The organism is Sporichthyaceae bacterium, assembly GCA_036269075.1.
Taxonomy (GTDB): domain Bacteria; phylum Actinomycetota; class Actinomycetes; order Sporichthyales; family Sporichthyaceae; genus DASQPJ01.
The window spans coordinates 1-57,364 of the sequence record DATASX010000045.1 but is presented as its reverse complement, the minus strand read 5'-3'; the positions used below and the strand labels follow the sequence as shown (position 1 = coordinate 57,364).

Annotated in this window: 56 protein-coding genes and 2 tRNA genes (1 of these 58 cut by a window edge); 41 read left to right on the top strand and 17 right to left on the bottom strand. The window is 69.9% G+C overall.

The annotated features are described in order from the left end of the window. The 3 genes from recA to miaB all read left to right on the top strand — a co-directional run. Positions 1–600, top strand: the 3' portion of a protein-coding gene (gene recA / locus VHU88_08965) for a recombinase RecA (protein ID HEX3611800.1). 453 nt of this gene lie to the left of the window's left edge; 600 of the gene's 1,053 nt are visible here — the last part of the coding sequence; its start codon lies off the left edge, out of view; the stop codon is at positions 598–600. 3 nt (positions 601–603) lie between these two features. After that, entirely contained in the window at positions 604–1,149 is a 546-nt protein-coding gene (locus VHU88_08960; GenBank protein HEX3611799.1) for a regulatory protein RecX, read from the top strand. Positions 1,150–1,235: 86 nt separating this feature from the next. Beyond that, positions 1,236–2,714 (top strand): tRNA (N6-isopentenyl adenosine(37)-C2)-methylthiotransferase MiaB, encoded by a 1,479-nt coding sequence (gene miaB / locus VHU88_08955; protein HEX3611798.1) that lies wholly within the window; start codon positions 1,236–1,238, stop codon positions 2,712–2,714. 12 nt (positions 2,715–2,726) lie between these two features. On the opposite strand, the gene VHU88_08950 is transcribed toward miaB, so the two are convergent. Continuing rightward, entirely contained in the window at positions 2,727–3,227 is a 501-nt protein-coding gene (locus VHU88_08950; GenBank protein HEX3611797.1) for a DinB family protein, read from the bottom strand. A gap of 86 nt (positions 3,228–3,313) precedes the next feature. Here VHU88_08950 and dnaG point away from each other — a divergent pair, with 86 nt between their 5' ends. The 6 genes from dnaG to VHU88_08920 all read left to right on the top strand — a co-directional run bounded on the left by dnaG (position 3,314) and on the right by VHU88_08920 (position 9,185). After that, positions 3,314–5,179, top strand: a complete 1,866-nt coding sequence (gene dnaG / locus VHU88_08945) for a DNA primase (GenBank protein HEX3611796.1) — start codon at positions 3,314–3,316, stop codon at positions 5,177–5,179. A 224-nt stretch (positions 5,180–5,403) separates the two neighbouring features. Continuing rightward, positions 5,404–6,618, top strand: a complete 1,215-nt coding sequence (rpoD, locus tag VHU88_08940; protein ID HEX3611795.1) for an RNA polymerase sigma factor RpoD — start codon at positions 5,404–5,406, stop codon at positions 6,616–6,618. 92 nt (positions 6,619–6,710) lie between these two features. Then, positions 6,711–6,784 (top strand) — tRNA-Asn (locus tag VHU88_08935). A gap of 459 nt (positions 6,785–7,243) precedes the next feature. Next, positions 7,244–8,023, top strand: coding sequence for a GAF and ANTAR domain-containing protein (locus VHU88_08930; protein HEX3611794.1), 780 nt, complete (start codon positions 7,244–7,246; stop codon positions 8,021–8,023). Positions 8,024–8,120: 97 nt separating this feature from the next. Next, positions 8,121–8,840, top strand: a complete 720-nt coding sequence (locus VHU88_08925; GenBank protein ID HEX3611793.1) for a GAF and ANTAR domain-containing protein — start codon at positions 8,121–8,123, stop codon at positions 8,838–8,840. Positions 8,841–9,108: 268 nt separating this feature from the next. Further along, positions 9,109–9,185, top strand: a tRNA-Ile gene (locus VHU88_08920). Positions 9,186–9,287: 102 nt separating this feature from the next. Here the strand turns inward: VHU88_08920 and VHU88_08915 are convergent. Beyond that, on the bottom strand, positions 9,288–9,725 hold the full coding sequence (locus VHU88_08915) for a nuclear transport factor 2 family protein (GenBank protein ID HEX3611792.1): 438 nt from the start codon (positions 9,723–9,725) through the stop codon (positions 9,288–9,290). 546 nt (positions 9,726–10,271) lie between these two features. Here VHU88_08915 and VHU88_08910 point away from each other — a divergent pair. The 5 genes from VHU88_08910 to VHU88_08890 all read left to right on the top strand — a co-directional run bounded on the left by VHU88_08910 (position 10,272) and on the right by VHU88_08890 (position 13,498). Beyond that, positions 10,272–10,784 carry a cupin domain-containing protein gene (locus VHU88_08910; protein ID HEX3611791.1) on the top strand — a complete coding sequence of 171 codons (513 nt, stop codon included), beginning with the start codon at positions 10,272–10,274 and terminating at the stop codon, positions 10,782–10,784. 22 nt (positions 10,785–10,806) lie between these two features. After that, the gene (locus VHU88_08905) at positions 10,807–11,049 is read left to right on the top strand and encodes a hypothetical protein (GenBank protein ID HEX3611790.1); all 243 of its coding nucleotides are present in this window, start codon (positions 10,807–10,809) and stop codon (positions 11,047–11,049) included. A 525-nt stretch (positions 11,050–11,574) separates the two neighbouring features. Beyond that, positions 11,575–11,982 carry a hypothetical protein gene (locus tag VHU88_08900; GenBank protein HEX3611789.1) on the top strand — a complete coding sequence of 136 codons (408 nt, stop codon included), beginning with the start codon at positions 11,575–11,577 and terminating at the stop codon, positions 11,980–11,982. Between the two features lie 599 nt (positions 11,983–12,581). Beyond that, complete coding sequence (locus tag VHU88_08895) at positions 12,582–12,806, top strand: hypothetical protein (protein ID HEX3611788.1); 225 nt, start codon at positions 12,582–12,584, stop codon at positions 12,804–12,806. A 278-nt stretch (positions 12,807–13,084) separates the two neighbouring features. Continuing rightward, positions 13,085–13,498 carry a lipocalin-like domain-containing protein gene (locus tag VHU88_08890; protein HEX3611787.1) on the top strand — a complete coding sequence of 138 codons (414 nt, stop codon included), beginning with the start codon at positions 13,085–13,087 and terminating at the stop codon, positions 13,496–13,498. 49 nt (positions 13,499–13,547) lie between these two features. Here VHU88_08890 and VHU88_08885 read toward each other — a convergent pair whose 3' ends face one another. After that, positions 13,548–13,979: a PPOX class F420-dependent oxidoreductase gene (locus tag VHU88_08885; GenBank protein HEX3611786.1), complete on the bottom strand. Its 432-nt coding sequence runs from the start codon at positions 13,977–13,979 to the stop codon at positions 13,548–13,550. 417 nt (positions 13,980–14,396) lie between these two features. Here VHU88_08885 and allB point away from each other — a divergent pair, with 417 nt between their 5' ends. From allB to VHU88_08840, 9 genes are read left to right on the top strand one after another with little or no spacing between them, the layout of a single operon-like run. After that, positions 14,397–15,755, top strand: a complete 1,359-nt coding sequence (allB, locus tag VHU88_08880; GenBank protein ID HEX3611785.1) for an allantoinase AllB — start codon at positions 14,397–14,399, stop codon at positions 15,753–15,755. After that, on the top strand, positions 15,752–17,233 hold the full coding sequence (alc, locus tag VHU88_08875) for an allantoicase (protein ID HEX3611784.1): 1,482 nt from the start codon (positions 15,752–15,754) through the stop codon (positions 17,231–17,233). Before allB ends, alc begins: the two co-directional genes overlap by 4 nt. Continuing rightward, positions 17,230–17,568, top strand: coding sequence for a hydroxyisourate hydrolase (uraH, locus tag VHU88_08870; GenBank protein ID HEX3611783.1), 339 nt, complete (start codon positions 17,230–17,232; stop codon positions 17,566–17,568). Before alc ends, uraH begins: the two co-directional genes overlap by 4 nt. Beyond that, positions 17,568–18,953, top strand: a complete 1,386-nt coding sequence (locus tag VHU88_08865; GenBank protein ID HEX3611782.1) for an 8-oxoguanine deaminase — start codon at positions 17,568–17,570, stop codon at positions 18,951–18,953. The genes uraH and VHU88_08865 overlap by 1 nt, the downstream gene beginning before the upstream one ends. Positions 18,954–19,005: 52 nt before the next feature. Beyond that, a complete protein-coding gene (gene pucL / locus VHU88_08860; protein ID HEX3611781.1) occupies positions 19,006–19,869 on the top strand; it encodes a urate oxidase in 864 nt (287 codons plus the stop codon). A gap of 4 nt (positions 19,870–19,873) precedes the next feature. Next, positions 19,874–20,743, top strand: a complete 870-nt coding sequence (locus VHU88_08855) for an FAD binding domain-containing protein (GenBank protein ID HEX3611780.1) — start codon at positions 19,874–19,876, stop codon at positions 20,741–20,743. Continuing rightward, entirely contained in the window at positions 20,743–21,213 is a 471-nt protein-coding gene (locus VHU88_08850) for a (2Fe-2S)-binding protein (GenBank protein ID HEX3611779.1), read from the top strand. The genes VHU88_08855 and VHU88_08850 overlap by 1 nt, the downstream gene beginning before the upstream one ends. Further along, a complete protein-coding gene (pucD, locus tag VHU88_08845; protein ID HEX3611778.1) occupies positions 21,210–23,528 on the top strand; it encodes a xanthine dehydrogenase subunit D in 2,319 nt (772 codons plus the stop codon). The genes VHU88_08850 and pucD overlap by 4 nt, the downstream gene beginning before the upstream one ends. 1 nt (position 23,529) lies before the next feature. Further along, entirely contained in the window at positions 23,530–24,738 is a 1,209-nt protein-coding gene (locus tag VHU88_08840; protein HEX3611777.1) for an aldolase/citrate lyase family protein, read from the top strand. A gap of 48 nt (positions 24,739–24,786) precedes the next feature. On the opposite strand, the gene VHU88_08835 is transcribed toward VHU88_08840, so the two are convergent. Then, entirely contained in the window at positions 24,787–26,451 is a 1,665-nt protein-coding gene (locus VHU88_08835) for a hypothetical protein (protein ID HEX3611776.1), read from the bottom strand. 141 nt (positions 26,452–26,592) lie between these two features. Here VHU88_08835 and VHU88_08830 point away from each other — a divergent pair, with 141 nt between their 5' ends. From VHU88_08830 to VHU88_08785, 10 genes are all read left to right on the top strand, one after another. Then, on the top strand, positions 26,593–27,978 hold the full coding sequence (locus VHU88_08830; protein ID HEX3611775.1) for a BTAD domain-containing putative transcriptional regulator: 1,386 nt from the start codon (positions 26,593–26,595) through the stop codon (positions 27,976–27,978). Beyond that, on the top strand, positions 27,975–30,827 hold the full coding sequence (locus VHU88_08825; GenBank protein ID HEX3611774.1) for an ATP-binding protein: 2,853 nt from the start codon (positions 27,975–27,977) through the stop codon (positions 30,825–30,827). Before VHU88_08830 ends, VHU88_08825 begins: the two co-directional genes overlap by 4 nt. A 169-nt stretch (positions 30,828–30,996) precedes the next feature. Next, positions 30,997–31,299, top strand: a complete 303-nt coding sequence (locus VHU88_08820; protein HEX3611773.1) for an urease subunit gamma — start codon at positions 30,997–30,999, stop codon at positions 31,297–31,299. Further along, positions 31,296–31,619 (top strand): urease subunit beta, encoded by a 324-nt coding sequence (locus VHU88_08815; GenBank protein ID HEX3611772.1) that lies wholly within the window; start codon positions 31,296–31,298, stop codon positions 31,617–31,619. Before VHU88_08820 ends, VHU88_08815 begins: the two co-directional genes overlap by 4 nt. After that, a complete protein-coding gene (locus VHU88_08810) occupies positions 31,616–33,334 on the top strand; it encodes an urease subunit alpha (GenBank protein HEX3611771.1) in 1,719 nt (572 codons plus the stop codon). The genes VHU88_08815 and VHU88_08810 overlap by 4 nt, the downstream gene beginning before the upstream one ends. 14 nt (positions 33,335–33,348) lie before the next feature. After that, the gene (locus tag VHU88_08805; protein ID HEX3611770.1) at positions 33,349–34,029 is read left to right on the top strand and encodes an urease accessory UreF family protein; all 681 of its coding nucleotides are present in this window, start codon (positions 33,349–33,351) and stop codon (positions 34,027–34,029) included. Then, positions 34,019–34,681 (top strand): urease accessory protein UreG, encoded by a 663-nt coding sequence (ureG, locus tag VHU88_08800; protein ID HEX3611769.1) that lies wholly within the window; start codon positions 34,019–34,021, stop codon positions 34,679–34,681. The genes VHU88_08805 and ureG overlap by 11 nt, the downstream gene beginning before the upstream one ends. Position 34,682: 1 nt before the next feature. Beyond that, positions 34,683–35,474 (top strand): urease accessory protein UreD, encoded by a 792-nt coding sequence (locus VHU88_08795; protein HEX3611768.1) that lies wholly within the window; start codon positions 34,683–34,685, stop codon positions 35,472–35,474. A 338-nt stretch (positions 35,475–35,812) separates the two neighbouring features. Further along, the gene (locus VHU88_08790) at positions 35,813–36,397 is read left to right on the top strand and encodes a hypothetical protein (GenBank protein ID HEX3611767.1); all 585 of its coding nucleotides are present in this window, start codon (positions 35,813–35,815) and stop codon (positions 36,395–36,397) included. 329 nt (positions 36,398–36,726) lie between these two features. Next, entirely contained in the window at positions 36,727–38,460 is a 1,734-nt protein-coding gene (locus VHU88_08785; GenBank protein ID HEX3611766.1) for a class II glutamine amidotransferase, read from the top strand. Positions 38,461–38,510: 50 nt separating this feature from the next. On the opposite strand, the gene VHU88_08780 is transcribed toward VHU88_08785, so the two are convergent. Beyond that, positions 38,511–39,431, bottom strand: a complete 921-nt coding sequence (locus VHU88_08780; GenBank protein ID HEX3611765.1) for a LysR family transcriptional regulator — start codon at positions 39,429–39,431, stop codon at positions 38,511–38,513. A 70-nt stretch (positions 39,432–39,501) separates the two neighbouring features. Here VHU88_08780 and VHU88_08775 point away from each other — a divergent pair, with 70 nt between their 5' ends. Continuing rightward, complete coding sequence (locus tag VHU88_08775; GenBank protein ID HEX3611764.1) at positions 39,502–40,104, top strand: hypothetical protein; 603 nt, start codon at positions 39,502–39,504, stop codon at positions 40,102–40,104. Then, entirely contained in the window at positions 40,097–40,756 is a 660-nt protein-coding gene (locus VHU88_08770; GenBank protein HEX3611763.1) for an alpha/beta family hydrolase, read from the top strand. Before VHU88_08775 ends, VHU88_08770 begins: the two co-directional genes overlap by 8 nt. Positions 40,757–40,867: 111 nt before the next feature. On the opposite strand, the gene VHU88_08765 is transcribed toward VHU88_08770, so the two are convergent. Continuing rightward, on the bottom strand, positions 40,868–42,136 hold the full coding sequence (locus VHU88_08765; protein ID HEX3611762.1) for a low temperature requirement protein A: 1,269 nt from the start codon (positions 42,134–42,136) through the stop codon (positions 40,868–40,870). Positions 42,137–42,639: 503 nt separating this feature from the next. On the opposite strand from VHU88_08765, the gene VHU88_08760 reads away from it, so the two are divergent. Both VHU88_08760 and VHU88_08755 read left to right on the top strand, forming a co-directional pair. Next, a complete protein-coding gene (locus VHU88_08760) occupies positions 42,640–42,813 on the top strand; it encodes a hypothetical protein (GenBank protein ID HEX3611761.1) in 174 nt (57 codons plus the stop codon). Positions 42,814–43,162: 349 nt separating this feature from the next. Continuing rightward, positions 43,163–43,351: a hypothetical protein gene (locus VHU88_08755; protein ID HEX3611760.1), complete on the top strand. Its 189-nt coding sequence runs from the start codon at positions 43,163–43,165 to the stop codon at positions 43,349–43,351. A 209-nt stretch (positions 43,352–43,560) separates the two neighbouring features. On the opposite strand, the gene VHU88_08750 is transcribed toward VHU88_08755, so the two are convergent. After that, positions 43,561–44,040, bottom strand: coding sequence for a transposase (locus VHU88_08750; GenBank protein ID HEX3611759.1), 480 nt, complete (start codon positions 44,038–44,040; stop codon positions 43,561–43,563). A 362-nt stretch (positions 44,041–44,402) separates the two neighbouring features. Between VHU88_08750 and VHU88_08745 the strand changes: the two genes are divergently transcribed. Then, entirely contained in the window at positions 44,403–44,963 is a 561-nt protein-coding gene (locus VHU88_08745; protein HEX3611758.1) for a hypothetical protein, read from the top strand. A 526-nt stretch (positions 44,964–45,489) separates the two neighbouring features. Here VHU88_08745 and VHU88_08740 read toward each other — a convergent pair. Next, on the bottom strand, positions 45,490–46,575 hold the full coding sequence (locus VHU88_08740) for a nitric oxide synthase oxygenase (protein ID HEX3611757.1): 1,086 nt from the start codon (positions 46,573–46,575) through the stop codon (positions 45,490–45,492). Positions 46,576–47,466: 891 nt separating this feature from the next. Between VHU88_08740 and VHU88_08735 the strand changes: the two genes are divergently transcribed. After that, positions 47,467–48,051, top strand: a complete 585-nt coding sequence (locus VHU88_08735; GenBank protein ID HEX3611756.1) for a hypothetical protein — start codon at positions 47,467–47,469, stop codon at positions 48,049–48,051. Positions 48,052–48,357: 306 nt separating this feature from the next. On the opposite strand, the gene VHU88_08730 is transcribed toward VHU88_08735, so the two are convergent. Together VHU88_08730 and VHU88_08725 are read right to left on the bottom strand one after the other, a co-directional pair. Continuing rightward, positions 48,358–48,549: a hypothetical protein gene (locus tag VHU88_08730; GenBank protein ID HEX3611755.1), complete on the bottom strand. Its 192-nt coding sequence runs from the start codon at positions 48,547–48,549 to the stop codon at positions 48,358–48,360. A gap of 40 nt (positions 48,550–48,589) precedes the next feature. Beyond that, positions 48,590–49,336: a DUF427 domain-containing protein gene (locus VHU88_08725; GenBank protein HEX3611754.1), complete on the bottom strand. Its 747-nt coding sequence runs from the start codon at positions 49,334–49,336 to the stop codon at positions 48,590–48,592. A gap of 221 nt (positions 49,337–49,557) precedes the next feature. Between VHU88_08725 and VHU88_08720 the strand changes: the two genes are divergently transcribed. Continuing rightward, a complete protein-coding gene (locus VHU88_08720) occupies positions 49,558–49,794 on the top strand; it encodes a hypothetical protein (GenBank protein ID HEX3611753.1) in 237 nt (78 codons plus the stop codon). A 1,094-nt stretch (positions 49,795–50,888) separates the two neighbouring features. Continuing rightward, positions 50,889–51,455 (top strand): hypothetical protein, encoded by a 567-nt coding sequence (locus VHU88_08715; GenBank protein HEX3611752.1) that lies wholly within the window; start codon positions 50,889–50,891, stop codon positions 51,453–51,455. Between the two features lie 957 nt (positions 51,456–52,412). Here the strand turns inward: VHU88_08715 and VHU88_08710 are convergent. From VHU88_08710 to VHU88_08680, 7 genes are all read right to left on the bottom strand, one after another. Then, positions 52,413–53,156, bottom strand: coding sequence for a hypothetical protein (locus VHU88_08710; GenBank protein ID HEX3611751.1), 744 nt, complete (start codon positions 53,154–53,156; stop codon positions 52,413–52,415). Positions 53,157–54,274: 1,118 nt separating this feature from the next. Beyond that, positions 54,275–54,586, bottom strand: a complete 312-nt coding sequence (locus tag VHU88_08705) for a hypothetical protein (GenBank protein HEX3611750.1) — start codon at positions 54,584–54,586, stop codon at positions 54,275–54,277. A gap of 591 nt (positions 54,587–55,177) precedes the next feature. Further along, positions 55,178–55,558, bottom strand: coding sequence for a nitroreductase family deazaflavin-dependent oxidoreductase (locus tag VHU88_08700; GenBank protein HEX3611749.1), 381 nt, complete (start codon positions 55,556–55,558; stop codon positions 55,178–55,180). Positions 55,559–55,821: 263 nt separating this feature from the next. Beyond that, a complete protein-coding gene (locus tag VHU88_08695) occupies positions 55,822–56,016 on the bottom strand; it encodes a hypothetical protein (GenBank protein HEX3611748.1) in 195 nt (64 codons plus the stop codon). Then, a complete protein-coding gene (locus VHU88_08690) occupies positions 56,013–56,510 on the bottom strand; it encodes a hypothetical protein (protein HEX3611747.1) in 498 nt (165 codons plus the stop codon). Before VHU88_08690 ends, VHU88_08695 begins: the two co-directional genes overlap by 4 nt. Then, positions 56,507–56,740, bottom strand: a complete 234-nt coding sequence (locus VHU88_08685; protein ID HEX3611746.1) for a metallophosphoesterase family protein — start codon at positions 56,738–56,740, stop codon at positions 56,507–56,509. Before VHU88_08685 ends, VHU88_08690 begins: the two co-directional genes overlap by 4 nt. Before the next feature lie 166 nt (positions 56,741–56,906). Beyond that, positions 56,907–57,113: a hypothetical protein gene (locus VHU88_08680; protein HEX3611745.1), complete on the bottom strand. Its 207-nt coding sequence runs from the start codon at positions 57,111–57,113 to the stop codon at positions 56,907–56,909. Positions 57,114–57,364: the final 251 nt, after the last annotated feature.

Below are 57,364 nucleotides of genomic sequence, written 5' to 3'. Positions count from 1 at the left end.
CTCGTGCCGCGTGCGGAGATCGAGGGCGAGATGGGCGACAGCCACGTCGGCCTGCAGGCCCGGCTGATGAGCCAGGCGTTGCGCAAGATCACCGGTGCATTGAGCTCGTCGAACACGACGGCGATCTTCATCAACCAGTTGCGCGAGAAGATCGGCGTGATGTTCGGCAGCCCGGAGACCACTACCGGTGGGCGGGCGCTGAAGTTCTACGCCTCGATCCGTCTGGACGTGCGGCGCATCGAGACCTTGAAGGACGGCACCGACGCGGTCGGCAACCGGACCCGGGTCAAGGTCGTGAAGAACAAGATGGCCGCGCCGTTCAAGCAGGCCGAGTTCGACATCATCTACGGCCAGGGCATCAGCCGCGAGGGTGGCTTGATCGACATGGGTGTGGAGCACGGCTTCGTCCGCAAGTCCGGTGCTTGGTACACCTACGAGGGCGACCAACTCGGCCAGGGCAAGGAGAACGCCCGCAACTTCCTGCGCGACAACCCCGACCTCGCCGACGAGATCGAGAAGAAGATCAAGGAGAAGTTGGGTGTCGGCCCGCAGGTCGACCGCGACACCGGCCCGGAGGTCTCCACCCCGACGGACTTCTGACGGATGCGGGCTGCTGCCGGTCGCCCAGTCGGCCCGGAGCGCCAGGACACCTCGTCCGGGGATGCCCCGGACGAGGAGACGAAGGCCCGCGACCTGTGCCTGCGTCAGCTGACCGCCGGGCCGCGCACGGCGGCGCAACTGGCTGCGGCGATGGCCCGGCGGGGGATCGACGAGCAGGTGGCGCAGCGGGTCCTCGAGCGGCTGACCGAGGTCGGGTTGGTCGACGACGTGGCGTTCGCCGAGGCCTGGGTGGGCAGTCGACACGCCGGGCGCGGGTTGGCCCGGCGCGCCCTGGCCCACGAACTGCGCAGCCGTGGCGTCGCCGACCCCTTGGTGGAGGAGGCGGTCGCCGGGCTCGACCCGGACCGCGAGGCGGACACCGCCCGCGAGCTCGCCGCCAAGCGCCTGGCCGCCACCCGCGGCCTGGACACCACCGTGCGCTTCCGCCGCACCGCCTCGCTGCTGGCACGAAAGGGGTACTCCTCGCAGCTGGCCTACCGGGTGATCCGGGAGGCGCTGGAGGCCGAGGGCGCAGTGTTTGAGCCCTGACGTCAGCGAAAGTGAGGCCTATAGGCCTCACTTTCGCTGACGTTGCGGGTGGCGGGGCACCCGCGTGCGCCCCGTAGCCTTGAGGTGTGTCCCGCACCTACCAGATCCGCACCTACGGGTGCCAGATGAACGTCCACGACTCCGAGCGCCTCGCCGGGTCGCTGGAGGCTGCGGGCTACCTGCGGGTGGGCGACGACGAGGTCCCCGACGTTGTCGTCTACAACACCTGTGCGGTGCGGGAGAACGCCGACAACCGGCTCTACGGCAACCTCGGCCACGTCGCCTCGGTCAAGGCCGGGAGGCCGGGGATGCAGATCGCGGTCGGTGGTTGCCTGGCGCAGAAGGACCGCTCGGAGATCGTGCGTCGGGCGCCCTGGGTCGACGTGGTCTTCGGGACCCACAACGTGGGTTCGCTGCCGGTGCTGCTCGAACGCGCTCGAGTCATGGAGGAGGCGCAGGTCGAGATCCTCGAGTCACTCGAGGTGTTCCCCTCGACGTTGCCGGCCCGGCGCGAAAGCACCTACGCGGCGTGGGTCGCGATCTCGGTCGGCTGCAACAACACCTGCACGTTCTGCATCGTCCCGTCGCTGCGGGGCACCGAGAAGGACCGGCGGCCCGGCGACATCCTGGCCGAGATCGAGGCCCTGGTCGCCGACGGCGTCGTCGAGGTGACGCTGCTCGGGCAGAACGTGAACTCCTACGGCGTCGAATTCGGCGACCGCGAGGCGTTCGGCCAGTTGCTTCGGGCCTGTGGCGGGATCGACGGTCTGGAGCGCGTCCGGTTCACCTCACCCCACCCGGCCTACTTCACCGACGACGTCATCGCGGCGATGGCGCAGACCCCGAACGTGATGCCCGCGCTGCACATGCCGCTGCAGTCCGGGTCCGACGCGATCCTGCGGGCGATGCGCCGCTCCTACCGGGCCGAGCGCTATCTCGGGATCATCGAGCGGGTCCGCGCCGCCATCCCGGACGCGGCGATCACCACCGACATCATCGTGGGCTTCCCCGGCGAGACCGAGGCCGACTTCACGGCCACGCTCGAGGTCGTGGCCGCTGCCAAGTTCGCCTCGGCATTCACGTTCCAGTACTCGAAACGTCCGGGGACCCCGGCGGCCGATCTGCCCGACCAGGTGCCGGCCGAGGTCGTCCAGGAGCGTTACCTCCGGTTGGTCGCGCTCCAGGAGCAGATCTCCTGGGACCAGGCAAAAATGCAGGTGGGTCGCGAGGTCGAGGTGCTGGTGGCCACCGGCGAGGGCCGCAAGGACGCCGACACCGCGCGCATGACCGGCCGGGCCCGCGACAATCGCCTGGTGCACTTCCGCCCTGCCGACGACGCGGCCTTGCCCCGGCCCGGCGACTTCCTCACCGCCGAGATCACCTACGCCGCCCCGCACCACCTCGTCGCCGACCGTGGCGTCAGCGCGCCCCGCCGAACCCGAGCCGGCGAGGCCTGGGACGCCGCCCAAGCCGCTGCCGCCGACGCGCCTACGGGGCCCGGGGACGGCTCACCGGTCCTGCTCGGGATGCCCCAGGTCGGCGCCCAGGTAGGCGCCCGGGGCTGAGCCCGGAGCCTCTCAGCCCATCGTCTTCTGGCCGTCGATGGCCTCGCGGAGGATGTCGGCGTGCCCGCAGTGCTGGGCGGTTTCCAGGGCCACGTGCAGCGCCACCCGACGGGCGCTCCACCGCGAACCCTCCGGCCACCACGGCGTGACCGGCAGCGCTTGCTCGACGGACAGGTCGGGCACCGAGCGGATGCGTGCGTCGGTGTCAGCACCGGCCTCCGCGTAGCCGGCCAGCACCGCGTCCAGGTGCTCGTCGGGGCCCATCACGAAGCTGGCCTGATGGGCGGCGAACGACTCCGCACTGAAATTGCCGAATGCCTCCGCCCCGACGGTGATGAAGTTCGTCCACCGCCGTTCGACGTTGGTCAGATGCTTCACCAGGCCTCCGACGCAGAGCGCGCTGACCGTGCTCGCGACCCGGGCCTGCTCGTCGCTCAGCCCGGCGGCGGTGTGCCGCAGCAGGTCGCGCTGATGGTTCAGGGCTTCGATCAGCAGGTCGTGCTCGGCGGACACGGCGGGCTCCCCTCGACGGCGTCGGCCCGACTCTAGGCCGGGCCACCGACACTTAGGTTCGGATCGGCCGCCATAGACTCCCGGACGTGGCCGGTGGACGGATCAAGGACGAGGACGTCGCCCTGGTCCGGGAGCGATCGGCGATCGCCGACGTCGTCGGCGCCTCGGTCGGCCTGCGCAATGCCGGCGGCGGCTCCCTCAAGGGCCTGTGCCCGTTCCACGAGGAGAAGACCCCCTCGTTCAACGTCAGCCCGTCGCGTGGCTACTTCCACTGCTTCGGTTGCGGGGTCGGCGGCGACGTCATCGACTTCGTGATGAAGTCCGACAGCCTCAGCTTCACCGAGGCCATCGAGCGCCTCGCGGGCCGGGCCGGCATCACGTTGCGCTACGAGGAGGGCGGCGCGGTCCCGAACCGCCCGCAAGGTGGTCGCAGCCGCCTGGTCGCCGCCCACCACGCCGCGGCCGACTACTACGCGAGCCTGCTGGCCGAGTCGCCCGAGGCGGCCAAGGGTCGTGAGTTCCTGGACCAGCGGGGCTTCGACGCGGCCGCCGCCCAGCAGTTCGGCGTCGGATTCGCGCCACGGTCCTGGGACGCCCTCGTGAAACATCTGAGGGGGCGTCAGTTCAAGGACGAGGAGTTGGTCACCGCGGGCCTGGCCCGGGAAGGCCAACGCGGCCTGCTGGACCGATTCATGGGCCGCTTGATGTGGCCGATCCACGACGTCACCGGCGACATCGTGGGATTCGGGGCTCGGCGACTGTTCGACGACGACCGCATCGAGGCCAAGTACGTCAACACGCCCGAGACCCCGATCTACAAGAAGAGCCAACTGCTCTACGGGATCGAGTCGGCCAAGAAGGACATCAAACGCCGCGGCCAGGCGGTGATCGTCGAGGGCTACACCGACGTGATGGCCTGCCACCTCGCGGGCGTCCCGACCGCCGTCGCCACCTGCGGGACTGCGTTCGGCGTCGAGCACGTGAAACTGCTGCGCCGCCTGCTGATGGACGCCAGTGAGTTCCGCGGCGAGGTCATCTTCACCTTCGACGGCGACGCGGCCGGGCAGGCCGCCGCTCGCAAGGCCTACGAGGAGCAGGACCAGCGGTTCACCACCCAGACCTTCGTCGCGGTCGAGCCCGACGGCCTGGACCCCTGCGACCTGCGGATTTCCAAGGGCGACGCGGCCGTCCGCGACCTGGTCGCCAATCGCGTCCCGCTTTTCGAGTTCGCGATCCGCGGCATTCTGGGCCGCCACGACCTGGAGACCGCCGAAGGTCGGGTGGCTGCCATGCAGGCCGCCGCGCCGGCAGTGCTCGGCATCCGCGACCGTGCCCTACGGCAGGAGTACGGGCGGCGACTGGCCGGTTGGCTGGGCATGGACGTCGAGGCGGTGCTCGGCGAACTGGCCCAACGCTCCCGCGGGGCGCAGGTGACGGGGCGTCAGGCGGCGGGTCGCGGCGTGGAACGCCCTGACCCCAAGGAGCCCGCGCTGGTGGTGGAGCGTGAACTGCTCAAACTGGCCCTGCAGTTCCCGCAGTTGCTCGGCCCGCGCTTCGACGCGTTGGAACCGGACGCGTTCTGCGCCGGCGCCCATCTGCTGATCCACCAGGCCGTCGTGGCCGCCGGGGGCACTGCCGCGGCCGGTGCCGGCGAGAGATGGATCGGACAGGTCCGCGAGCAGGCCGGCGACGACGTCGTCCGGGCCCTGGTCGCGGAGCTGGCGGTCGACCCGCCGCACACCCCGGGCGAACCGGACCGGCGCTACGCCGCCGAGCAACTGGCCGCGGTGCAGGTCGCGGCGGTCAGCCGCCAGATCGACGCGCTCAGCGGCAAGTTGCAACGCGTCAACCCGGTGGAGCGCCCGGACGAGCACACCAAGATGTTCAGCGAACTCGTGGCCCTCGAGCAGTTCCGCCGAGGCCTGCGCGAACAGCTCATCGGCGGCCTCTGACACCGGTATCGCCCGCCGCACGGAGTTACGCCGATGTGATCCGCGTTGCGCGCCTCACAGCGAATCACCGCCCGGAAGGGCCATCCGAGTGGTGGACGCAACCCCCTTGATGCGCGCAAAACCGGACGCTTCGGCCCCCGGGTTTGGTCAAGTCCCGGCGGGCGGACTACCGCGGCGGACACACTGATCCTCGTCCGCAGGGCTTCGTATCCAGGGGGGTGGCCGTGGCCCGCGCCACGTCGTCTCGTGCCGCAGATGCCGGTTCAGTCGCCGGTTCCGCGTCGAGCGGAGCCGCACGGGACGGCGAACGCATCGTCACGCAGCCCGCGCCTGATACCTCCGGTGTCGCCCTGCTCGACGGTCGGGAGCTGCTCCGTAACGTCCCGGCTCCGGCCGGTCGGGCCAAGGCCACCGAGCCCACCGATGAGGCGGCGCCCGAGGAGGCAGGCGAAGAACCCGTCGAGCCGACCACCGGTGAGCTGGTCGAGGAGGACGAGGAGGACGAGGCCCCGGTCGCCCAGGTCTCCGTCGTGGCCACCGACCTGGTCCGGCACTACCTGCGCGAGATCGGTCGTGTCCGACTGCTGACCGCGGCGGAAGAGGTCCAGCTCGCCCGGCGGATCGAGGCCGGGGTGTTCGCGGCCGAGAAGCTGACCTCCGAGCCGGTCATGGACGCCACGCTGCACAACGAGCTGCTGATCATCGAGCGCGACGGCGCCCGCGCCAAGCGCCAGCTGATCGAGGCCAACCTGCGTCTGGTTGTGTCGATCGCCAAGCGTTACGCAGGCCGCGGCCTGCCGTTCCTGGACCTGGTCCAGGAGGGCAACCTGGGCCTGATCCGCGCGGTGGAGAAGTTCGACTACACCAAGGGCTACAAGTTCTCGACCTACGCGACCTGGTGGATCCGGCAGGCCGTCACCCGCGCGTTGGCCGACCAGGCCCGCACGATCCGGGTCCCGGTGCACGTCGTCGAGATGATCAACAAGATCATTCGGCTGCAGCGGGTCCTGCACCAGGAGACCGGTCGCGAGCCGAATCCGGAGGAGATCGCCTTCCGGCTCGACCTGACCACCGAGCGGGTCATCGAGGCCTTGCGCTTCGCGCAGGACCCGGTGTCGCTGCACACCCCGATCGGTGAGGCGGAGGACTCGGAGCTGGGCGACCTGATCGAGGACGCCGAAGCGCTGTCCCCGGCTGACGCAGCGGCAGTTTCGATGCTCCGCTCGGATCTCGAGTCGATCCTGGAGACCCTGGGCGAGCGGGAGAAGCGCGTCGTGAAGATGCGCTACGGCCTGCACGACGGCAACCCGCACACGTTGGAGGAGGTCGGCCAGATCTTCGGGGTGACCCGCGAGCGGGTCCGCCAGATCGAGGCCAACACCCTGGCGAAGTTGCGGCACCGTCCGGCCGCTGCGGAGCTGCGGGAGTACCTCGCCTGACCGGCGACGCGCCTGAGGCAACCGCGGCGGGTCACCGCGCGAAGTGCGCTAGGCTGACCTTCGGTCTGCGGGGCCTCGGCCCGGCAAGACGATCCCGCGTAGCTCAATTCGGCAGAGCGTCCGGCTGTTAACCGGCAGGTTACAGGTTCAAGTCCTGTCGCGGGAGCTTCACTTCGTGGCCCTCAGCGACAACGCCGGGGCCGTCGCTCAGCCGGTCAGTGCAGGGGACTCATAATCTGAATGAACCCCATCTGACGGTCCGTCATAACTTGTGCCGCCTGGACAAAGCGGCCTGGACAAATCCCCCGGCCGGACGCCGTTTTCGGCTCGAGCGCCGCACTGCCCGCGCCTGCGCGGGCGGCGCTGCTCGCCGAAACGTCGGCTGCACCTCAGGGCTCCGGTAAGACGCCGCTACACGGCGGGGCGAGGCCGGAACGACCACCGGTGGCCGACGGGGCGGCCGCTCGAGTGCCCGGCGACCAAGCCAGCCTGCCGGGTGGGCGTAGCCTTCGGCGAGCACCTCCTTACCTCGCACCCGTCGCCCCGGAGCCCGGCGACCTCCGCTTGTGGAGACCGCCATGCTGCCGCTAACAGTGCTCAGGCGTGCGAACGGTGCGCGGGTTGGATGACTGACTTCGATTCCCCCGCCGATACACCCGCTGCGCACCGGTGGGCGAGGCTGTGGGCGCAGGTCGCGGACGGCGCGGCGGGCCGCGGGGATCCGGTCGACCTGGACGCGCTGTGCCGTGCCGCGGCGGGGCAGTTGCAGGTCAGCGCGGTGGCGCTGTCGGTGCCCAGCTCCGGGTTGGGCGCGGAGATGATCGCCGGATACGGTCGCCTCGGGCGGGTAGCCGAGGAGTTACAGGTCACCATCGGTGAGGGTCCCTCGCTGGAGACCCTCGCATCCGGTCGCCCACTGCTGATCGGCGACCTCGCGGCCGCCGAGTCGCAGGTCCGCTGGCCGTTGTTCGGGCCCGCGGGGGTGGCGGTCGGGGTCTGTTCGCTTTGCGTGGTTCCGATCCGGATCGGCGCAGCTCGGTTCGGTGTGTTGGCGGCCTATCTCGATCGTCCGGGCGGCTTGGACCCGGACATGTTGGCCGACGCGATCGGGTATGGGGCGATCGCGTTGGAACTTCTTCTGGACCGCCTGGACGAACGCGTTGCCGCTGGGCAGGGTTTGCTGGACGGGGAAGGCTCGGACTATGAACCGGACCGGCGCGGGCGGCGACCGTTGGAGGATCACCCCGAGATCCACCAGGCCACGGGGATGATCGCGGTGCAGCTGGGCGTGGACATGCCCACCGCCCTGCTGAGGCTACGCGCCCGCGCGTTCACCGAGGCCCGCCTGCTCTCCGAGCTGGCCGCCGATGTGGTGTCCCGCGCCGTGCGATTCGACGACAGCTGAGCCTCGATGTGACTTTCGCGGAAAATGGACGTGTGGAACCGGACGGGGCGCGAGAGGTCCTGGGTACCGGTGGTGAGATGTTTTTGGGAGGAACGTGGTGAACGCCGAACGGCTGGCCGAGACATTCGTGGACCTGGCCGACACATTGGTCGATGAGTTCGACCTGGTCGAGTTCCTCTACACGCTGGTCGAACGCTGCACGGAGCTGCTCGACGTGACCGCGGTCGGGTTGATGCTGATGGACAACCAGGGCCGATTGAGGGTGATGGCCTCGACCACCGAGGAGACCCGGTTGCTGGAGCTGTTCCAGCTGCAGAACGCCCAGGGCCCCTGTCTGGAGTGCTCCCGCAGCGGGCAACCCGTCGCCGAGAACGACCTGGCCGCCGCCCAGCAGCGGTGGCCGAAGTTCGCCCCGGCCGCGGTGGCTGCTGGGTTCCAGTCGGTGCAGGCGGTGCCGATGCGCCTGCGGGCCGAGACGATCGGGGCGCTGAACCTGTTCCACTCCCGAGTCGGGGGCCTGCAGGAGTCCGACGTGCGCATCGGTCAGGCGTTGGTGGACGTCGCCACCATCGGATTGATCCAGGTGGACCTGAGCCGGCGCCGGGAGATCCTGCTCGCCCAACTGCAGACCGCCCTGGACACCCGCGTGCTGATCGAACAGGCCAAGGGAGTGCTGGCCGAACGGTTACGGATCACCCCCGGCGAGGCGTTCAGCTCGTTGCGTTCACACGCCCGAGCCCACAACCTGCGGCTCACAGATCTCGCCCACGAGGTCGTCGAGGGCCGCGCGATGCCGGCCGTCATAGACCAGGGCTGAGGTCGCTGAGGCCCTGGCGCCGCGACGTCGCATGGTCGACGGTCCTAGGCTGCAGGCTCGTGGTCGCGCAGAGCCTGCGAGCGTCCTGCGCGTCCGGGGTCGCCGACAGTGCCGTTGCCGACAACCTCGACCGTGCCAGACGGCTGGCATGCGCCGCGGGCCGGTGACGCGATCTGGCACGGAACCGGCACGAGGCCCGCCCAGGGGTCGAACAACAAGGAGGTGAGTAACCAGCACACCATGTCGGACCTGCAGGAATGCACCACAAGGGGCGGTAGCTCAGCCGGTTAGAGCAGAGGACTCATAATCCTTAGGCCGCGGGTTCGAGTCCCGCTCGCCCCACCAGCCCTACCAACCCCACCAGCCACAACCCCGTCCACGTCCAGGCCGAACGCACACTGCAAGCGGGTTCTGAGGGCCGGTCGGGTCCTGCAGCGGCGTGCTCGGTCAGCCCGCGGGTGGCACTCGGGTCCACAGGTCGTTCAAGGTGATGGTGTCGAAGAAGGCGGTCGCGTCGACGACCTTGCCGTCGGCCAGGGTCATGAACCAGGCGTAGCTGTTGTCGTAGGGCAGCCCGTCGTTGGCGACGCCGTGCCCGTCCCACAGGACGACCACCGTGTCGGCGTCGGCGTGGATCGCCCGTATCCGGACTGGGCGGAACCGTTCGCCCGCAGCGAATCTGGCGGCGAAGGGGGACAGGACCTGGTCGAGGAACTGCGCCGAGTCCTGGTACTGCTCGGAGATGATGCTGGTCCCCTCGATGCGCCAGACCATTTCCGGCGCGAACAGGTCGCTGATCGGGGCGGTCCCGGCCGCCCACGCGTCGAACGCGTCCTGCACGATCTTCCGGTTGATCTCGGCCGCGTCGTCGAACCCCTCGCCCATCACTGTTCCCTCGCCGTCCGATCGCCCCGCACACCGCCGGAGACGTCGCCCTGGATCCGCCACCGACAGGTACAGGCAACCACGATTCACACCGGCCCGGGACCCCACTCGCAATCGAGGATGTCCCTACGCTCCCCGGCGGGGTCGAACACGTCCTCGGGCCTTCCCGCAAGAGCCCGACGTAGGCGTCTTCCCCCCGGGCCCGGGGCAAGGTGGGTGAAGGCGGCCCGCAGATCTGACGACCGGTCAGGTCCGTTGGGGACGCGGTCGGTCGTCGTTCGCCACCGCGCTGATCGCTGGTCTGCGCCGCGTCGGCGAACCGTTGCGGACGGCTTCTCGGCCTCCGGTCTGGGCTGCGCGGGCCCTGTCGAGTGCTCCACCGAATTGGCGAGGATGCCCGCGAGGTCGTCACAGTGCGGGCCGGGCACCGGCCGGAGGTCTACCGACCACGCGGGTCGGTCGGGCCCGTGTCTGCCGCGCCCGACCGTTCGGGGCGGGGCCGGTCCGTAGAGTGGCTCAAATTCTCTCCCTCCGAGGTGGCCAGGAATGTCTACCAACTCCACAGGTGCGCTCGCGCCGCGTTCTCGACCCCGAAGTCACCGATCGGTCATTGCCTGCGTCGCCATCTGCGTCTCGGTCCTCGCCGGCTGTGGTGACGGTGCATCAGATGTCCGGACGGCGGCCGCGACGGCGTCGCCCACGCCGAGCGCCGCCGGCTCGGTCCTGCTCGGCAAGGGCCTCATCCAGGATGGCGTGAAGCTCGACACCGGCGGTCCGGCGGCGTTCTCGGTTTTCGTCAAGACGATTCCACCGGGCGGTTCCACGGGGTGGCATACCCACGACGGGAGCGAGACATCGATCGTGACGAAGGGAGAGCTGACCTTTCTGCGTGCCGGCGCTTGCACCCCGGTGGTCTACCGGGCGGGCCAGGGTGTGTTCGTTCCAGCCCACACCGCGCACCTGGCTCGCAACGACGGTGCGGTTCCGGCCGAGATCGTCGTGACCTATCTGTTGAAGCCCGGGGCTCCCGACCGCATGGATGCACCGGCCCCCTGCTAGCCGTTCGTAGGTCGCAAGAGCCGTGCCCGTCGGGCGCGGCCGGTTCAGGCCCGCCAGTTCGACGCCTCGGCCGAGAACTCGGGATCGACTGCCGGACCGGTTGACCGCGGCCGGGCGCGACATCGCCACCTACGCGAACAAGGCCGCTTCGCTCTACGTGCACGAGAAGCTCGTCCTCGAGGAGGCCGGCACGCCCGACGCCACCATCCTCCTTGGCAGCCAGAACGCCACCGCCGCCTCGCTGACCCGCAACCGCGGTGGATGACAGTTGCCGCTCGGGCAAGAAGTCGAGGCTCGGTGGCGGCCGGTTCGGTCACGCGTCAACACCGCGCGGTGGTGCTTTGGCGTACCGGCGGCTTCACGGGTCGTGCGGCGGGACCTCGAGGACGTCAACTGATATGGCGACGGGTGATCTCGTCGCCGATGCACGCTTCGACTGCTAGTGGGACGTTTCGGTTCCTTCGGACAGATGATTCTTTTCTCAGCCGAACGGACGACGGCGGCGGAACCGGGAGGTTCTTCGCAGCGTCCAAGATCCGCGTCGCCGGTAGCGGCCCGGTGACCAGCGGGCCCTGCTCGGCCATCCAGCTGCGGCGTCGACGCACAACGGCAACGGCTGTCACGCCAACTGGCGCCGGCCCCGCAGGCGCCTGACCCACCGTCAGACCAGGTGCGGCCCGGCGGCGACGCCGCGCCCCAGCACCACCACCGCCCGGCCCGGCCGGTCGCCCGAGCGGAACATCACCCCATCGCAAGGAGAAGCAACATGTCCACACCCAATCCCCGCCCCGTGCCACTCTCAACGCCGAAGCGCACCGCCGTGTTGGCCGCAGCGGTCACCGGAGTCCTGTCCCTGTCGCCGGCCGCGCCCGCCGGAGCGCAGACCGCCGGACTCAGCATTCTCGGCGCCATGGCACCCGGCGCGGCCGGACCCAGAGTCGTGGTGACCCTCGCCTACGAGTGCGACACCGACACCCAAACCCTCGTCGTAGCCGTCAACCTGCCCTCCGGCCGCAACCTCGGCACCGTCCGCACCACCCCCGAATGCACCGGCGCCCCAGGCACCCACGACATCACCGTCCGATCCCGCAACGGGCGCTTCCGATCCGGCCAACTTGTCGAGATCAAGGCGGACCTGCAGGACCCGACCAACCACTCCGTCCACGTCGAGGCCGACCGCACACTGCAACTGCCCTGACCGCCCCGCGGGCCAGGCAGAGCACGCAACGTCGGATGCGTAAGGAGTCTGAGCCGGCTTGGTGCTGGGGCCGCGGGTTCAAGCAGGCTGCGCCTAGTTGCCCGCGTCGCCGGCGCCTCGGTCTTGGCTTCGGGTGAGATCGTTCCCTTGGTCGGGGGGTCTGATCCAGGTTGCCGTTGCGTCCGGGTGGTGACTGACGATCCAGCGTTCGGCTTCGGCCTGGTTGGAGAACGGTCCCCAGGCCTGGTCGTCGCTGGTGGCGATCCACTGGTGGCGCACGGCCCACCCCTTTCGTTCGAACGGATGTTCGCACGAAGGGTGCGTTCAGTCCAGTCCCGGCAATGGGACGGGGGGCGGCCGAGTCGATCTACGTCCTGCCGGGACAGGTATCTGACTGCCAGTCAGCACGCCTGGCCCCGGCCCGTAGCCGCCCGGGTCGATCAAGACTGCCTGCTTTGATCCATCCGGCCACAAAATGGTGAGTGGTGTTCATGTTGACGCAACATACGCGGCGCACACTTGAGTTTGCCCACGTCAGGTTCTCCGCCTGGACCGGGCTGCGCGCGGGGTCGGGTTCGAGGGAACGGGGGAGCTGGTCGATGGGGTATGACCGGTCCTCGGACCTCGACCACCTCGCCGTCGCCTCCGTGTGCCCCGCAACCCGCAGGGCCCTGGCCGCCCGCCTGCAGGCCGAACAGGAGTACCGCGCGGCCCTCGCCGGCCTGCCGGTACCGGCCCGGTTCCCTGTCGAACGGACCGTCGACCCAACGGAGGCCGCCGGAGAGTCCTCGCCGGTTGCCGGTGTCGAGGTACGGGCGATCTGAAGCGGTGGCGGAGGGCGACCACCAGTAGTGACGGTCTGTCACATCTTGGCATCGTCCCGCTTCCGATTCGCTGTTGTTCGCCGGCGGTCACGATGGTTCGAGCCCGACCGGAAGCCCGTCCACCTGTGCACGGGCATTCTCGCGATCTTCGCCGAACGTCGTGGGCCGCCAGTGTCGCCGCCGGTGCGCGGTCCGGGAATGCGGATCCGCGGCGGGCGACGGTAGGTGTGCAGGGGAACTGGCCGGGTCCGGCTCTACGACCTGACAGGATTGCGTTCGTGGATCTGATCGGGACGTGGACGCTGGCCGCCTTCGAGGTGATCGCCTCCGACGGGACGGTGGAGAAGCCGCTCGGTGAGGCTCCGCTCGGCCGGATCATGTACACCGCCGACGGCACGATGTCGGCGATGCTCGGCGCCGGGAACCGCCCGTCCTTCGGCGTACGGGCCGATCAGGCCTCCGATGCACAGTGGGGCGCTGCGGCCCGGATGTTCATCGCCTACGCCGGCACCTGGACGCGGCACGGCGACGTGGTCCGCCACCAGGTGGCGGTTTCGCTGATCCCGGACTGGATCGGCACCACGCTGGTCCGCACGATCGGCGAGTGGGACGGTGGGCTCACCCTGACCGTGCAACCCAACAGAGCAGGTGGACGCGCCCAACGGCTGGCTTGGGCGCCGGTAACGACCTGACCCGGTCGACGATCTCTGTCAGTTTCAGATCGACCGTCGCAAGACGACGTCAGTCCGGCGTCTGGCCGTAGGTGTGGGTGACGGTGAACGAGAGCACCTGACGGCGCTCGCTGACCATCGCCGCGCGGTAGTCGGCCCAGTCGGGGTGCTCCCCGGACAGTGCGCGGTAGAGCGCGACCAGTTCCTCGACGGTGGGGTCGTGAGGGTCGGCGGCGACGGGTGTCAGCTCGGCCTCACCTTCGGCCACCACCCAGGTCCAGAAATCCGGTGTCGAGATGTGCAGGCTCACCCGTGAGTCGCGTGCGGCGTTTCGGGTCTTCGCGCGGTCGGCAGTCACCGATACCCGCACCCGGCCGCCGGTTGCGGCGAAGGCGTAGATCACGTTGGACAGCTGAGGCCGCCCGTCCCGCTTCAACGTCACGAGCACACCTTTGCGGTGCTCGGCGAGCAAGTTCAGGTGACGCTGGTTCGGTCCGCTCATGTACCCATCCTGCCGTGTGTACCGCCTCAGCGTTCGTCGACAGTTGCGACTTGGACCGTACCGTTGAGGTCCGGGAGGACGCGAGGCCCTGGATGGCTGCGGTAAGAGCCCCCTTCCGACAAGTTTGAGTGCGGAGAGGCTCGATGCGTCACGCGAGTGGCGAGTCCACCCTTGGCCTGTGTGAACGGGTCGGGCTGAATCTTTTCGATCCAGGTGTCGCGATCCGGGGGCGGACCGTCCGCGGCATATGTGCGGCAAAGTTTCGGTCGTCATGTCCGGCCTCCGGCAGGTAGTTACGTCGTCGAAGTGAGTCCGGGGCGCTGTGGCGGGCCTGAAAGTGCTCGCTCCCGTGTGCAGCCGGGCGCGCGGCACCGGCAAATGGCCGTCCGGTGGGTATTCGGCCGCTAGCGTGTCGGGATGCCAAGCGGAGCGGCTGACCTGGTGATCCGGGCCCGGCGCGCGATGCTGCCCGCGGGCGAGCGACCCGCGGCCGTGGTCGTGTCCGCCGGCCGCATCGAGGCGGTGGTGGAGGTGGATGCCGCTGTGCCCGCGGCGCGGACCGAGGAGTTGGGCACCGACGCCGTTCTGCTGCCGGGGCTGGTGGACACCCACGTGCACGTGAACGAGCCGGGGCGCACGCACTGGGAGGGCTTCGCCACGGCCACGCGCGCGGCCGCGGCCGGTGGAGTCACGACGCTGTTGGACATGCCGCTGAACAGCCTGCCGCCGACGCTGGACGCGGAAGCGCTCGCGATCAAGCGTGCCGCGGCGGCCGGGCGCGTCCACGTCGATGTCGGGTTCTGGGGCGGGGTGGTGCCGGGCAATCTCGGCGATGGTGCAGCGCTGTCCGGGCTGCACGCCGCGGGTGTGTTTGGTTTCAAATGCTTCCTCGCCGACTCCGGCGTGCCGGAGTTTCCGCCGCTGGACGGCGCCGGCCTCCTGCGTGCCGCGGAACTGGTGGCCGCGCTGGACGCCCTGTTGATCGTGCACGCCGAGGACGCGGCGGTGCTGGCGGTCGCACCGCCTGCCGGCCCCGGCTACCCGGCGTTCCTCGCCTCCCGCCCGCCCGCCGCGGAGGTCTCCGCCGTCGAGGCAGTCCTGGACGCGGCGCGGCGGACCGGCGCCCGGGTGCACGTACTGCACCTTTCCGCCGCCGCGGCCCTCCCGGCGCTCGCCGCGGCGCGCGCCGAGGGAGTACCGGTCACGGTGGAGACCTGCCCGCACTACCTGACGCTCAACTCGGCGGCGGTGCTGCCCGGGGCGACGGAGTTCAAGTGTTGCCCTCCCGTGCGCGACGCCGCGAACTGCGACGCGCTCTGGGCCGGGCTGCGGTCCGGGGTCATCGACGCCGTGGTCTCGGACCACTCACCCAGCCCGCCCGAACTCAAGCGCCCGCGGGGCGCTGAGGTCGGGGATTTCGCGACGGCCTGGGGCGGGGTGTCCTCGTTGCAGTTGGGTCTGCCCGTGGTGTGGACGGCCGCCCGGTCGCGCGGCATCGGGCTGGGTGAGGTGTCGGTTTGGATGTCGCCCGGCCCGGCTCGGCTGGCCGGGCTGGGGGACAAGGGCGCCATCGTTGCGGGCGCCGCCGCCGACCTGGTCGAGTTCGCGCCGGACGAGGAGTTCACGGTGGTCGCCGGCGATCTGGCGCACCGTCACCCGATCACGCCGTACGCCGGGCGCCGGCTCTCCGGCGTGGTGCGCCGCACCTGGTTGGGCGGGACCGTGACGGGTGGGGCGCCGGCGGGCCGGCTGCTGTCGCGGGGAGAGCCGCGATGAGCGCGGACCCGAGTTGGGTCGATCTCGCGTCGCGGGCTCTCGGCGGGAGCGTCCTGCTCGCGAACGACGAGACGTTCGCCGAGAAGGAGAATCTGGTCAAGCCCGCACCGCCGACCTTCACCCCGCACACGATGGGGCCGCGCGGGCAGATCTACGACGGCTGGGAGACCCGCCGCCGTCGCTCACCCGGAGAGGACTGGGTGATCGTGCGCCTCGGGGTGCCCGGCATCATCCGTCGGATCGTCGTGGACACCGCGTTCTTCCGCGGCAACTACCCCACCTCGTGCGAACTGGAGGCCTGTTGGCACGACGGGTGGCCGGCCGCCGCCGACGTGGCGGCGTACCCGGACTGGACACACCTGACGCTGCGTCATGATCTCGCCGGTGACACGGCCAATGTCATCGAGGTGGCGACTCCGGTGCTGGCCAGCCACGTCCGACTGACCATCCACCCGGACGGCGGGGTCGCCCGCCTGCGCGTCCTCGGCGAGGTGGTGTCGGATCCACGGCGTTGGGCCGGGGTGAGCGTCGACCTGGCGGCGGCCGAGAACGGCGGGGTCGTGCTCGGCTGCAGCGACCGCTTCTACTCCCCGCCCGAGCATGCGATCGCCCCGGGCAATGCGGTGTCCATGGGCGACGGTTGGGAGACGCGACGGCGGCGCGACGGCGGGACGGACTGGATCCTGCTCGGACTCGCGGCGCCGGGCCGGATCCGGCAGGCCGTCGTCGACACCACGCACTTCGTCGGCAATGCGCCGGCCGCCGTGGCCTTGACGGCGCTGGGTCTCGACGGCCAGTGGCACCCGCTGCTGCCGCGCACCGCGATCCAGCCGGACACCCGGCACTGGTTCGGCCACGACGCCGGGCTGGACGGCGATCTGATTGTCCGTCAGGTCCGGCTCGAGCTCATCCCGGACGGCGGCCTGGCCCGGATCCGGCTCTGGGGCGACCCGACCGCCGACGCCCTGGCCGACACCGGCCTGCGTTGGTGGAACGAACTGCCGGGCGCGGCGGCCGAGGCCCAGATCGCGGGTTGCTGCGCCGCGCGGGCGTGGGCGCAGGCGCTGGCGCAAGGCCGCCCCTACCAGAGCCTCGACACCCTGGTCGCCGCCTCGGCGGCTGTCGTGGCCGGCTTGGCATGGCCCGATGTTCTGCCGGCGCTGGCCGCGCACCCCAGGATCGGGGAGCGGCCCGCTGGGAAAAGCGCCGAGGCGATCGCCTCGCGTCGGGAGCAGGCCGGCGTCGACGCGACACTGTCCGCCGCCCTCGCGGAGGGCAATCGGGCTTACGAGGAGCGGTTCGGTCATGTCTACCTGGTCCGGGCCGCCGGCCGCTCCGGAGACGAGCTGTTGGCGCTGCTGCGCGCCCGGCTGGAAAACAACGAAGTCGCCGAGCAGGCGGCGATCCGCGGGCAGCTGGCCGAGATCACCGGCCTGCGGCTGCTTCGGTTGTGGGCCGGTGCCGGTGGTGCCGGATGAGCCTGTCGACCCACGTGTTGGACACGTCCACCGGTCGGCCCGCCGCCGGAATCTCGGTGCGGCTGGACTCGCGACAGGCCGACGGCTCCTGGGCCACGGCAGGTCGCGGACACACCGATGCCGACGGGCGGTTGCGGGACTGGTTGGCCCCCGGCACCCCGCCGGCCGGCCGCCATCGGCTCGTCTTCGAAACGGGCACCTACTTCGCCGCCGCGGGGACGGCGTCGTTCTTCCCGGAAATCACCGTCGAGTTCGAGATCACCGCGGCCGACGAGCACCACCACGTCCCGCTGTTGCTCGGCCCGTTCGCCTACTCGACCTACCGGGGAAGTTGATGGTCGACCTCGTGGTCCACAACGCCGCCCTGCTGGCGACCTGCGACGCGCAGCGCCGCGAGCTGCCCGGCGGTTGGGTCGCGATCACCGCCGGAGTCGTCACCGCGATCGGCGCGGCTCCCGACCCGGCGCCCGCGGCGAAGCACACGATCGACGCGACGGGTTGCCTGGTCACGCCCGGGCTGGTGAACACCCATCACCACCTCTACCAGAACCTGACCCGCGCGTTCGCTCCCGTCGTCGACCGGACCCTGTTCGAGTGGCTGGTGCGCCTCTACCCGGTGTGGGCCGGGTTGGACGCCGAGGCCTCGTATCTCTCGGCGTGGGTCGGCCTGGTGGAGCTCGCACTCGGTGGCACGACCACCAGCACGGACCACCTGTACATCGCCCCGCACGGCGGTGGCGACGTGTGGTCGGCACAGATCGAGGCCGCCGCCGAGGTCGGCCTGCGGTTCCATCCCACCCGCGGCTCGATGAGTCTCTCGGTCAAGGACGGCGGCCTGCCGCCGGACTCGGTCGTCCAGGACGACGACGAGGTCCTCGCCGACTGCGAACGCCTGGTCGCCCGCCATCACGACCCCGGACCACAGTCGATGGTGCGGGTCGCGTTGGCGCCCTGCTCCCCGTTCAGCGTCCGACCCGAGCTCATGCGGGCGACCGCGGAGCTCGCGGAACGGCTCGACGTCCGGTTGCACACGCACCTGGCGGAGGACCCGGACGAGGACGCGTTCTGCCTGGAGCGGTTCGGCCGCCGCCCGGTCGAGCACTTCGCGGAGGTCGGGTGGCTCACCGACCGGGCCTGGGTCGCGCACTGCGTGCATCCGAACCCCGCCGAGGTCGCGCGGCTCGGCGCGGCCGGGGTCGGCATCGCCCACTGCCCGAGCTCGAACATGATCCTCGGCGCCGGTGGTAGCCGTGGCACGATCTGCCCGATTCAGGACCTTCGAGCCGCCGGATCCCCGGTGGGGTTGGGATGTGACGGGTCGTCATCGAACGATGCGGCGTCACTGTGGCTGGAGGCCCGCACGGCGTTGCTGCTGGGTCGCCAGCGCGGGGGCGCCGCGAGCCTGAGCGCCCGCGACGTGCTCGAGATCGGGACCCGCGGTGGGGCGGCGTGTCTGGGCCGGACCGGCGAGATCGGCGAACTCTCGACCGGTGCTGCCGGCGACCTCGTCGTCTGGGCCCAGGACGGCGTCGCCTTCGCCGGCGCGCTGTCCGACCCGATCGAGGCGTGGTTGCGCTGCGGGCCGATCGCGGCACGGGAGACGGTGGTCGCCGGGCGGGTGCTTGTGGCCGATGGTCGACCCGCGCACCCCGATGTCGGCGAGATGCTCGCGCGGCATCGAGTGGTGGCGGCGCGGCTGCAGGAGAGGACGCCCGGATGAGCGAGCGCAGCGAGCTCATAATGGGCGCCATCGCCGCGACGGAGGAGCGGGGATGAGCGACGCGATTCTGGGGCCCAACCGTTACGGCAAGGCCCAGACGCGGGTCGTACACGTCGACCGGCACGGCGAGCAGCACGTCCTGCGTGACCTGAACGTGAGCATTGCGCTCGCCGGTGATCTGACGGCCACTCACCTCACCGGGGACAACACGACCGTGCTGCCCACGGACACGCAGAAGAACACCGTGTATGCCTTCGCCCGCGACGGCATCGGTTCGCCGGAGACCTTCGCACTGCGCCTGGCACGGCACTTCGTGGCGACCCAGGCCGCCATCACCGGCTCGTTCGTCGACCTCGAGAGCTACGGCTGGAATCGGCTCGGCCCGCACTCGTTCCGCCGTGACGGCTCCGAGATCCGCACCGTGCACGTCGAGCACCGTGCCGGCGCGGACCTCTTGGTCGGTGGGGTTCGGGATCTGGTCGTGCTCAACACGACGGACTCGGAGTTCGCGGGCTTCGCCGTCGACGAGTACACGACCCTGGCGCCGGCGAGCGACCGGATCCTCGCCACCGCAGTCACCGCCCGATGGCGATATGACGGGGACGTGACCGAACCGGGCCAATGGGACGAACGCTACGGGCGTGTGCGCGATTGCCTGCTCACCGCCTTTGCCGGGACCTACAGTCGATCTCTGCAGCAGACACTGTTCGCCATGGGGGCACGGGTGATCGACGAGGTGCCGACGGTTGGCGAGGTGCGCCTGGCGCTGCCCAACCGGCACCACTTCCTCGCCGATCTGGCCCCGTTCGGTCGTGACAATCCCGGCACGGTCTTCTCCGCCGCCGACCGCCCGTACGGCCTCATCGAGGGCACCGTGCTGCGTGCCGGAACCGCCGCCGACCTTCGGGCCTGGTGAGGGCATGGAGTTCCTGCGCCCGCGCTCGTTCGGCGAGGCCCTGCGGCTGAGGGCGGAACGACCCGATGCGTTGGTGATAGCTGGTGGCACCGACGTGATGGTCGAGCTCAATCTCGGTGACCACCGCCCGGCGGCCCTGCTCGACCTCGACGGGCTCGCCGAGTTGGGCGGCTACGAGGAGACGCCGGAAAAGATCACGTTGCGCGCCGGCATCACCTTTGCCCAGATCGTCGACCGCTTCGGCGAAGGGCTCCCGGCGCTGGCCGCCGCCGCCCGCACCGTGGGCTCGCCGCAGATCCGCAACCGGGCCACCCTCGGCGGGAACCTCGGAACGGCCTCGCCCGCCGGCGACGCGCACCCTGTCCTGCTCGCCACTGGCGCGACGGTCCGGGTCGTCTCGGTTCGCGGGTCGCGGGAGATCTCCGCTGCGGAATTCTTCGTCGGACCGGGCCGCAGTGCGCTGGCGCCGGACGAGTTGATCGTGGCGGTCGAGGTCCCGGTGACCGGTCCGATGCAGACTTTCGCGAAAGTCGGGCCCCGCAATGCGATGGTCATCGCCGTGTGTTCATTCGCGCTGTGCGTCGATCCCCTCGCCCGTCGGGTTGGTACCGGTATCGGTTCAGCCGCACCCACGCCGGTGTGCGCGGCGGCGGCGGAGGAGCAGCTGGCCACCGCACTCGACGCGATCGGGTGGGAGCCCGCCGCACTGCCACGGGCGGCGGTGGCCCGCTTCGCCGAACTGGTCGCCGCCGCGGCGCGTCCGATCGACGACCAACGCGGCTCGGCCGCATACCGACGCCATGCCCTCGAGGTTCTGGCCCGGCGCGCGGTGGATTGGCTCCGCGCGCCGGCGCTCGCCACGGGAGCGCACTGATGTTGCGGCTCACGGTCAACGGCGTCCCGACCACCGTCGAGATCGGCTGGGGCGGCGAGAGCCTACTGCACGTCCTGCGCGAACGGATGGGTCTGCCCGGGTCCAAGAATGCCTGCGAGCAGGGGGAATGCGGCTCCTGCACGGTTCTGCTCGACAGCCTGCCGGTCTGCTCGTGCCTGGTGGCCGCCGGCCAGGCGCACGGACGCGAGGTCGTCACCGTCGAGGGGCTGAGCGCGGGGGACGACCGGGGATTCGTGGGCCGGGCGTTCCTGGCAGCGGGGGCGGTCCAGTGCGGCTTCTGCACCCCCGGCTTCGTCGTTGCGGTGCACGAACTGCTCTCCAGATCTGATGAACCGTCAGAACTGGAGGTGCGGGAAGCCCTTGCCGGCAACCTGTGCCGCTGCACGGGGTACGAGAAGATAATCGACGCCGTCCATCGGGCAGCAGGACAGCTGCGCGAGCGCCGGTGACTGCGCGCAGCCGCGTGCAGGCGGATCCCGGGCTCGCCGACGGTATCGGCACGTCGGCGTCGCGTCCGGACGGTCCGGCCAAGGTAGCCGGGACATTCGTCTTCTCCTCGGATCTGTGGCACGAGCACATGCTCTGGGGCGCCACCGTTCGCAGTCCCCACCCCCGGGCGGGCATCCGCGGTATCGACATCGCCGCGGCGCTGCGGATGCCCGGGGTGAGCGCGGTTCTCACCGCCGAGGACGTACCCGGGTGCCCCACCTACGGCCTCGAGCATGCCGACCAGCCGGTGCTGGCGTTCGGCGAGGTCCGGCACCAGGGCGAGCCGGTCGCGATCGTCGCCGCCGATCACCCCGAGACCGCCCGCGCCGCCGCGGCCGCCGTCGTCGTCGACTACGAGGTGCGTCGGCCGATCTGCGATCCGATCGCAGCGCTGCAACCTGACACAGAACATGTGCACCCGGGGGGCAATCTCGTCCGGCACGTCCCGATCCGGCGCGGCGACATGGCCGCCGCACGCGCCGCCGCGACGGTAGTGGTGATCGGCGAGTACGAGGTCGGCATGCAGGACCAGGCCTTCCTCGGTCCGGAGTCCGGCCTCGCGGTGCCCGCCCAGGACGGCGGCATAGACCTTTACGTGGCAACTCAGTGGCTGCATGTGGACCGCGACCAGGTCGCCCGCAGCCTCGGTCTGACGCCGGATCAGGTTCGGATCACGCTGGCCGGCGTGGGCGGTGCGTTCGGGGCGCGCGAGGACCTCTCGATGCAGTTGCACGCGAGCATGCTCGCCCTGCGCACGGGGCGCCCGGTGAAGATGGTCTACAAACGCAACGAGTCCTTCTTCGGCCACGTCCACCGGCACCCGGCGCGGATGCGCTACGAGCACGGCGTCGACGCGGACGGTCGGATCCGTTACGTGTGCGCGAAAATCGTGCTCGACGGTGGGGCGTACACCTCCAGCTCGCCCGCGGTCGCCGGGAACGCGGCCACCCTCGGCGTCGGCCCGTACGAGGTGCCCAACGTCGAGATCGACGCCTATGCCGTGTTCACGAACAACCCACCGTGCGGAGCGATGCGCGGATTCGGCGCAGTGCAGGCGGCATTCGCATATGAGAGCCAACTCGACGCCATCGCCGAGCGGCTCGGGGTCGACCCCGTGGAGCTGCGCATCCGCAACGCGGTGTCCGAGGGCTCGGTGATGCCGACTGGGCAGGTGATCGACAGCCCCGCCCCGGTCGCGGAGCTGTTGCGGCGGGTCGCGGCCCGGCCGTTGCCGCCGCCGTTGGGCGTCGACCCGGACCAGCGTCGGCTGCCAGGCGGGGTCGCGGGCAGCTCACGCGGTGAGGGAATCCGCCGCGGCGTCGGCTACGGGGTGGGCATAAAGAACGTCGGGTTCTCCGAGGGATTCGACGACCACTCGACGGCCCGAGTCCGGTTGCAGGCCGTCAGTGGGATGCCTTCGGTCGCGGTGCACACCGCCGCCGCCGAGGTCGGCCAGGGACTGATCACGGTGCAGGCACAGATCGTGCGCACGGAACTCGGCGTCGCCGACGTGGTGGTGCATCCGGCGGACACCTCCATCGGCAGCGCGGGCTCCACCTCGGCGTCGCGGCAGACCTACGTGACCGGAGGAGCGGTGCGGGCGGCGTGCCAGGCCGTGCGCGCCGAGGTGCTCGCGCGCGCCGCGCGTCTGCTCGGTCTCGACCTCACCGACCCCTCGGTCGCGGCAGGTCTCGAACTGGTCCCCGGTGGTTTCGTTCGCCATCCCGCAGGCCGGATCGAGCTGGCCGAGCTGCTCGGCACCGATGCCGTCGAGCACACTGTGCAGTGGCGGCACCGCCCCACGATGGCGCTGGAGCCCCTTACCGGGCAGGGATTCGCGCACGTGCAGTACGCGTTCGCGGCGCACCGCGCGGTCGTCGACGTGGATGTCGAGCTCGGCCTCGTGCGGGTCGTGGAGCTCGCCTGCGCGCAGGACGTCGGTCGGGCGATGAACCCGGATGCGGTACTGGGCCAGATCCACGGTGGCACGGCCCAAGGTCTCGGGTTGGCCGTGATGGAGGAGATGCAGATCGTCGACGGGATCGTGCGCAACCCGTCGTTCACCGACTACCTGATCCCCACGATTCTCGACATGCCCCCGATGAGCGTCGATATCCTGGAACTGGCCGACCCGCACGCGCCGTACGGGCTTCGCGGGGTCGGCGAGGCGCCGACGATCTCGGTCACCCCGGCTGTGGTCGCCGCGATCCGGGCGGCCACCGGGTTGGCGCTTCGTCGTGTCCCCGTGCGTCCCGAGCATCTCACCGGAACCTGACATGACCTCAGATCCAACCCCCGATGGGCTTCTTGCCGAACTCGACGACCTGCTCGGTGCCGCCGACGCCGCAGTCACCGCTCGCAGGCCGCTGCCGACGAGGCGGCAACCGATCTCCACCTGCTACGTCTCGGCCGACACCTACCGGGCCGGCACCGTGGCGGACTGGGGCGCCGCGGCGCGGGCGGCGCTTGCCGCGTTTGCAGCCCACCCCGATCTGCCGGAGGCGCTGGGTCTGGCTCCGGATCTGTTCGCCGCGGTGTTGCCCCGGGTTGTGGCCAAGCTGGCCGCCGACCCGGTCGAGGATCTGCGGATCGACTTCGAGGACGGTTACGGCACGCGATCCGATGTTGAGGAGGACGCGGCCGCGGCTGCCGCTGGTGCGGCGTTGGCGGCGACGCGCCGGCAGACCACGACGTCAGGGATTCGCGTCAAGAGCATGGAGGCGCCGACCAGAGGGCGAGCCGTGCGCACCCTGGCCGGCTTCCTCGCGGCGCTGGTGGCCACCGGCGGCGACCCGCGCGACTTGGTGGTCACCCTGCCGAAGGTGTCGCATCCGGACCAGGTTCGGGCCCTCGGCAGGCTTTTCGCTCGGCTGGAGGAGACCTACGGGCTCCGGGCCGGCGCGTTGCGCTGCGAGCTGCAGGTCGAGTTGCCCGAGGCCGTCCTCGGCGCGGACGGCACTGCCACGGTCGTCGCGCTGATCGCCGCCGCGGACGGGCGCTGCGACGGCCTGCACTACGGCACCTATGACTATTCCGCGGCCCTCGGGATCGACCCCGACGAACAGCGCGCGGACCATCCGGCCGCGGAGCACGCCAAGGCGGTGTTGCAGGTTGCGGCGGCTGGGCGAGGTGTTCGGGTCGTCGACGGCTCGTCGAACGTACTACCGGTCGGGGACGTCGAGTCCGTACTGGCCGCCTGGCGCATCCAGGCGCGCGTCGTGCGGCGCGCGCTGTGCTGGGGGATCGCGCAGGGCTGGGACCTGCACCCGGCTCAGCTGCCCTGCCGTTACCTGGTCACGCTCGGGCACCTGCGCGCAGGGGCACCCGCGGCGCGGGCCCGACTCGCTGCCTATCGGGGCCGCGCCGGCTCGGGGTTCCTCGACGAGCCCGCGACCGAGCGCGCGCTGCTCACCTTCCTGGAACGTGCGCTCGCCTGTGGTGCCCTCGACCGCGACGAGGTGCCGGAGCTGACCTCGCTCGACTGACCGGGACTTCGCCCCATGGAGCGGACTTCGGCGGCATCACCGTGGAGCTCAGGTCATAGCGGGCAGGATGTGGTCACCGACTTTGTCGGTGCTCAGGCACAGCGAGCAGATGTGCTTGTCGTGAGTGCTGCAGGCCAGCATGTCGGGCCGCTCGTACGCGGTCTGACAGACGTGGCAGGTCAGTTCAACGCCGGACGGGTTGCCGTAGGAGTCGAACATCGGCAGATCGATGCCGTCGTCGGTGCGGCGGAGGTAGTACTTGCCCTTGGTGGCTACCGCGAGGGCCGGCGGGAGAACCAGGGCGATGAGCACCGCGACGATCGGGGAGTAGGGCTTGATCCAGGAGCCCAGCAGGCCGAAGAAGGCCATGATCGAGAGGCCGGCGGAGAGCGTCATCGAGACGAAACCGACGGGGTTGACGGCGTAGAGCATGCCGCGGCGGAACTCCGGGACCTTCGGCGACAGCTTGAGCAGGTACTTGTTGAAGACGATGTCCGAGGCCACGCTGACGATCCAGGCCATGCCGCAGTTGGCGTAGGAGCCGAGAATCGTGTTCAGCACGCTGAACATGTTCCACTCCATCAGGACCAACGCGGTGGCCACGTTGAAGACCACGAACACCAGTCGCCCCGGGTAGGTCTTGGTGACTCGGGTGAACGAGTTCGTCCAGGCCAGTGAGCCCGAGTAGGCGTTGGTCACGTTGATCTTGATCTGGCTGATGACCACCAGGGCGACGGCCAAGGTCAGCGCGGCCCAGTGCGGCATCATGTTCTGGTAGATCGAAAGGAACTGCTGCACCGGCTCGTTGGCCACCCCCGCGCCTTGGGCGATGTTGCCGATCAGGTAGACGGCGAGGAACAGGCCGATCACCTGCTTGATCGCACCGAAGAACACCCAACCGGGCCCGGCGGTGATCACCGCGGCCCACCAGCGGCGGCTGTTCTCGGGCGTCTTGGGCGGCATGAAGCGCAGGTAGTCGATCTGCTCGGCGATCTGCGCGATGAGCGAGAGGCACACCCCGGCGGCGAGCATCACCGATCCGGCGTTGACACCCCGGTGATCCTTGCCGCCGTAGGCGAAGAACGTGGAGACCGAGTCGGGGTGGCTCATCAAGAGGTAGACCATCGGGACGACCATCAGGAACAGCCACAGCGGTGTGGTCCACAGCTGGAGCTTCGCCAGTGCCTTCATCCCGTAGATGACCAGTGGGATGACCATGAGCGTCGAGACCAGGTATCCCAACCCCAGTGGGATGTGCAGGCCCAGTTTCAACCCCTGGGCCATGATCGAGCCCTCCAACGCGAAGAAGATGAAGGTGAAGCTCGCGAAGATCACGTTGGTGACGACCGATCCGTAGTACCCGAATCCGGAGCCGCGGGTAATCAGATCCAGGTCGATGTTGTAACGGGCCGCGTAGTACGCGAGCGGGAATCCCGTCAGGAAGATCACCACCGCGAAAATACCGATGCCGATCAAAGCATTTCCGGTGCCGTAGGAAATTCCGATGTTCGCGCCGATTGCGAAGTCGGCCAGATAGGCGATGCCGCCGAGTGCGGAGATCGCGACGACGCCGGTGCCCCAGCGGCGGTAACTGCGCGGCGCGAAGCGAAGGGTGTAGTCCTCCAAGGTCTCCGATGTCGATTTGGCCTTTGCGACCGGTGGATTCGGCTCTAGGCGCGGCGGCGGGACGCTGGCGATCAACTGCTCGGTCACGGGTTCTCCGTTCAACGGTTGCTCCTCCCGGACGAGTAGAACGGGCGGCGCTAAGTGACTGCCAAACGTCCACTAAACGACGCAGTACGAACCATTTCGGTGACCTGACGGAAACAAGACGGAAACCGTGGCGTCGCACAATTGAGTGGAATCCAGCTGGTCTCGCGGCGTGAGCGGGAGGGCCTAGCGCTGATCGAATTCAAATTGCTCGGCCGCCTCGAGGCGGTGCGGGACGGTGTTGCGCTCGACATCGGCGGGCCCAAGCAGCGAGCCCTGCTCGCGGCACTTCTCGTTCGCGCCGGTCGCGTCGTGCCACTCGATCAGCTGATCGACGACCTGTGGCCCGGGGACCCACCGGCTCGGGCTGCCGCGACGGTTCAGGTGTTCGTGTCCAACCTGCGTCGAGTACTCGAACCCGACCGCCCCCGCGGCGGCGTGGCCGCGGTCCTGGTGACAGCAGCACCGGGCTACGTCCTGCGGGCAGAGCCCGGCTCGATCGACGCGGACGAGTTCGTCCGGCTGGCCGAACTGGGTCGGACGGCCCTGGTCGAGGACGACGCCGAACGGGCCGCCGAACTGTTGTCCGCCGCCACCGTGCTGTGGCGGGGTGCCGCGTTGAGCGAAGTCGCCGATCTGCCTTTCGCCCAGGCCGAGACCGCCCGGCTGGAAGGGCTGCGGCTGAGCGTCCTGGAGAACCGGGTCGAGGCCGCGCTGGCGCTGGGTCGCCACGGGGCGGTGGTCGCGGAGTTGGAGCATCGGGTCCAGGTGCATCCCTTGCGGGAGCGGCAGCGAGCCCAGTTGATGATCGCGCTCTACCGATCCGGCCGTCAGGCGGACGCGCTGGCCGCGTACCGCGCCGGCAGGCGGGTCCTCAACGAAGAACTGGGGTTGGAACCCAGCGCTGCGTTGAAAGCACTTGAGCAGGCAATCCTGCGCCAGGACCCGGACCTGGCCTGGGAGCCGCCGCAGCCGATGATCCAGCCCGCGGCGCCGAGCGCGACCGAGCCGGCGGACGAGCCGGGCCGGGTGCTCGTGGTGGATGACAGCGGCATCAACCGACGGTTGCTCAGCGAGGCGCTCGGTGAACTCGGCCACCAGGTCCGCGTAGCCGAACACGGTAAGCGGGCCTTGGAACTGCTCGGCGAGGAGCAGTTCGATCTGGTGCTCCTCGACCTGCTCATGCCGGTGCTGGACGGCTACGCGACGTTGGACGCGATCAAGTCCGACCCGGCGCTGAACCATCTTCCAGTGATCATGATCTCCGCCGTGCACGAGTTGGAGAGTGTTGTGCGTTGCATCGACCTGGGTGCCACGGACTACCTCCCGAAACCGTTCAGCGCGGCGGTCCTGCGCGCTCGGCTGCGGTCCTCCCTGGCGACCAAACGACTGCGCGACACCGAACGTGGCGACCTGCGCCGCTTCCAGCGGCTGACCGAGGAGGTCCGGGCCCGGGAGACCGCGTTGCGCGAGGAGATCACGGCGCTGCGGGCCGAGATCGTCCGGACCCGTTCGGCGGCCGGCCGATGAGACGCTCCCTGCGCCCCAGATCGCTGCGTGGCCTGGTCGGCGCCGCGGTCGGCGCCGGCGCCGTGCTTCTCGCCGTGCTGCTGACGTTCAGCCTGCTGGCCGAGCGCAGCGCGCACGGGGCGGCCGCGGCCGAGACGCGGCGTACCGCGGCCCTTCGACTGGCGGGCGAACTTCGGCAGACGTCCGACGACCTGACCCGCATGGCTCGCAGCTACGTGGCAACCGGCGACAGCAAGTACCGGACCTGGTTCTCCGAGATCCTCGCGATCCGCGCCGGCACGGCGCCGCGTCCGGAGAACTACGACCGCGTCTACTGGGACGTCGTCACCGACACCGGTGTGCGCCCGACGCCGTTCGGCCCACCGATCAGCTTCGCCGAACTGGCCGCCCGCACCGGTTTCACCAAGCCGGAACTGGGATTGCTCGCCGTGGCCCAGGCTCGCTCCGATGCCCTGGCGCGGATCGAGGAGCAGGCGTTCGCGCTCGTCGCCGCCGGAGGTAGGACCCCGGGCCCGAACCGGGACCGGGCCACCGGGTTGGTCTACGACGTCGACTACCTGCACGCCAAGGACGAGATCATGGCCCCGATCGGAGAGGTGTTCGCTCTGGTCGACGACCGCACCAAGCAGGACGCCGACCGGGCCGTGAGCCGCGCCCGTGAGTGGTCGGCCGCCGCAGTCGCGGTGGGGTTGTTGTTGCTGGTCGCCGTGGCGCTGGCTGCCGCGGCCGTGCGTCGGGCGGTGATCCGCCCCATCCTCGCGTTGGATGCCGCCACTGCACGGGTGGCTGCGGGCGATCACGACGTCGGCGCGCCGGTCGCGGGAGTCAGCGAGATCAGTACCCTGGCCCGCCGGTTCAACAGGATGGCCGAGCGGATCCGGCAGCGCACGGACGAACTGGAACTGCTGCACCGAGTGGCCGCCACCGCCAACTCCGCCGCCGACCTGCCGGCCGCGGCGCGTGAGGTGCTCGATCTGGTCTGCCGGTGCACCGGCTGGCAGGTGGGGCACGTGTACTGGTGCGACGGCGACGTGCTGGTCCCGTCGGGAATCTGGCACGGCGGCTCGCCGAGCTTCCGCGCCGCCACTGCGCGGACCCCGCTCACCGCGGGCGTCGGGCTGGGCGGGCGGGTGCTGGCCACCCGGGCTCCGGTCTGGATGACCGACATCACGCGGGATCCGGGCTTCCTGCGCGCCGAGCAAGCCGTCGGGCTGGGCGCCGGGATGGCGTTCCCGGTGCTTGCCGGGGAGGACGTGGTCGCCGTGCTGGAGTACTTCAACACGCGGCGTGCCGAGCCCGATCAGCGACTGCTGGCTCTGCTGGCGGAGGTGGGTGCGCAGCTGGGCCGGGTGGTCGACCGGGTCCGGGTCGCCGACGCGTTGCGCGAGGCGGCCGCGGCCGCGGAGAGCGCCAACACGGCGAAGAGCGCGTTCCTCGCCACGATGAGCCACGAGATCCGCACACCCATGAATGCGGTGATCGGCATGTCGGAGCTGCTGCTGGAGACCGAACTGGACACCGAGCAGCGCCAGTTCGCCGGGATCGTCCGCGACAGCGCCGACTCACTCCTGCTGCTGATCGACGACATCCTCGACTTCTCGAAGATCGAGTCCGGGCGCCTGGAGCTCGAGCGGGCCCCTTTCCGCGTCGTCGACTGCGTCCAGAGTGCGCTGGGTCTGGTCGCGGCACAGGCGGCCGCCAAACACCTCACGCTGCGCCACGCGATAGCGCCGGAGGTGCCCGAAGCGCTGCTCGGGGACCTGACCCGGGTGCGACAGGTGCTGGTGAATCTGCTGGCCAACGCGGTCAAGTTCACCGAACGCGGTGAGGTGGTGGTCAGTGTCGCCGCCGACGTCCTGCCCGAGGGCGACTACACCTGGACCTTCGCCGTTCGGGACACCGGGATCGGCATCCCGGCCGACCGCCTCGAGCGCATCTTCGACCCGTTCACCCAGGCCGACGCGTCCACCACGCGGCGCTACGGCGGCACGGGCCTCGGCCTGGCCATCAGCCGGCGCCTGGCCGAGCTCATGGGCGGAACGATCGGTGCCGTCAGCACGCCCGGGCACGGTTCGACCTTCACCGTCAGCCTGCGGGCGGGCGCAGCCGTTGCCCCGGCGCCGGACCCGATGCGCGCGGCCCCGAACGGTTTCGTGCCGGCCTCCTCCGCGTTGCGGATCCTCCTGGCCGAGGACAACTCGGTGAACCAGCGACTGGTCCTGCTCCTGCTGGACAAGCTCGGGTGTCAGGCCGACGTCGTCGGCGACGGTGCACAGGCGGTGACCGCCGCGCTGGAGGGCGACTACGACCTGATTCTGATGGACATTCAGATGCCGGACCTGGACGGGCTCTCGGCCGCCCGACAGATCCGCGAGCGGTTGGGCGAGAGGTGTCCGCGGATCATCGCCCTGACCGCCAACGCCATGCCCGGGGACCGGGCGGCCTGCCTGAGCGCCGGGATGGACGACTACCTGGCCAAGCCCTTGCAGCGGACGGAACTGGCCCGGGCGCTGTCCGGCCCCCGTGCCGGCGTCCTGGATTCCGCAGCCGTGATGAGTCTGCGTGAGCTCGTCGGCGACAGCCCGGGGACACTGTCCGGCCTCGTGGACGACTTCCTGGCCGAGACGCCCCCGCTGCTTGCCGCCCTGCGTGGGGTGGACGCGACCGAGGCTCACCGGGCGGCGCACACCCTTGGCACCCTCGGCGCGACCTTCGGCGCGGTCACGATGGCGGATCTGTGCAGGCAGGCCGAGTCCCATAGAGGTGCCCTTGCCGAGATGCCGAGCCTGGTGTCGGCGATCGCGGCCGAGCATCAGCGGGTGGCCCACGCCCTGGAGGCACTTCGTTGACGGAGACGGGCATGGTTCTCAGCCGCTTCTTCGGCACGGGGCGCAGCTTCGATCCAGTCGGGGTTCGACGCCGGCGAAGTCGCGCATCCAGCAGGCTCGGCACCCGGCGGGCCCGCTCGAGACCGTGCCGAAGATGCGGACCGGGCGGGAGTTGCCCTATGGTGCGCCCGTGCAGTTGAGCCCGCACGAGGTCGAGCGTCTGCTGATCCATGTCGCCGCGGACGTTGCCACCCGACGTCGTGCCCGGGGGTTGCGGCTGAATCATCCGGAGGCGGTCGCGATCATCACCGCCTTCCTTCTGGAGGGCGCCCGCGACGGGCGTACGGTCGCGGATCTGATGAGCGCCGGCCGCCACGTGCTGGGCCGGGAGGACGTCCTGGAGGGGGTGCCCGAGATGCTGCGGGAGGTTCAGGTGGAGGCGACCTTCCCGGACGGGACCAAGTTGGTCACTGTGCACGACCCGATCGAATGATCCCCGGCGAGGTGGTTCACGGCCCGGGCCCGGTGGAGCTCAACCCAGGCCGAGATCGGATCACGGTGACGGTGGAGAACACCGGGGATCGACCGGTCCAGGTGGGCTCGCACTTCCATTTCGCCGAGGCCAACGCCGCGCTGCGGTTCGACCGCGACGTCGCCTGGGGGTGGCGGCTCGACGTCCCCGCCGGCACGGCGGTCCGGTTCGAGCCGGGGGTCTCCCGGGAGGTCTCGTTGACCCCCATCAGCGGTCGTCGGGTGGTGCCGGGACTGCGCGGGCTCGCTGCCGGTGCCCTGGACCCGGGCCCGGGCGCATGAGCTCTCTGGACCGCCCGCGCTACGCCGCCCTGTACGGGCCCACTGTCGGCGACCGGATCCGCCTGGCGGACTCGAACCTGCTGATCGAGATCACCGAGGACCGCTCCGGTGGCGCCCGGGCCGGCGACGAGGCCGTGTTCGGCGGCGGCAAGGTGATCCGCGAGTCGATGGGCCAGGCCTGCGCGACCCGGGCCGAGGGGACCCCGGACACCGTGATCACCGGCGCCGTCGTGCTCGACCACTGGGGTGTCATCAAGGCCGACGTCGGCATCCGCGACGGACGCATCGTCGCCCTGGGCAAGGCCGGCAACCCGGACGTGATGAACGGAGTTCATCCGGACCTGGTGATCGGCCCGTCCACCGAGATCATCGCCGGCAACGGCCGGATCCTGACCGCCGGGGCGATCGACTGCCACGTCCACCTGATCTGCCCGCAGTTGATCGACGAGGCGCTGGCCGGCGGGACGACCACCTTGATCGGTGGCGGCACCGGTCCGGCGGAGGGCACCAAGGCGACGACGGTCACTCCGGGCGCCTGGCACCTGGCACGCATGTTCGAGGCGATGGACACCTTCCCGGTCAACTTTCTCCTGCTGGGAAAGGGGAACACGGTCCGTCCCGAGGCACTGTGGGAGCAACTGCGAGCCGGTGCCGGAGGGTTCAAGCTGCACGAGGACTGGGGCACCACCCCGGCGGCCATAGACGCCTGTCTGCGGGTGGCCGATGCGAGCGGTGTCCAGGTCGCCATCCACACCGACACTCTCAACGAGGCCGGTTTCGTCGAGGACACCCTGGCTGCGATCGCCGGCCGGGGCATCCACGCGTACCACACGGAGGGCGCCGGCGGCGGCCACGCCCCGGACATCATCCGCGTCGCGGGCAGCCCCAACGTGCTGCCCTCCTCGACCAACCCGACCCGCCCGCACACCGTGAACACCCTCGACGAGCACCTCGACATGTTGATGGTCTGCCACCACCTCAACCCGACTGTGCCCGAGGACCTCGCCTTCGCCTCCAGCCGCATCCGGCCCACCACAATGGCTGCGGAGGACGTGCTGCACGACCTCGGCGCGATCTCGATGATCGGGTCTGACAGTCAAGCGATGGGCCGCATCGGCGAGGTGGTCACCCGCACCTGGCAGACCGCGCACGTGATGAAGGCCCGCCGTGGCCGACTGCCCGGCGACGACGGCGCCGACAATGTGCGCGCACGGCGCTACGTCGCCAAATACACCATCTGCCCGGCGATCACCCACGGGCTGGAGGCCGAGATCGGTTCGGTCGAGGCCGGGAAGCTGGCCGACCTGGTGCTGTGGGATCCGGCGTTCTTCGCCGTGCGCCCCCTGCTCGTCCTCAAGGGCGGGGCGGTCGCCTGGGCGCAGATGGGCGACGCGAACGCCTCGATCCCCACCCCGCAGCCCGTCCTGGGCCGGCCGATGTTCGGCTACCTCGGGGCGGTGCCGGCCCGGACCAGCTTGGCGTTCACCTCTCCGGCGGCGATCGAGGCCGGGCTGGCGGAACGGCTCGGGATCGCTCGGCAGCTGGTACCCGTGGCCGACACCCGGTCGCGGACGAAGGCCGACCTCCCCGGGAACGACGCACTGCCACACATCGAAGTGGACCCGGACACCTTCACGGTTCGGGTGGACGGCGAGATCATCGAACCCGCTCCGGCAGCCGAACTGCCGATGGCCCAACGCTACTTCCTCTTTTGAGCACGGATCTGACGATGCCTCAGATAGCGCTGCTGATGCTGGCCGATGCACGCTTCCCGGCCGGCGGGCACGCGCACTCCGGGGGAGTCGAGGTCGCCGTGGCCGACGACGCCGTGACCGATCCGGCCACCCTGCGGGAGTTCCTGGCCGGCCGGTTGCGCACCCAAGGGTTGACACAGGCCGCCCTGGCCGCCGCGGCGTGCGCCGCGGTGCACGCCTCCGCCGCCCCCGATGCGCTGCGCGACCTCGACGCCCACGCCGACGCCCGACATCCGGCGGAGGTCCAACGTCGGGTCTCCCGCGCTCAGGGCCGGGCGGTACTGCGGGCCGGTCGCGCGGTTTGGCCGGCACCGGTCCTGGAGGCCCTCGCAGCAGCCATCCCGGGCGGGGCGCACCAGGCCGTGGCCACGGGTGCAGTCGCCGCCTCCGCAGGGCTGGACCAGCTCCAGGTGGCTGCGGCGGTCGCGTACGCGGCCGTGGCCGGACCGGCCTCGGCCGCGCTGCGACTGCTCGGCCTCGATCCGTATGCAGTGGCCGGCGTGGTCTCCTCGTTGGCGGGGGCCTGCGAGGACGTCGCCGCACTGGCCGCGGAGGTTCCCGGGGACTGGACCGAACTGCCCGCAGCCGGCGGCCCGCTGCTGGACGCGGCGGCAATTCGCCACGAACTTTGGGAGGTGCGTCTGTTTGCATCGTGAACACATCGATGCCCTGTCCGGTGCCGAGTTCGCCGGTCACCGGCACCGGCACGGACCGTTGCGGGTCGGCGTCGGCGGCCCGGTGGGTTCGGGCAAGACGGCTCTGGTGGCAGCCCTGTGCCGGGTGCTGTCCGCCGAGATCGCCCTGGCGGTGGTGACCAACGACATCTACACCACCGAGGACGCCGATTTCCTGCTGCGCAACGGCGTTCTGCCGGCCGAGCGGGTCCGCGCGGTCGAGACCGGTTGTTGCCCGCACACCGCAATCCGCGACGACATCGCCGCGAACCTGGATGCGATCGCCGAGCTGGTGGAGACGCTGCCGCCGCTGGACCTGGTGCTGGTGGAAAGCGGTGGCGACAATCTCACCGCAACCTTCAGTCGAGGTCTGGTCGACCGGCAGATCTTCGTCATCGACGTGGCAGGCGGCGACAAGGTGCCACGAAAGGGCGGCCCCGGGATCACCTCCGCCGACCTGCTCGTGATCAACAAGACCGACCTGGCGCCCCGGGTGGGTGCGGATCTGTCGGTCATGGCCCGCGACGCCACGGCCCGCCGCGGCGCGGCGCCCACCGTGTTCTGCTCGCTGGTGGACGATCCCGCGGCCACCGAGGTCGCGGACTGGGTGCGGGCGCGGCTGGCCGAACGCTGAGGTGTCGCCGACCTCGGGATCCTTCACTGCCGCGGCTCGGCTGACGGCACATGCCGGCGCCGGTCCGGCCGCCGGAACCACGGTCCTGCCCGAGATCGTCAGCGCGGGCCCGTTGGTGCTGCGCCGCACCGGACCGCGCGGGCGTGCCGCGACCGTGCACCTGGTCGGGGCGGGTGCCGGGCCGCTGGGCGGCGACCGGTTGGACCTTTCCGTGGTGGTCGGTGCAGGCGCTCGGCTGCGGCTGCGGTCGGTCGGGGCTACCTTGGCCCTGCCGAGCCGCTGCGGTGCCCGGTCATTCGCGCAGCTCAGCGCCGATGTCGCTGCCGGCGGGTGGCTGGACGTCTCGCTGGAGCCGTTGGTCGTCGCCGCCCGCGCATGCCATGCCGGGCGGACCCGATTGGCCGTCGCGGACGGCGGGGGCCTGCTCTGGCGCGAGGAACTGGTGACCGGACGCAGCGGCGAGGTGCCCGGCAACGCGTCGACCGCACTGCGCGTCAGTTACGCCGGCCGACCGCTGCTCGCCCAGGATCTGACGGTGGGACCGGATGAGCCGTGGTGGTCCTCCTCGGCCGTGCTGGGGAACGCCAAGGTCGTGGCAACCGTGCTGGCGGTCGGCGTCGCGATGGATCTGCTGCCCGCCCCGACAGTCCTCCAGGACCCCGCCGGCGTACTCGTCACCGTCGCCCAACTGGCCGGACCGGGCCGCTTGCTGACCGCTCTGGGCCCGGAGGTGGGCGCCGTGCGACGGCTCGTGGACCAGCTGACTGCAGTGGCCGAACAAGCCTGCGGATGAACGGCTGACCCGAATCCCGGTGGCATTGCCGACACGTCCGGTTCCGCGCCAGGGGGCGATCCTGGTCCTGCTCAGCAAGGTCCATGACGGATTCGGCCTAGGACCCGGGACACGAGGCCGGCGCCGGGCATCGTCTCGACGTTGACTCCTCCGGCCCGCGCGGCGCGGCGACGCCGTCGAGACCCGTGCCCAGCCACCGCGACCCGGGCCGCACCAGGGTCGTCCCCCGGTCCGAAAGGCGCCGCGGGCGGGCATCCTGCACCTGCTGGACGACCTGGCGTTCCGATTGCAGGCGCCCGGCCGCCCGACTTTTGTCCTTCCGGAAGGAGTCCTCCCTCATGAACGCCGACACCATCGCAAGACTGCGCCGGCCGAAGACCTGGCCCGCGGCACTGGCGACGGTGGTCGCGGCCTCGCCGGTTGCCAGGGTTCTCGCCGGGCGCTCGAGGAGGCACGGCATGATGCGCGTCATCGGCGGGGCGGCCGCCCTCGTGCTTGCGGCCCCCGCGGCACCGGTCTCGGCAGTGGGCACCACCGTGAACCTGGACATGTCCAACTTGAGGTTCTGCCGCCAGGCACCGTGCCTGCCTACCGACCAGGCTTACCTGCGCAACCCGTCTGGCGGTCCGGTGCCGGGCACCGACAACCCCACGACGATCATCGACGTACCGTCCGGCGCCAAGGTGGTGTGGACCTACAAGGATCACCTGTGCGACCAGTTCTCGATCTGCCCGGGGCACATGGTCATGATCGAGAACGGCACCTCGGCCGGCCGGCCGGTCGGCATGGCCCCGGCTCGCCAGGGCCCGACCACCGTGTTCTACAAGGTCACCGAGGCGCCGGGCACGTTCATCCACTACTTCTGCAACATCAACCAACACGACCAGTACGGTCAGACCGGGATCCTGCACGTCACCGGCTGACGGGACGTCAGTTCACCGTCCGGCGTCGGGCGCGTCGGTGAGGTGACTGACATTGCACGGGCCTACCTCTCCTGCAAGACCCAGAGCTACGGCACCGGGACCGTGCTCAACGTCGATGGCGGCGGCCTCCTCATTCGAACCCGCCGAAAATACAGCGGTCGGCCGACTCACTGCTTTCAGTTGCGTCAAGGATCAGCCGAAGGTGCACGCGCAAAGTCGGCGCCCCGGGCAGATTCGAACTGCCGACACCCGCCTTGGTCGGACGGTCGAGAACGTCGACCCTGCTGATCGGTTGGCGGGATACCCGCGCATCGCGACAGGATGGTCGGATGTGCCGCTTGGTGGGCTGGGTCGCCCGCGCTCCCACGACCCTTGCGGAGGTGCTCGGTGAGGCCGGCCTGGACGAGCTGGCCGCGTTGTCCCGTCAGCACGCCGACGGGTGGGGAATGGCCTGGTGGGAGGGCGACGAGCTGCGCGTGCACACTTCGCACTTGCCGGCGCACTCCTCGCCGGATTACGCCGCGGTGGCGCGGGACGTGCACACCGACGCTGCGTTGCTGCACCTGCGCTGGGCCACCCCCGGGATCGCTGTCGCTGCGGGGAACACCCATCCGTTCGTGGTCGACGACTGGGCCTTCGGGCACAACGGGGCCGTGCGCCCGGCGGCGGGCCTGCTTGACCTGCTCAGCCCGGACGAGATCGCCGCGCTGCGCGGTGACACCGACAGCGAGCGACTGCTGCATGTCCTGCTGGCCCGCGTGCGCAGCGACGGCCTGGACGACGGGGTGCGTCGCACCGTCGCCGACGTATGTCGGGACCTCACGCCGAGCAGCCTCAACGCGTTGCTGTTGGGCCGCGACGAGCTGACCGCCATCTGCTGTCACGGCGGGCCGGCCCAGGGCGATGCGCCGATCGCCGGGGCGCCGCCGGAGGACCAACCCGGCTACTTCGACCTGTGCAGGCGCCACGGCGACGGTGTCGAAGTCGTGGCCTCCGAACCCCTGGGGTCCGCGCGGTGGGACCGGATGTCCAACGGGACCGCGTTGATCGTGCCGCGCGGAGGTGACGCGCCGCGGACGGTCGGCGTGGGGCGGTTCTCGCCGGACGCGCTGGCGCGGGAACGGTCCCGTCGAGAAGCGGCGGCCTCCGTCCGCACGCGTAATGACCCCGAAACGGCCGGCGCACATGCTGGGCGGATGACGACCACGTTTCCGACAGCACGGGTGCGCGTGGGGTGCGACTTCTCCTTCGCCGTCCCGGCACCGATCTCCGCGGTGTTCCAGGTCGAGCCCCAGGACGAACCCCGACAACGGGTCCTCGAGCATTCGCTGTCGTTCGTTCCCGCGGGAACGCACACCGCGTACCAGGACACGTTCGGCAACAGATGCTCGAGGCTGAACATCCCGCCCGGATCCTTCGAGATTCACTACGAAGCCACCCTCGAGGTGCCCCGGACTCCGGACGACACCGACCCGGACGCACCCGAGATGCCGATCGGGGAGGTGCCCTCGGAGGTTCTGCTGTACCTGCTGCCGAGTGCGTTCTGCCTGTCCGACGTCCTGGTGAACGAGGCCTGGGCCCGCTTCGGCGGCCTGGCGCCGGGTTGGGGCCGGGTGCAGGCGATCGTCACCGCGGTCCACGAGCACCTGCTGTTCGGCTACGGGACCAGCTCACCCACCTACACCGCCGCGGACGCCTTCGCCGCCGGCCAGGGCGTGTGCCGCGACTTCGCGCACCTGGCGATCACTTTCTGCCGGGCGTTGAACATCCCGGCGCGCTACGTGTTCGGCTATCTGCCCGACATCGACATCCCCGTCGAACCCGTGCCGATGGACTTCGCCGCCTGGATGGAGGTGTGGCTCGGCGGGCGCTGGTGGACGTTCGACCCCCGCAACAACCGGGCCCGAACCGGGCGCGTGGTCATCGGCCGCGGCCGCGACGCCGTCGACGTGGCGATGGTGACGACCTACGGTGACGCACGCCTGCTGGCCATGACCGTCCAGGCCGAGGAAGCGCCAGGCTCATTCGGGACTGCCCAGAGCTTCGTCGGCTCATCGGGCTAAGTGGGTACCCGCGCTCGGGCCTGTCACGTCCAGGCCCACGGACTGCGGGGTCAGCGGCCCGAGGTACGAATCAGTTGCTGCAAGTGCGGCGGGTTGGTCAGTGCCTCGTTGGAGACCGCCTCGACGAATGCGGCCGTGATCGGGTCCGGCCGTACCCGGGTGTAGACGGACAATGAGCGCTGGATCGGCGGCTGCACGCGAGCCACGACGCCGTTGTACTCCGGCGGCACGATGTTTCCCGGAACCAGCGTGATGCCCAGCCCGACGCGCGCCAAGTTCAACGCGGATGGCGCTTGCTCAGTTCGCACCGCGGCACGCGGCTCGAAGCCCGCCCTCGCGCATGCCTCGTTCAGAACGTCACCGAGTCCGCTGGGCGGCGTGAAATGCACCCACTGCGTTTCGACCAGGTCTGCAAGTGCGACGGTCTGACCGTCGCCGGGCAACTGCGTTCCGGAGGCGGCTGCGATCACGAATTCCTCGGCCCCGATCTCGTGGATCGGTCCCTCCCAGCCGTCCGGTGTCGGACCGACAGCCAAGTCCGCTTGCCCCGCCTGCATCGCGGCGATCAGGTCGTCACTGCGCCTGAACTCGACGAGGCGTACCTGCACGTCCGGGTACTTCAGCCGCCAGGCCGCAAGGGCGCCGGGCAGCACCCCGACGCTGATCGAGTACAAGGTGCCGACGTGCAGTTCCCCGGCGTCGACACCGGATGCTCGCTGTGCCGCGCTCTGGGCGCGTTCGGCGTGGGCCAGGCTCGCCCGGGCGTGGGGCAACGCGGTGCGCCCGGCCGGCGTCAGCCGCACGCCCCGACCGAGGCGTTCCAGGAGCGGGCCGCCGAATTGGCGCTCGAGTGCCTGGATCTGATGCGACAGCCCGGGCTGGCTGACGTGGAGCCGGGCGGCGGCCGCGGTGAACGATTCCTCGTCGACGACGGCGACGAAGTACTCGAGTTGGCGCAGCGAGATCGTCATGCACCCAACTTATCGAAGTTAGACGATCTATCTGTTGGACATATGGGCCAGCCCTCGGCAGCCTCGAGGCATGAAAGCCGCCACCCGAGTCCTCGCGCTGCACGGCTACCACGGCAGTGCCCAGATACTGCGTCAACAGATCGCCCCGCTGTCAGCGGCACTGCCCGCCGACACCGAAGTGGTCCTCGTCGACGCCCCGTCGCTGTCCCACGGCGACTTCGGCTGGTGGCACGACGGTTTCCGCGGCTGGGAGCGCACCCGCGACGCGGTACTCGACCTTGCCGCGCAGGAACGCTTCGACGGCGTCTTCGGGTTCAGCCAAGGAGCCGCGCTGGCCGGGTTGCTTTGCGCGCTGCAACAAAGCGACCCGACGAACGCGTTGCGATTCAAGTTCGCGGTCATGGTCGGAGGATTCGCCGGCCACGAGCCGCAGCACGCCGCGCTCTTCGAGCGAAAGATCACGTTGCCCTCGCTGCATGTGATGGGCGCGTCCGACGGAATCGTGCCGATGAAGGACTCACGTGGACTGGCGGAGCGCTTCGACAACCCGGTGATCGTCCACCACGCGGGTGGTCACCTCATCCCGGCCGAGGCGGCCATCACATCCCAGGTGGCCCACTTCATGGCCGGCCGGGGAATCGTCGCCGCGGTGGCGGGAGGCCACGGTGCGTGAGCAGTACGTACAGACGCCGGTTGGCAAGGCACGGCTGGACTGGTTCCCGGCTGACGGGCGACAACGCGCGACGATCGTCCTCGGACACGGCACAGCAACAGGCGTCGAGGCAGCGGACCTGCAGGCACTCGCTCGCGTCCTGCCCACGGTAGGGATCTCGGTCGCGTTGATGAGGCAGCCCTATCGCGTCGAGCACAACCCTCGTGCGTCGGGCGAGGCGGCTCTTGATGAGGCGTGGCGGGCGATCTGGCCGGAAGCGGTCGCGGGCTCCAACACGACTCCGGTGATCGCGGGCGGCCGCAGCGCGGGCTCCCAGGTCGCCTGCCGAACCGCCGACGGACTCGGCGCGGCCGCGGTACTCGTCCTGGCCTATCCGCTGCTCGGGCCGGGAAGTCCGGCGGAACTGCTGTCGGTCCGGGTGCCGGTGCTGGTGGTCCAGGGCGGACTCGACCCGTTCGGGAGTCCGGAACAGTTCCCGGCGCTGCCCGAGACGATGCATCTGGTCGAGATTCCGGACACCAACCACATGTTTGCGCCGGCCGGATCGGCTCGATCCAGCAACCCGTTGCCGATGATCACGGACACGGTGGCAACCTGGCTCGGCCGCATCCTCCCGGGGTCAGCTCACCACCGAATCGGCCCCCCTGCCTGAATGTCGGTGCCGACCGGCACCATGCGTCGGGCGCGGACGCGCACGGCCCGACGACCGGTGGGACACGACTCGACCCTGCGAACCCGGCGACGCAGCGCAAGTGACGAACCGTCAGGCGCTCCCGAGCACGTCCCTGTCGGCCGCTGCCGGACCGTACCGAGGATCGGCTGTTGTTCCGCGGGCCGTGAGCTGGTTCCGGCCGGCGGGTGTGCCGGCCGAGCCTCGTGCCGTCGGCGAGTGCCGGCCCTCCTGCAACGAATCCGTCAGGGCCACGGCGACGAGCACCGCGGTCGAGCAGATGATTCCGCCTATCAACGCGAGCGGCCCGGTGACAAGGCCGAGGACCGCCAGGAAGATCACGCCGAACGGTCGGGACCGGGGCACGCGGCCCAGCGTCGCGCGGAGGAAGAAGGTCTGGGCGATCAGGAACAGGGCCGGCCCGCCGAAGGTGATGAGCGCGAAACCCGGCGTCGAGCCGTCGCGGGGGTGGGCGATCGCCAACTCGTCGCCGACCGCGATGCCGACGAGACCGAGCACCATCACGGTGAGCGTCCAGGTACCCAACCAGCCGACCGTGCCGGCCTGGTCGTCCTGCTCGGCCAACTCGACACCGATGCGCTCGGCGCGGTGGAAATAGCACCACCACAACGCGACGGTTCCGGTGAACCCGACCGACAGCGCGACCAGTCGCTCGGGTTCGAAGGGGGCGTGGGTGAACGCGCTGCCCATGGTCAACACCGTCTCGCCCAGCGCGATGATGAAGAACAGCCGGAACCGCTCGACGAGGTGCATGGCCGCGATCTCGGTATGGGCCAGGTCGATCGCGCGACCCCGTCCGGGCAACCAGTGCAGCCACGAGACTCCGACGTAGGTCACGACCACCGCGGCACCCCAGATCGTGAGTCGGAAGTCGCCGTCGCCGATCGCCCCGGCGATCCAGAGCGCTCCGGCGAGCACTTCCCACGTCAGGTCGTTGACGAAATGTGCGCCGAGCTGCTTCCCGCGCAGAACGACGATCAGGAATACCGAACGCGGCACCTGGATCAGCAGATAGCCCGCGACGAACAACCAGGCCCGCCCTTCGAAGGCGGCATGGATCCCGGCCGACATGAGCAGGCTGGCGAACATCAGCCCGATCAGCAGCAGCCGCACCGGCAGTCTGTCGGGGTCGAGCCAGTTCGCCGCCCAGGCGACCATGTACCACGCGTAGAGAACCGCCAGAGTCATGATCACGGTCTCGGCGCCGGTACGCACTACGACGTGATCGAGCAGGTGCTGCGACAGCTGACCGATCGCGAATACGTAGACCAGGTCGAAGAACAACTCGAGCGGGTGGACAGCCCGCTCGGCGCCCTGCCTGCGCAACACCGCGATCCGCACCGCCGAGATGCTAGTCGGGGGACGCGAAGAGGTCAGAGCTGGCCCGGCCGCCCGTAGCAGCAGAAGAACGGACCGACCTCGTGGGCGAGGGTCCCGGACCGGCGGATCGCACGCGAACAGATTGCTCGGCGGCATCGGCTCCTTGGCGAGGCACTCGTACGCCGCCGCGAAGTTGGTGTTGAATGACTTCGCCGTCGGCAGGCCCGTCGTGCCGGCGAGGGCCGCCGGCGCTTCGGGGATGGCGCTCGACGGTACCGCTACCACCAGGACATCGGACCCGGCGGCATCTCCGCCCTCACGTCCGAGCGCCGAGACCTGGTGCCCGGCCTGGGTCCACAGCCGCCGGAGCTCCATCCCGTTGTCGCTGGAACGACCGGAGCGGCCTTCGTCCCAGACACCTTCCACGACCGGGACCGCCGAGAGGCGCTTTGGCAGAAGGGCAACCGGCCCGGGCTCGACCAGGTGTCCTGACTCGGCCACGAAGGTCACTGACGGATCCAGGCGTGGCTTCCTCGGGGCACAACTACTTCGCGGGCCGCAAAGCCGATCCGGATTGCTGCGCAGCGGAGCCGGCCTTCGCCGATTCGCAGCCCATGGAATTCGGCTGGCGTCGCCTCGTCTCCCGTGGTTTGGTTGCGGGCGATGAAGAGGTCGGCCGGTCGTGCCAGGAGCGCTGAACGTGGGCGTCCTCTGCCGCATGGCGACACGGCCGCGGTGATGAGCGAGGGACTTCCGCTGGCGGTCGTCGACATCGACGGAGTCGTCGCGGACGTTCGGCACAGACTCCCTCTCCTGTCGGGCCGGGTGAAGGATTGGGACGCGTTCTTTCATGCGGCCGTCCTCGATCCGCCACATCCCGCGGGAATTGACCTCGTCCTGCGCTTGGCGCAGGACCATGACGTGGTGTTTCTGACCGGTCGTCCCAGCCGGATGCGGCGGGACACGCAACGGTGGCTGGACCGGTGGGGCCTTGGTGGGCACCCGCTTGTGATGCGCCCGGACGGTGAACGTCGACCGGCTGCTCGGATGAAGGTACGACTGCTCGACGGGCTGGCCAGGGGTCGGATGGTGGGTGTGGTCGTGGACGACGACCGGGCTGTGTTGAAGGCGATGCGGGAGGCCGGGTACCCCACCCTTCACGCGGACTGGGAGGACCGCTCGAGTGGCGATCAGGCGGCGCTCTTCGAGGCCCAGGAGGACGACGGGCGGACCTAGCAACGACTGGGCGCCTGTCGTCGTCGAAATCGTTCATCGGGCACAGCCGACTCGCGACTTCCCCAGAAGTGCGGCAGGACAAGGGTTCCGACGGTGTGTCCCGGCCTCCTGACCGCGATCTTTCGTGAGCCGGCGGGTGTCGTGCGGCCCGGCGGTCGGTGGCGCTGATCGGTTCGTGGTCGCTGTCGGTCTCCGGCGCCGGGTTCGGGTCAGGGCCATCGTTGGTTCGGGCGCAGGATCTTGCGGCGGCCGGTGGTGATCACCCGGGCGGCGACGGTGACAAGCCGTAGGCGCAAGCGTTTGGGTTCCCAGCGATGGGCGGGTTCGCCACCCCAGGCCGGCAGCCGGGTCCAGACCAGCAGCTCGGTGGCGAGGCGGGTCGGCTCGAGCCAGATCTGGTTCGTCGCGAAGGACTGCAGCGGCAGGCCGCCGGCTGTCGGCGGGGATTCATGTCCTAATTCGCGCCCAAATCGCTTGCAGGGATGGGAACCCGCAAGTCGGACGAGGTACGGCGACGTCCGGTAAGTCCGCCGCGAAGGCTTGCCAGGTTTCGAATCCTGGACCTGCCACCGTGTCCGCGGACACGCCTCCGATCGAGCCGTGAGAACCCTCGGGATGTGGGCAGGATTCCGACGAAGCGCGAGGCGTCGTGTCGCGGGAGCATGTCGGGCCGGTGAACAGTTCTGCACCGCGCGGCCTGCATCGTCGGTGGTCGGAACCAGCCGGCGACACGCCGCGTGCCCCCTTCTGCCGCACCTGGAGGCCGGGCCTCGGCGGCCGGCCGGCGGAAGCTGCTGCTGTCGTGCGCTTGGGCCGCGGGTTCGCCGTAGCGCCCGTCACGACGGCCCGGACGCCTTGCCCTCGGTGTGCGGAAGGTTTCACCAGGCCGTGCCCTGAGCACCGGCCGCGAGTGGAAGCGTTGTCGAGAAGGGACACCCGGTGGGCGAGTCAGGGCGCCCGGACGGCAACCCTGCCCGGCCCCGGCTCTCAGGTGCAGGCCTTGCATCGGGGAGCCGGGGCGTCTCGGTGCACGGTTCGAGGGAGCGTCCTCTTGTCGGAACTGTGGACGGCGACCGGCGACCCCACGCTCGCGGTGCGGACCGACCGGGTCCGGGAACTCGGCCGGTTACTGATCGACGACCCCTACTGGGAACGGCACATGTATAGCGCCGGTGCCCTCGCGGTCACCGACGAGCGGATCATCGAGCACGTGCTCGGGATCCAGTTCCACGCCGACGCCGTCCGCGCCAGTCTGTTGGCCCGGACCGATCTCGACCCGGCCCGCCGGGAGCACGCCGAAGTTCTGACCGATGCGATCGAGACCGACCGCAGGATCCACGCCCCCGCCCGCCGGGCGCTGTTCGACGAACTCGCGGCCGCCTACCTCAGCCCCGGACCTCGTTATCCGCAACTGAGCCGCGCCCGCGCCGGTCGCGTCCTGGCTGAGATCGCAGCCGCCCTGATACCGGACCGGGACCTGCCCCGGCTCGTGGCGGTGACCTTTCCCGGCATGGCCACCGCATTCCTCGCCACGCCACAGGTGGGGATCCGCCGCGACGACCTGCCGGAAATCGTCGCCCGGCGATTGCGGGGCACCGGTCCGCGGACCTGACTCGCCCCCGCCTGGGCCCGGCGCTGCGGACCACACCCGACGAACCTCGATCACCGCACCGGGCCGGCTCGGCAGCCCGGTCGCCAGGGGAGTCTCAGCGTCGACCCGGCACAGAAGTGACAGTACGTCAGACGACGGTTGCGACTGTACCTGCCGGTGCGACCGGTACCGCGTCTTGATCGCAGCGCAGTCTTCACAGGTGGGAAGTGCCCCGGAAACACGTCGCGGGCACCGTGGATCTGCGGCGGCCATCCGGGAGCAGGCCGCCGCTGCCCGCCGTGCCACGCGGGCGCGGTCGGCGCAGGCGGACCGGGGCCCGCCTGCGCCGCAGGTCGGATGGGGGGAGCGTCGATGGGACGTACACCCCCATCCGACTGAGGAAGTCGTGTGCCGGCGACGACGCCGATCCGGCTGGCGCCAGTAGCGGGCCCGGCGGTGGTGTTCGGCCGCTGCTCCGCCGTCACACGTTTGTGAACAAGTGCCACCGGATGGCGGATGCCGGATGGGTGACTCGGGCAGGGTGCGCTCAGTCGTGGAAGGCCGGGCAACCGGAGCCGCGCGGGACGAAGGCGGGAGAGCGCTCGCGTGGGTCGTAGTAGCGGTGGAAGACCCCGGTGGTGGCGGGCGACATCGGTGGTACCAGCCAGGACCAGTCACCGGGGGTGGGGCGGCCGTCGCGCTGTTCCTTGTCCAGATGGGCGAGGAACCGCTTGGCCTCCGTGTGGTGATCGACGATGGTGACTCCGGCTCGTTCGAAGGAGTGCAGCACCGCAACGTTCAGCTCGAGCAGGGCACGGTCCTTCCACAAGGTTCGCTCGGAGCGGGTGTCGAGTTTCATCTTCTCGGCGATGCGGGGGAGCATGTCGTAGCGGTCGACGTCGGCGAGGTTGCGGGCCCCGATCTCGGTTCCCATGTACCAGCCGTTGAACGGGGCGCAGCCGTAGGTGACCCCACCGATGACCAGGTCCATGTTCGAGATGGCCGGAACCGCGTACCAGCGCAGTCCCAACCCGGTGAACCACCACAGGGTCGGATGCGTGATCGGCACCTCGAGCGCCGCGTCGGTCGGTAGCTTTTCGCACAGCACGGTGCCGTCCGCGGACTCGACGATCAGGGGCAGCAAGTCGAATCTGGTCCCTGCTCCGCGCCAGCCCAGCTTCTCCACCTGGCCGGTCAGGCCGACGGTCAGTGGATCGCCAACCCGCCCGACGTCCGGTACAGACCAGCCGGCGTAGCGCACGAGTTGGTCGTTGTGGATCCGCGGACCGACCAGTTGCGAGGTGTCGGGGGCGAAAACGGTGATGATCGGGCGGATCTTTCCGCCGTTGTTCGCCAGCCGCAGATGCTCGACACACTCGTCGAAGACCTGCCGTGCCTCCGAGACGTGCCGACGGTCGCGCACCATCAGGCTGCGCCAGTAGAGCCGGCCTATGCACCGGGTGTTGTTCCGCCACGCCAACCGCGCACCGTGAGCGAGTTCCTGCGCAGTGTGCACGTACGTGCCGGTCGCCTCGATCTGCGCACGCACTTCGTCGACGCGTGGTCCAGGTTCGCCAAGTTCCGGCCGCTCGGCGTACAACAACCTCAGGAAACGTTCCGCCTCCGCGAACACCAGCCCACCCCCGCTCCCACGGTACGCGCCCACTCCGCCCCGCGAGGCCTTACACGCATCGTGGGCACCAACGTGGTTGCGAAGGCGGCCTGTTCCTGACAACCCATGGTCGACGGTGCTCGCGCTCATGCAGCCCGGTCCGGGGCGCATCGGCCCTCGAACCGCCTCCACGCAAGGACGGTGGACCTGGGCCGGCCCGCGGCCGGTCCCAGGCAGCAGCGGTTGGCGGTTGTTCACGACTACGAGATTCATCGGTAACCAGGGGGGTCGACGCGTGCGAGGACCATCTGCCGATGGCCTCACGGCGGTCTGATTGGGGAGTTAGAACAGTGGCCCGGCGGCGAATTCTCGTGGTAGGCGTCGTGATCGTGCCCGTAGTTCTCGGCCTCGGTTCCCTTTACCGTTTCGGCGATTGGGCGCCCGGGCCTTCCTCGCCGACCGAACGCGAGGTCTGTGAGGCCGACGGCGGCCACGAGGGCGACCTGTTCCTGATCCACCGCTGCGCCCCGGGCCGAACGCAGCCGAGTGCCGGTTGACGTCTCCCAGGTCCGAGAAATCTGCCGGGAGCGCAAAAGCTGAGGAGTGCCTCTCGGTGCACGCCGGCGGCGATCTGCTGACCGGACGACCTGACGGTAAGTCAGTGATTTCCTCTCCTCCTCACAGGTTCCGTACTGCGTGCAATCCGCGTGGCCCGGGGGCCTGACCGATCTGACCGGTAGTCACTTCACGGTGCGGACGCAACACGTCGACCGCACCTGTAGTCGCAGGGAGCCCACCCAAGAGGCTTGTCGGGGAGTTCCAGGCTCCTGATGCGTCGTTTGGTGACACCGGGGCGCGGGTAGGGGCGGCGCGATTCGGATCCGCACGCCCGGCCCGGGGAGGGGCGAACACATGACCCGCAGCCTTCGAGCACGGCGACACTGTCGCGGTGGCGGTCTCGTTGTCGGTGTCCTGGCAGTCGGCCTGATCCCTCTGCCGCAGGTCACGGCGCAGGGCGGCGCGGGGTGTGGCACCAAGCTGACGGATTGGCTGGATCCGGGCGGTACAACCACTTACATCGGCAACAGTGGCACGGGCAAGGACCGCAACACGGCCTACACGATCGTCTTCAAGGGCGGGAAGGTCACCAGCACGCCGGCCCGTGCCGGGGAGCCGGATGCCACCTCGGTCGCCTACCGCTTCTACAACTTGCCAAGTGGCACGCGGCTCGCGTGGGAGAACCCGCTGCCCAAGGACGTGCAGGGCCGGGACGAGGGGGCCTTCCAGTTCGAACTGAAGCACCCCACATGCGCACACGGCGGAGCTGCGGTGACGGAGGCCGTGGCGACCGTCGCCGTCCCGGTCAGGGATTCCGACGATGCGGCCGGGCCCTTCTACTGCGACACGGCCTACCGGGTCGGCAAGGGATCGAAGAACCCATCCGCCCCGCCCCAGGGCGTCTGCGCCCCAGCCCAGCCCGGACCCCCAGGCCGTTGACCCGACCGCCGCTCCCCGGCACGGGGCTGACAGGCAGCGCCCGCGCCCCGTTTCGCCTGCACGGAATCGGCCCCACCCACAACCTCCCGCGGCACAGGCGAACCTTCAGGCAGCAAGCGAAGACGCTTTGCGGTCCTACGGCCCGGTCGATTTCGTCGCGGCGGTCGCCGCGGCCGGCGATAAGCGCTACGCCGAGGATTGTCGGTCAGGACAGCCACACCTCACCGCAGGCCCTCGCCAGAACATAGAAACGCGTCACCCAGGTCCGTGGGCACTACACCTGGGGCGGCAGCGCGACCGGCAGTGTCAGTCTTCATCCGGGAAGCGTTCTTGCCGGACCTCTCCGTAGATCCCGACGAGCACCTCCAGGACATGGCCGAAGAAGACGGCGAACCGGAAGAAGCCCACCAGTCGAAGCGTCGCGCCGTACCGGATCTGTTCAATGTCGATCGATTCGGCTTCTGCTTCGGGGCTGGTGGCCTGGGTCGGGTCGGTCACTCGATCTGACGCATCGGGTGCGAGTCCCGGAGTCCGAGCTTCAGGTGAAGTGGGTGCGCGGCCGCGGTTGCAGTTCCCCGTCCAGGTACAGGTCGATCTTCTCGTTGTAGAAGCAGGCCAGCCCGGCGATCTTCTGGCTCTCCGGCAGCGGGGACCGGTAGGTCCAGACGAAGTCGGGGTGGGTCGCCGCCCCGAGGTCGAGATTCCAGTAGTCGGCCGTGCCCTTGTACGGGCATTGCGTCCGCGACCGGGACGGGGTCAGGAGGTCTTGTCGCAGGTCGGTCAGGGGCAGGTAGTAGCGGGCCGGTAGGCCCGTCTCGAACAGGATGCGCGGCTGATCTGATTCAGCGACGGTGATCCCGTCGACCTCGATGCGGACGTGGCGGGAGGAGGCGAGCACGTCGACACGGGTGTAGGGGTCCCGGGGGTGCACGTACACGGGTTCGTCCTCCTCGAACCAGTCGTGCATGGCCGCCCAGTCGAGTCTGACCAGGTCGCGCAGTTCCTCGATGGGGGAGTCCGGGTAGCGCAGCGCCGCCTCGGGCGCGGTGTTCGACCCGACCCGCACGTCGTAGCGTTCGCCGGCACCACGGGAGGGGGAGTGCTCGCTCTTCCCGGTCGGCTCGAGGCCGGCGTGGACGTCGCCGCCGGGGAAGTAGTAGGTCGGGTATTGGGGTCTCTCCCAGACCATCCTGGTGGCGCGGGAGTCGACAACCAGTTGACCGCCGAGGTAGGCGCGCACCCGCTTCGCGCTGACCTCGACCCGAACCCGTCCACGCTGCTCCACCGCAGCCTCCCATCCCAACCCCGACCACCGCACGACCAGTCGAGCCACGCCGCAGAAGCCTGCCCCTGGACCGTGACACGGAAATCATCTTCCTCGGTCAGGCAACCGCGCAGCCTGCCGAAAAGGTCTGACTCGCCCGGGTCGGCGATCCGGTGGTCCTGGGATAACGTAATGCTCCGCATCGAGGACCTAGCCTCGCTGCCCGCGGGGGCGGAGTACCTGTGGCCGCGACCGAGGGGCCGGAAGCCGAGCTCCCCCGGGTGGTTCGCGTCGATCCGCTCTTCGACCGGGTCCCGAGGCAGAACTGGAGCCAGACGAAGACGGTCGTCGCCCTGCTCACCGGTATCGCGCAGCGCCTCGGCTACGTCGACTCCTCGATCGGCAGGTCGGCGACCTGGCGGGCGAAGATCGAACCGTTCACCTGGGCCTCGCCCGGGCGGTCCGCCCGACGCCACTGAATTGCAGGAGACCCGCGTGTTCGCCTCGAACGTTCCCAGCATCAGCGGGAAGCCCGAGGCATCGGTCAGCAGCCGCTCGTGATCTGCGGGATCCAGGCGGCGCTCCTTGGGGCATCCGGTTCACCGTAGCCGTCGGCGGCAATGGGTCCTGAAATACAACGGAAACGCGGCGTGTCGGGCCAGCCACGCCGTTCAGGCCGCGCCGTTCATTGGCTATTGTCTTGACGGCCGCGCAGTCTGCGGTACAGGGTGAATCTGTAATCGTTCCCAGACCCCGGACGACTTGGCGTGAGGATTCTGTCCCCGTTGGCCTTGAACAGGTCGACGTCGTTCGGCAGCGGATAAAGATTCACGGGTCCACAGAATCTTCCGTATTCCTAAAAGTATTCACCATGTCAGATCGGAGCTTTTTCGGATATCACGGATGACCACGGCAACAACTCGCGGCAATGAGCGCGAGTATCAGTCCGATCAAGGGCCGGGCGAGACACCGGGACGCGGCTCGCGGAACGCCTTGTTCGTGAGCGGGTAAGCCACGTCGTCGAGGACATTCAGCGTCGTGTGGTTGTGGCTTCGGTCAAGAGGCTGCAGAACACACACGTCGGGGTGCAGAAGCGCATCCAGCCGGGCGGACCAGGTTCGGTTGGCCCAGCCAGGCGGTTGGCAAGGTGGTCGCAAGGACCCGAAACAACCTTCTGGCTGACAGATCATCAGGACGATGCGTGAAAGTCCGCGGTCCGGAGATATCGACTTTGCTCCGCCAGATCAGCATGGTGAGACCGCGTCAGAAAGTTTAGCTGCGCGCTCAACCTCGAGGAGTTCGCCATGTCGGTGGGGTTTCGGCCCCGTGTCGGGAGGTGGTGATGGTGATGAATCCACTGACCGGTGCGGGGACGATTTACGATTGGTCATCTCCAGGGTGGCGTGCAGATACCTGGCGGGTCTATAAATCGTCTGCGCGAGGCTAGTGGCCGCCGGGACCGTGTCTCCTGACAAACGGATGATCCCGCGCCCGCCGCACAGTGCGTCGCGATGTTGATCGCGATCTGTCCGGAATCAGCAAACAATAAATCAAACAGAATGAGGTAACCGGCATGACTTCTCCACAGTCCACGAAGCAGTCCACCGACCGGGACGACCGGGGTCATGACGAGAGCACGTTGGTCCGCATGGCGACCAGCGAACTGCAGCGCGACCTGCAGCGGGTAGAGGACCAGTGCCGGCAGGCGCAGCAGGATGCGCAGGGCTCACGGCAGCTGGCCCAGCATGCCCGTGGTGCGGCGCAGCAGGCGCAGAACCAAGCCCGCGAGGCGCAGAACCAGGCGCAGCAGGCCCAGGGGCAGGTGCAGCAGACTCAGATCCAGCTGCAGCAGGCGCACAACCAGGCCCAGCAGGCGCAAAGCGAGGCCCAGCAGGCCAACCAGCGCGCCCAGCAGGCCCAGGGGCAGGCGCAACAGGCCCAAACCCAGCTGCAGCAGGCGCAGAACGACGCGCAGCAGGCCAACCAGCGGGCCCAGAGCGCCCAGGAGCGCGCTGATCAGGCCAACCATGAGGCCCAGCAGGCCGAGGACCAGGCCATGCAGGCCCACAACCAGGCCCAGCAGGCCCAGACCGACGCCGGGCAGATCCGCGTGACCGCCCGGCAGCTGCAGCGCGCGTAACGCTTGCTACCGACGCTGGACTCAGCCAACTCACCCGGGGCGCAACAGCTAAGACGTGCCACGCGGTGTCGGGTCACACGCAAGGTGTGCATGACTCAGCCTTGTCCAGCGTCTCGATGAACGGGAGACCATTCCGCTCACCGCCCGAACACACGTAAGGATCCAGGTCGCACGGCGCCGAACCAGCGTCGGACGACCTGGGCCTTACGTGATCCAGCCGGAACGGCGCCTTCCGGGTCGCCTCGGGCAGGTCCCGGTAGTGGGTGTCGCGCGGCGAGCTTGCCGCCACCGTGTTCCGGCCCACGCCGGCCGCTTACGGGCGAACACATGCTTCCCGGACCCCTTCACCGTCACCACAACGAACCCCCATCTTTCCCTGTTGCAGAAGCCGATCCGGGGATCCTCACCCGAGCGACGCCCGGGCGACGGTGACTCGCCCTTGTTCACCCACCCGTCCCCGGACCGTCATCACCCCGCACCGCACCCCAGATCCGCGGGCGCTTCTCGGACGACCCGCGCGGCAAGCGCACGACACCACCTGACGTAGAGTCAGAAACAGGTCGCTGCGCGTTCGCGCCTGTGAGGTGGTTCCCGACCTTGCCGCCACGCCGCAGGGCCCCGCACAACCGACGAGGACCTGCTGTCGGGTTCTGCAAGGCCCGCCGGTGTGCGGTCCTGTGCACTCTGCCCGCTCCGCGAGGCGCAGAACCCACCCTTTTCACACCCGAGTTCGTGATGACAATTATGGTCATGACGATTGAGCCGTTGGCGGACGTGAAGGCGAACCTGTCCAGGTACGTGGACGCGGCTGGGTCGACGAACAGGAGCGAACTGTCGGGGTCGCTCTATCGACACCGGTCCGATGCCTACCGGAGCACGTAGGTGTCGCCGCGTTCCCGGATTAGTCAGCACTGACTGGTTCCTGACGAGATTCCCCGGCTCACGCGACGGGCTTTGTCATCCCGGCAGCCGGCGCAGGTGCCGGGCGAGGAACCGGGCGGTGTCCTCCCCCTCGAAAGCCGGGACGCCGGTGTGCCCGCCCAGATTGGCGTGCAGCGTCTTCGCCTGCGACCCGAAGGCGTCGAACAGGTCCAGGGCCCCTTGCCGGTCGTTGCCTTCGTCGTCCCACTGCAGCAGGACGTGCAGGGGAATGGTGACCTGCCGGGCTTCCTCGTACATGGCGCGGGGTACGAAGCTTCCGGCGAACAGAGCGGCGGCGACGACGCGCGGCTCGACGAGCGCCAGCCGGATGCCGATGGCGATCACACCGCCTGAATACCCGACCGGGCCGCCGATGTCGGGCAGCGAAAGGAGGGCATCCAGGGTGGCCTGCCATTCCGGGACCGCCGTCTCGACCAGCGGGAGGACGAGCCGTTCGACGATCTCCGCGACCGGGTGGCCGGTCGCCAGCGCCGCGCGCAGGTCGGCGCGGGCCTGCTCGGCGTCGGCCGAACGGGGCCGGTCACCGCTGCCGGGCAGCTCGATGGTGGCCGCGGCGAAGCCGTATTCCGTGGCGGCGTGCCGGGCCCGGGCCGCGAGCCGGGGGTACATCTTTCGCAGTCCGCCGGGGTGGCCGAGCAGGACCAGTGGGGCCGGAGCGGGTGCGGGGCCGGGCGTCCAGAGGATGCCGGGGATCTCGCCGAGGGTGAATCCGCGTTCGAGGACGCCGTCCTCGAGGGGCTGTTCGGAGGTGAATCGCATGGTCGTGCCTTTCGGGAGCGCTGCTGGGATGGCGCTCCCGGACGACCTATCGTCCGACCGTGATCCCGCTGGGGAGCACCCACGTCGATTCGTTCACGGGTACCACCTCCTCGTTGTCCAAGCTCGGTCACCGAGAAGTTAGCAGCGCCCGCCCCGGCCCGCCCAGGTTTTACCGAAGGTGCGAGCCTGTGCCGGACGCGACTCCTCGGCGGGAGTCGGATGCGATCTGAGGGCCCGTCACCGGAACGCTCGGGGATCGCCGCAGCCGTCGAGGTACCGGGTGGAGGGTGCGGGGATCGGTTCACCGGTCGCTTCGGCTGGACCGACCGGACCTCGGGTCAGCCTCCGGCGGTCCACACGAGGGAATCCATTGGCTTGCGCGAACGGTGACGCACGTCCGCCTCGGGCCGTGCCCTCCCGGGCGGGGTGGGGACACGCCCAGGTGCCAGGGTTTGGTGACGCTGCGTCAGTCGACGGTGGACAGTACAGGTGGTCGACCGTGACTGATCGGGCATCAGATTTGTGCCGGCCGGACGTCCCCGCGGTGTCCGAAGGGATGAGACCGGATGTCCGACGTTTGCCCGATTCTCCCCGGTGGTGCCGGGGGAGGAGGCTTTGTCCCGGCGGCGCGGGCTCGGGTCCCGGACCGTCTGCGGGGGTGGACCGGATGTTGCACAGCGGTGCGGGTCATTCCGCCGGCTGGGTGGTCGTCGTGATGTTGCTGTTGCGGATCGGGCTGCGGTTCGGTTGGCGTGCCGGCCGCCGCCGGCGCCGTAAGCCCTGAACGGTCACGCGGCGCCGATGTGCCGGGTGCGCCCGGCCGGCAGGTGATCGGGCCGAGGCCGACGACCTCACGATCAGGCTCGCGATCCGGCTTTCGGTCCTGCACCTGGTCCGGCACGGATCGGGCAGGCACTGTTCGCCCGTTGCCACGTGTGCAGGACCGGTTCCATCTCGATGCGCGGACGGGTCGGCGCCCGGTCGGGTTCGGCACGTCGTTCGACGACAACCGACTGCATCGGTCCAGGATCGGCCGACCTGGCCGGACGCGGGCACCGGCGGATTTCCCGCCGGTGCCCGCGTCTGCCGGTGATGCGTAGAGCCTGGTCGAGGGTCGGTCAGTCGCAGGTGGGGTTGTCGAGGTCGTAGTAGCCGTAGTAGTACGGGTTGCAACCGCCGTCGTAGCCACCGCCGTAGTAGCCACCGCCTCCGCGGTAGTGCCCGCCGCCACCGCGGAAGTGCCCGCCACCGCCGCCGCGGTAGTGCCCGCCGCCACCGTCGTGGTGGTTGGCCGGAACCATCGCTGTCACGGCCTGGCTGGGCACCGTGGCCGCACCTGCAGTGCCGACGCCGGCAGCCAACGCGGCACCGGTCAACACAAAGGCAGCGGCCAGTCGACCGGCCGACATACTGCTCCGACGCAGATTCATTCTCGTTTCCTTCCTGTCGGCACCCGGCCCGGTCGCGCCGTGTAATGCCTCAACCCGACTGACTTACCGACCGGTCGGTAGTCCATGCGATGAGGATCGCCCAGGATCAGTCGGATGAAAAGGCCGACAAGGTTAACGATTCGGTCGAAATCGGTGCGGCTGCGGCAGCCATCGGACCGTTGGCGCTGCCGTTCGCGATCGTCGGGTCGCCTCCCAGGAATGGTGCAATGGCCTGCTTCACCCGAGCCATGACGGACCGTCAGATCCACAGGGCTGCTCCCGCCGGCCGCAACACCTCGTACTCGTCCAGCCAGCCGGCCCCCCGGCGAGAAAGCCGCAGCACTTACGTAGCGTCAGATTCGACCTGCCTGGCCTCGCGCATGGCCAAGCCGAGGTGATACATCTGCACCGGCTGAGGCAAAGCGCGCAACCCAGGGCAGTGGTGGCGGTGTTGACCGCGGGAAGCGGGCTGCTCGGGCCTCCGCTACTCCGCCGACCCTGGACCCCCAATCCCCATCGACCGGCGCCTGGGCCCGACTTCACCACGACCTGCTCGACTGCCTGCCGGCAGAGGCAGTGCGCGCCCGTAGGTCAGCGGACTGCGGTGGTCTCCAGGTACTCGCGGACCCCGATGAGGGTGAACAGCAGGCGCGCGACCCACGGCAGGTCGCGTCCCCGCTCGGGTCCCAGGATGCGCGGGTCGCTCAGGTGCACGGTCCGGCCGCGGGCACGAAGTTCAGCGCCTCCTGCCGCGCGGAGGTTGCGCAGCCAGTCCACGCGGGACCCGTAGGCCAGGGCGAACACGTAACCGTCTGCGGTGGCGATCGCGAACACGGGGGTGCGGTACTCGCGTCCGGACCTCGAACCCCGGTGCACGATCACACCCATGCCGGGAGCCCGCGGTGCAAGGTGTCGGGCGATCGGGTTCACCGTTACCCGGTTGGCCCGCGCAACCCACCGCGGCATCACCATCGGCTGCCCTCGTCTCGATCCGACCGGATCCCGTGGACCCTTACGGTAGGGCCTGCCCAGACCGCACTCGGCGACGGTTCAGGTCTGGGGCAACTGGCCCACCACCATGGCGACCCACGTGTCGACGAACTCCTCGTCGCCGACGGCGATCGGGTCCCGGCGCCGAGTGAGGCATCGACGTCCCCTCGGGCGGTTCGTCCGCGGCCGGTTGTGGTGAGCACGCCGTTACGGCGGCGGCGGCCGGCGGGACCGCCGGGGTGGGGTCAGTTCGTCCAGAGCTGGTCGAGGGCCAGTTGCTTCTGCTGGCGCGAGCGTTGCAGGGCCCCGGAGGTCAGTGCGATCTCCAGCAGCTGCTCGAGCAGTTCAACGCGCTGGGTGGGGGTCAGCGCCGCGACCGCGGCGGCCTGTGCCTCAGCTGCCCCCTCGAAGGTGGCTGCCTCCCATGTCGGTTCGGTCACGGGCCGGCCTGGTCCTTGAGCCGTTGGAGGGCTTCGATGTCGGCGAGGTCCTGCGTGCGGCCGGCTGCGCGCTTCATGGTGATCAGGTCCTCGATCGAGGCGACCAGCACTGTCCGGTCGCCGACGCGGGTGGGTACGGCGGCCGCGAGCAAGTGTTCGAAGTCGATCGGGTAGGCCACGAACACGTCGACCTCGCGGGCCGGCTGTTGCGGGTCGTGGAAGGACAGCACCTGCATGTGCTTGGTGTCGATCCACTCCTGGCGCACGGCCGGGTCCGCGAAGTCGTCGGGCCGGACGGGGACTCGGGGGAGCAACCCGAGTCCGGTCAGCGACTGCATCGCGCGTGCGGCCGGTTCGGGGGCGAGGTCCACCACGAGGTCCAGGTCCACGGTCATGCGCACATGGCCGCTGAGCACGACTGCCATGCCACCGACGATGACGAAGCGCACGCCGGCGACCTGCAGCGACTCATACACGTCGTCGTAGCGACTCACTCCTGGAGCCTAGGGCTTCGACCCGGCGTCCACCCGGACCTCGCCCGCAGGGTGCGCGTCAGCCGCTGGTAGTTGTGCACGTGCCGCGCGATCACCAGATCCGGCCGCCGACTCGACGCCGCGGTCGCCTCGTCCAAAACCTTGATCATGCGCGTGGACCCGGAACGGTGGTCGTCCGCGGAGTACGGCGGGTGGTGCAGGGCCACGATCAACGGCACATCCGTCGGCACGGCCTTCAACTCGCCGATCGGCCGAGTCGGCCCGGGGTGCTTTGGGGCTCCCTCGCCCTACGTGCGTTCCGCTGCGGCGAGGACAGGCCCGGGTGCAGCTCGGAAACCAGCCGGAACTGGGAGTGCTGGTCGCCGGTCTGCCGGTGGAAGTACACACAATCGCCGACTACATCGAGAAATGCGGGTGCGGTGCCGGGTTGGCCTTCGGGTCGACGTCGGCCTCCATCCCGGTGTCTGACGCTCCGTCATGTCTCAGCGACGTCCCGGCCTTGGTCGGCCCCAAGCTCTGCTCGTACCAGAACGCGTCTTTCGTACGCCGTCGGGGCGCAGGTCCGGTACTGAGGATCGCCACGTCGCCACGCCCGCGGGTCACCCTCGAACGGCGTGGCGACAGCTTCTGTCTGCACGACTGCGAGCACTGGGCGAGGCGGGCCTTCCCGATTCGGCGGGGTAGCGGGTCACTCGGGTGGACAAGGTTTACGCCGGTGCTCGCGCGGTCGTGACAGCGACCGGGCGAAGCGGAAGACTACGGGCATGGGAACCAGGGACGGCGCCGACGGTGATCCGGTCGCGGCACTGCACGACACCGAAGCGGAATCCGGCGACGAGGAGGAACTGCAGGAC

What these genes read in the sequence shown, in the direction of transcription:
- pucL (HEX3611781.1), top strand. Translation starts at nt 19,006, where the DNA reads ATGAGCGACGCGATTCTGGGGCCCAACCGTTACGGCAAGGCCCAGACG.
- VHU88_08910 (HEX3611791.1), top strand. Translation starts at nt 10,272, where the DNA reads ATGTCTACCAACTCCACAGGTGCGCTCGCGCCGCGTTCTCGACCCCGA.
- VHU88_08780 (HEX3611765.1), bottom strand. Translation starts at nt 39,431, where the DNA reads ATGACGATCTCGCTGCGCCAACTCGAGTACTTCGTCGCCGTCGTCGAC.
- VHU88_08930 (HEX3611794.1), top strand. Translation starts at nt 7,244, where the DNA reads ATGACTGACTTCGATTCCCCCGCCGATACACCCGCTGCGCACCGGTGG.
- VHU88_08710 (HEX3611751.1), bottom strand. Translation starts at nt 53,156, where the DNA reads ATGCGATTCACCTCCGAACAGCCCCTCGAGGACGGCGTCCTCGAACGC.
- VHU88_08700 (HEX3611749.1), bottom strand. Translation starts at nt 55,558, where the DNA reads ATGGTGATGCCGCGGTGGGTTGCGCGGGCCAACCGGGTAACGGTGAAC.
- VHU88_08715 (HEX3611752.1), top strand. Translation starts at nt 50,889, where the DNA reads ATGACTTCTCCACAGTCCACGAAGCAGTCCACCGACCGGGACGACCGG.
- VHU88_08705 (HEX3611750.1), bottom strand. Translation starts at nt 54,586, where the DNA reads ATGAATCTGCGTCGGAGCAGTATGTCGGCCGGTCGACTGGCCGCTGCC.
- VHU88_08810 (HEX3611771.1), top strand. Translation starts at nt 31,616, where the DNA reads ATGAGCTCTCTGGACCGCCCGCGCTACGCCGCCCTGTACGGGCCCACT.
- VHU88_08840 (HEX3611777.1), top strand. Translation starts at nt 23,530, where the DNA reads ATGACCTCAGATCCAACCCCCGATGGGCTTCTTGCCGAACTCGACGAC.
- VHU88_08850 (HEX3611779.1), top strand. Translation starts at nt 20,743, where the DNA reads ATGTTGCGGCTCACGGTCAACGGCGTCCCGACCACCGTCGAGATCGGC.
- VHU88_08785 (HEX3611766.1), top strand. Translation starts at nt 36,727, where the DNA reads ATGTGCCGCTTGGTGGGCTGGGTCGCCCGCGCTCCCACGACCCTTGCG.
- VHU88_08895 (HEX3611788.1), top strand. Translation starts at nt 12,582, where the DNA reads ATGGGGTATGACCGGTCCTCGGACCTCGACCACCTCGCCGTCGCCTCC.
- VHU88_08755 (HEX3611760.1), top strand. Translation starts at nt 43,163, where the DNA reads ATGAAGGTACGACTGCTCGACGGGCTGGCCAGGGGTCGGATGGTGGGT.
- uraH (HEX3611783.1), top strand. Translation starts at nt 17,230, where the DNA reads ATGAGCCTGTCGACCCACGTGTTGGACACGTCCACCGGTCGGCCCGCC.
- VHU88_08885 (HEX3611786.1), bottom strand. Translation starts at nt 13,979, where the DNA reads ATGAGCGGACCGAACCAGCGTCACCTGAACTTGCTCGCCGAGCACCGC.
- VHU88_08815 (HEX3611772.1), top strand. Translation starts at nt 31,296, where the DNA reads ATGATCCCCGGCGAGGTGGTTCACGGCCCGGGCCCGGTGGAGCTCAAC.
- VHU88_08865 (HEX3611782.1), top strand. Translation starts at nt 17,568, where the DNA reads ATGGTCGACCTCGTGGTCCACAACGCCGCCCTGCTGGCGACCTGCGAC.
- alc (HEX3611784.1), top strand. Translation starts at nt 15,752, where the DNA reads ATGAGCGCGGACCCGAGTTGGGTCGATCTCGCGTCGCGGGCTCTCGGC.
- VHU88_08805 (HEX3611770.1), top strand. Translation starts at nt 33,349, where the DNA reads ATGCCTCAGATAGCGCTGCTGATGCTGGCCGATGCACGCTTCCCGGCC.
- allB (HEX3611785.1), top strand. Translation starts at nt 14,397, where the DNA reads ATGCCAAGCGGAGCGGCTGACCTGGTGATCCGGGCCCGGCGCGCGATG.
- VHU88_08775 (HEX3611764.1), top strand. Translation starts at nt 39,502, where the DNA reads ATGAAAGCCGCCACCCGAGTCCTCGCGCTGCACGGCTACCACGGCAGT.
- VHU88_08855 (HEX3611780.1), top strand. Translation starts at nt 19,874, where the DNA reads ATGGAGTTCCTGCGCCCGCGCTCGTTCGGCGAGGCCCTGCGGCTGAGG.
- VHU88_08790 (HEX3611767.1), top strand. Translation starts at nt 35,813, where the DNA reads ATGAACGCCGACACCATCGCAAGACTGCGCCGGCCGAAGACCTGGCCC.
- VHU88_08915 (HEX3611792.1), bottom strand. Translation starts at nt 9,725, where the DNA reads ATGGGCGAGGGGTTCGACGACGCGGCCGAGATCAACCGGAAGATCGTG.
- VHU88_08825 (HEX3611774.1), top strand. Translation starts at nt 27,975, where the DNA reads ATGAGACGCTCCCTGCGCCCCAGATCGCTGCGTGGCCTGGTCGGCGCC.
- VHU88_08960 (HEX3611799.1), top strand. Translation starts at nt 604, where the DNA reads ATGCGGGCTGCTGCCGGTCGCCCAGTCGGCCCGGAGCGCCAGGACACC.
- VHU88_08735 (HEX3611756.1), top strand. Translation starts at nt 47,467, where the DNA reads ATGACCCGCAGCCTTCGAGCACGGCGACACTGTCGCGGTGGCGGTCTC.